This is a genomic window from Nocardia seriolae NBRC 15557 (genome assembly GCF_007990715.1).
In the GTDB taxonomy this organism is placed as follows: domain Bacteria; phylum Actinomycetota; class Actinomycetes; order Mycobacteriales; family Mycobacteriaceae; genus Nocardia; species Nocardia seriolae.
Window position 1 is genome coordinate 1 of the sequence record NZ_BJWY01000050.1, and the last position, 46,030, is coordinate 46,030.

At 68.9% G+C, this 46,030-nt stretch carries 44 protein-coding genes; 12 read left to right on the forward strand and 32 right to left on the reverse strand.

Annotated features, from left to right (window positions below; genetic code table 11):
- Nucleotides 1–43: 43 nt before the first annotated feature.
- From NS2_RS17020 to NS2_RS17035, 4 genes are all read right to left on the reverse strand, one after another.
- Nucleotides 44–316 (reverse strand): hypothetical protein, encoded by a 273-nt coding sequence (locus tag NS2_RS17020; RefSeq protein ID WP_143161362.1) that lies wholly within the window; start codon nt 314–316, stop codon nt 44–46.
- Nucleotides 317–451: 135 nt separating this feature from the next.
- Entirely contained in the window at nt 452–2,830 is a 2,379-nt protein-coding gene (locus NS2_RS17025) for an ATP-binding cassette domain-containing protein (RefSeq protein WP_033088406.1), read from the reverse strand.
- A 47-nt stretch (nt 2,831–2,877) separates the two neighbouring features.
- Complete coding sequence (locus NS2_RS17030; RefSeq protein WP_033088407.1) at nt 2,878–3,291, reverse strand: VOC family protein; 414 nt, start codon at nt 3,289–3,291, stop codon at nt 2,878–2,880.
- Between the two features lie 5 nt (nt 3,292–3,296).
- On the reverse strand, nt 3,297–3,746 hold the full coding sequence (locus NS2_RS17035; protein WP_033088379.1) for a helix-turn-helix transcriptional regulator: 450 nt from the start codon (nt 3,744–3,746) through the stop codon (nt 3,297–3,299).
- Between the two features lie 240 nt (nt 3,747–3,986).
- Between NS2_RS17035 and NS2_RS17040 the strand changes: the two genes are divergently transcribed.
- Nucleotides 3,987–5,012 carry an alpha/beta hydrolase gene (locus NS2_RS17040; protein WP_036551929.1) on the forward strand — a complete coding sequence of 342 codons (1,026 nt, stop codon included), beginning with the start codon at nt 3,987–3,989 and terminating at the stop codon, nt 5,010–5,012.
- A gap of 98 nt (nt 5,013–5,110) precedes the next feature.
- Here NS2_RS17040 and NS2_RS17045 read toward each other — a convergent pair whose 3' ends face one another.
- From NS2_RS17045 to NS2_RS17065, 5 genes are all read right to left on the reverse strand, one after another.
- The gene (locus NS2_RS17045; protein ID WP_033088381.1) at nt 5,111–5,989 is read right to left on the reverse strand and encodes a GNAT family N-acetyltransferase; all 879 of its coding nucleotides are present in this window, start codon (nt 5,987–5,989) and stop codon (nt 5,111–5,113) included.
- Nucleotides 5,990–6,048: 59 nt separating this feature from the next.
- Complete coding sequence (locus NS2_RS17050) at nt 6,049–7,158, reverse strand: PrsW family intramembrane metalloprotease (RefSeq protein ID WP_147207211.1); 1,110 nt, start codon at nt 7,156–7,158, stop codon at nt 6,049–6,051.
- Nucleotides 7,155–7,724: a hypothetical protein gene (locus NS2_RS17055; protein ID WP_143161363.1), complete on the reverse strand. Its 570-nt coding sequence runs from the start codon at nt 7,722–7,724 to the stop codon at nt 7,155–7,157. Before NS2_RS17055 ends, NS2_RS17050 begins: the two co-directional genes overlap by 4 nt.
- A gap of 292 nt (nt 7,725–8,016) precedes the next feature.
- Entirely contained in the window at nt 8,017–9,105 is a 1,089-nt protein-coding gene (locus tag NS2_RS17060; RefSeq protein ID WP_045438005.1) for a polyprenyl synthetase family protein, read from the reverse strand.
- 329 nt (nt 9,106–9,434) lie between these two features.
- A complete protein-coding gene (locus NS2_RS17065; RefSeq protein ID WP_052086549.1) occupies nt 9,435–10,289 on the reverse strand; it encodes a lysophospholipid acyltransferase family protein in 855 nt (284 codons plus the stop codon).
- Between the two features lie 472 nt (nt 10,290–10,761).
- Between NS2_RS17065 and NS2_RS17070 the strand changes: the two genes are divergently transcribed.
- Entirely contained in the window at nt 10,762–12,198 is a 1,437-nt protein-coding gene (locus NS2_RS17070; RefSeq protein ID WP_033088411.1) for a DUF1254 domain-containing protein, read from the forward strand.
- Nucleotides 12,199–12,271: 73 nt separating this feature from the next.
- Here NS2_RS17070 and NS2_RS17075 read toward each other — a convergent pair whose 3' ends face one another.
- Both NS2_RS17075 and NS2_RS17080 read right to left on the reverse strand, forming a co-directional pair.
- The gene (locus NS2_RS17075) at nt 12,272–13,039 is read right to left on the reverse strand and encodes an ABC transporter permease (RefSeq protein ID WP_033088383.1); all 768 of its coding nucleotides are present in this window, start codon (nt 13,037–13,039) and stop codon (nt 12,272–12,274) included.
- The gene (locus tag NS2_RS17080) at nt 13,036–13,989 is read right to left on the reverse strand and encodes a daunorubicin resistance protein DrrA family ABC transporter ATP-binding protein (RefSeq protein ID WP_033088384.1); all 954 of its coding nucleotides are present in this window, start codon (nt 13,987–13,989) and stop codon (nt 13,036–13,038) included. The genes NS2_RS17075 and NS2_RS17080 overlap by 4 nt, the downstream gene beginning before the upstream one ends.
- 134 nt (nt 13,990–14,123) lie before the next feature.
- Here NS2_RS17080 and NS2_RS17085 point away from each other — a divergent pair, with 134 nt between their 5' ends.
- Nucleotides 14,124–14,855: a TetR/AcrR family transcriptional regulator gene (locus tag NS2_RS17085; protein ID WP_147207212.1), complete on the forward strand. Its 732-nt coding sequence runs from the start codon at nt 14,124–14,126 to the stop codon at nt 14,853–14,855.
- A 221-nt stretch (nt 14,856–15,076) separates the two neighbouring features.
- Complete coding sequence (locus tag NS2_RS17090) at nt 15,077–15,370, forward strand: hypothetical protein (RefSeq protein WP_033088386.1); 294 nt, start codon at nt 15,077–15,079, stop codon at nt 15,368–15,370.
- Here NS2_RS17090 and NS2_RS17095 read toward each other — a convergent pair.
- Nucleotides 15,336–16,601, reverse strand: a complete 1,266-nt coding sequence (locus NS2_RS17095) for an MFS transporter (protein WP_045438003.1) — start codon at nt 16,599–16,601, stop codon at nt 15,336–15,338. The genes NS2_RS17090 and NS2_RS17095 overlap by 35 nt on opposite strands.
- Before the next feature lie 124 nt (nt 16,602–16,725).
- Here NS2_RS17095 and NS2_RS17100 point away from each other — a divergent pair, with 124 nt between their 5' ends.
- Nucleotides 16,726–17,706 (forward strand): LysR family transcriptional regulator, encoded by a 981-nt coding sequence (locus tag NS2_RS17100; protein ID WP_045438001.1) that lies wholly within the window; start codon nt 16,726–16,728, stop codon nt 17,704–17,706.
- 68 nt (nt 17,707–17,774) lie between these two features.
- A complete protein-coding gene (locus NS2_RS17105; protein WP_052086550.1) occupies nt 17,775–19,025 on the forward strand; it encodes a hypothetical protein in 1,251 nt (416 codons plus the stop codon).
- Here the strand turns inward: NS2_RS17105 and NS2_RS38235 are convergent.
- From NS2_RS38235 to NS2_RS17155, 9 genes are all read right to left on the reverse strand, one after another.
- Nucleotides 19,022–21,397 (reverse strand): bifunctional serine/threonine-protein kinase/ABC transporter substrate-binding protein, encoded by a 2,376-nt coding sequence (locus tag NS2_RS38235; protein ID WP_335582323.1) that lies wholly within the window; start codon nt 21,395–21,397, stop codon nt 19,022–19,024. The two genes, NS2_RS17105 and NS2_RS38235, sit on opposite strands and share 4 nt — an antisense overlap.
- A 232-nt stretch (nt 21,398–21,629) precedes the next feature.
- On the reverse strand, nt 21,630–23,045 hold the full coding sequence (gene der, locus NS2_RS17115) for a ribosome biogenesis GTPase Der (RefSeq protein ID WP_033088387.1): 1,416 nt from the start codon (nt 23,043–23,045) through the stop codon (nt 21,630–21,632).
- Complete coding sequence (gene cmk / locus NS2_RS17120; protein WP_045438012.1) at nt 23,042–23,710, reverse strand: (d)CMP kinase; 669 nt, start codon at nt 23,708–23,710, stop codon at nt 23,042–23,044. Before cmk ends, der begins: the two co-directional genes overlap by 4 nt.
- A 65-nt stretch (nt 23,711–23,775) precedes the next feature.
- A complete protein-coding gene (locus tag NS2_RS38465) occupies nt 23,776–25,440 on the reverse strand; it encodes a pseudouridine synthase (RefSeq protein ID WP_370737300.1) in 1,665 nt (554 codons plus the stop codon).
- 11 nt (nt 25,441–25,451) lie between these two features.
- Nucleotides 25,452–26,276, reverse strand: coding sequence for an SMC-Scp complex subunit ScpB (gene scpB, locus NS2_RS17130; RefSeq protein WP_071812370.1), 825 nt, complete (start codon nt 26,274–26,276; stop codon nt 25,452–25,454).
- 551 nt (nt 26,277–26,827) lie between these two features.
- Entirely contained in the window at nt 26,828–27,634 is an 807-nt protein-coding gene (locus NS2_RS17140; RefSeq protein WP_033088421.1) for a segregation and condensation protein A, read from the reverse strand.
- Between the two features lie 269 nt (nt 27,635–27,903).
- Nucleotides 27,904–28,800, reverse strand: a complete 897-nt coding sequence (locus NS2_RS17145) for a ParA family protein (protein ID WP_033088422.1) — start codon at nt 28,798–28,800, stop codon at nt 27,904–27,906.
- 335 nt (nt 28,801–29,135) lie between these two features.
- Nucleotides 29,136–29,372, reverse strand: coding sequence for a helix-turn-helix domain-containing protein (locus NS2_RS17150; protein ID WP_033088388.1), 237 nt, complete (start codon nt 29,370–29,372; stop codon nt 29,136–29,138).
- Entirely contained in the window at nt 29,369–29,647 is a 279-nt protein-coding gene (locus tag NS2_RS17155; protein ID WP_052086552.1) for a hypothetical protein, read from the reverse strand. Before NS2_RS17155 ends, NS2_RS17150 begins: the two co-directional genes overlap by 4 nt.
- A 145-nt stretch (nt 29,648–29,792) precedes the next feature.
- On the opposite strand from NS2_RS17155, the gene NS2_RS17160 reads away from it, so the two are divergent.
- Both NS2_RS17160 and NS2_RS17165 read left to right on the forward strand, forming a co-directional pair.
- Nucleotides 29,793–30,950: a helix-turn-helix domain-containing protein gene (locus tag NS2_RS17160; RefSeq protein WP_033088390.1), complete on the forward strand. Its 1,158-nt coding sequence runs from the start codon at nt 29,793–29,795 to the stop codon at nt 30,948–30,950.
- Between the two features lie 202 nt (nt 30,951–31,152).
- The gene (locus NS2_RS17165) at nt 31,153–31,746 is read left to right on the forward strand and encodes an SUKH-4 family immunity protein (RefSeq protein WP_033088391.1); all 594 of its coding nucleotides are present in this window, start codon (nt 31,153–31,155) and stop codon (nt 31,744–31,746) included.
- A gap of 3 nt (nt 31,747–31,749) precedes the next feature.
- Here the strand turns inward: NS2_RS17165 and NS2_RS17170 are convergent, their stop codons facing one another.
- A complete protein-coding gene (locus tag NS2_RS17170; protein ID WP_052086553.1) occupies nt 31,750–32,394 on the reverse strand; it encodes a nitroreductase family deazaflavin-dependent oxidoreductase in 645 nt (214 codons plus the stop codon).
- A 176-nt stretch (nt 32,395–32,570) separates the two neighbouring features.
- On the opposite strand from NS2_RS17170, the gene NS2_RS17175 reads away from it, so the two are divergent.
- Complete coding sequence (locus NS2_RS17175) at nt 32,571–33,143, forward strand: TetR family transcriptional regulator (RefSeq protein WP_033088392.1); 573 nt, start codon at nt 32,571–32,573, stop codon at nt 33,141–33,143.
- 155 nt (nt 33,144–33,298) lie between these two features.
- On the opposite strand, the gene xerD is transcribed toward NS2_RS17175, so the two are convergent.
- The 5 genes from xerD to steA form a co-directional block, all read right to left on the reverse strand.
- Entirely contained in the window at nt 33,299–34,219 is a 921-nt protein-coding gene (xerD, locus tag NS2_RS17180; RefSeq protein WP_033088393.1) for a site-specific tyrosine recombinase XerD, read from the reverse strand.
- 78 nt (nt 34,220–34,297) lie between these two features.
- A complete protein-coding gene (locus NS2_RS17185) occupies nt 34,298–34,957 on the reverse strand; it encodes an NUDIX domain-containing protein (protein ID WP_033088394.1) in 660 nt (219 codons plus the stop codon).
- 373 nt (nt 34,958–35,330) lie between these two features.
- Complete coding sequence (pyrG, locus tag NS2_RS17190; protein WP_033088395.1) at nt 35,331–37,073, reverse strand: CTP synthase; 1,743 nt, start codon at nt 37,071–37,073, stop codon at nt 35,331–35,333.
- A 153-nt stretch (nt 37,074–37,226) separates the two neighbouring features.
- A complete protein-coding gene (locus NS2_RS17195) occupies nt 37,227–38,147 on the reverse strand; it encodes a copper transporter (RefSeq protein WP_033088396.1) in 921 nt (306 codons plus the stop codon).
- Nucleotides 38,148–38,154: 7 nt separating this feature from the next.
- On the reverse strand, nt 38,155–39,366 hold the full coding sequence (steA, locus tag NS2_RS17200; RefSeq protein WP_033088397.1) for a putative cytokinetic ring protein SteA: 1,212 nt from the start codon (nt 39,364–39,366) through the stop codon (nt 38,155–38,157).
- Nucleotides 39,367–39,639: 273 nt separating this feature from the next.
- Here steA and NS2_RS17205 point away from each other — a divergent pair, with 273 nt between their 5' ends.
- A complete protein-coding gene (locus NS2_RS17205) occupies nt 39,640–40,059 on the forward strand; it encodes an SRPBCC family protein (RefSeq protein ID WP_033088398.1) in 420 nt (139 codons plus the stop codon).
- 129 nt (nt 40,060–40,188) lie between these two features.
- Here the strand turns inward: NS2_RS17205 and NS2_RS17210 are convergent, their stop codons facing one another.
- Nucleotides 40,189–40,623 carry an ester cyclase gene (locus NS2_RS17210; protein ID WP_082062644.1) on the reverse strand — a complete coding sequence of 145 codons (435 nt, stop codon included), beginning with the start codon at nt 40,621–40,623 and terminating at the stop codon, nt 40,189–40,191.
- A gap of 114 nt (nt 40,624–40,737) precedes the next feature.
- On the opposite strand from NS2_RS17210, the gene NS2_RS17215 reads away from it, so the two are divergent.
- Nucleotides 40,738–41,346: a TetR/AcrR family transcriptional regulator gene (locus NS2_RS17215; protein WP_033088400.1), complete on the forward strand. Its 609-nt coding sequence runs from the start codon at nt 40,738–40,740 to the stop codon at nt 41,344–41,346.
- 58 nt (nt 41,347–41,404) lie between these two features.
- Here NS2_RS17215 and recN read toward each other — a convergent pair whose 3' ends face one another.
- From recN to NS2_RS36085, 4 genes are read right to left on the reverse strand one after another with little or no spacing between them, the layout of a single operon-like run.
- Nucleotides 41,405–43,186: a DNA repair protein RecN gene (gene recN / locus NS2_RS17220; RefSeq protein ID WP_036550401.1), complete on the reverse strand. Its 1,782-nt coding sequence runs from the start codon at nt 43,184–43,186 to the stop codon at nt 41,405–41,407.
- Nucleotides 43,164–44,135: an NAD kinase gene (locus NS2_RS17225; RefSeq protein WP_033088402.1), complete on the reverse strand. Its 972-nt coding sequence runs from the start codon at nt 44,133–44,135 to the stop codon at nt 43,164–43,166. The genes recN and NS2_RS17225 overlap by 23 nt, the downstream gene beginning before the upstream one ends.
- Complete coding sequence (locus NS2_RS17230; RefSeq protein ID WP_033088403.1) at nt 44,132–45,010, reverse strand: TlyA family RNA methyltransferase; 879 nt, start codon at nt 45,008–45,010, stop codon at nt 44,132–44,134. The genes NS2_RS17225 and NS2_RS17230 overlap by 4 nt, the downstream gene beginning before the upstream one ends.
- Before the next feature lies 1 nt (nt 45,011).
- Nucleotides 45,012–45,260, reverse strand: a complete 249-nt coding sequence (locus NS2_RS36085; RefSeq protein WP_033088404.1) for a hypothetical protein — start codon at nt 45,258–45,260, stop codon at nt 45,012–45,014.
- A gap of 325 nt (nt 45,261–45,585) precedes the next feature.
- Between NS2_RS36085 and NS2_RS17235 the strand changes: the two genes are divergently transcribed.
- Nucleotides 45,586–46,005 (forward strand): hypothetical protein, encoded by a 420-nt coding sequence (locus NS2_RS17235; RefSeq protein WP_045437993.1) that lies wholly within the window; start codon nt 45,586–45,588, stop codon nt 46,003–46,005.
- The last annotated feature ends 25 nt before the right edge of the window (nt 46,006–46,030 follow it).

Here is a 46,030-nt window from a genome sequence, read left to right on the forward strand (position 1 = left end):
GGGTTTGGCACAGTATCGTCAGGGGTCCGACGTCGCGGCTGGGCTAGGGCACGGCGGAGCAGAAGGGCTGGCAATTCGCGACGGGGGCAGGCGGGATGGGTTTCGGCTCATGGAATTTCGCGTGGGCGATCAGGAAGGCGAGCCCGATCGCGAGCAGGATCACCAGTCCGCCGCTGATCCAGGCCACCGCCCAGTTCTGGCGGCGGACGGTGACCAGGATGGTGCCGTCGTCACCCATCAGGACGGTGCCCAGCGGCGGGCCGGACAGCGGGCCGAAAAAGGCACTGCTCCAATCGAATCCGGGAGTCGGAGGCACCGGGAACCCCAATCGTGAGTACGTACGGGCGTGGACACTCGACGGCCCAGAGTACGCTCCGACCCAATCAATAGCTATATGCTATTTACGCAGATAACCGGTCATTTTTACCGGTATGTCCGATGTATTCCGTTCTCACCTACCGACATACGCGGCCAGGTGCTCGCCGGTGAGCGTGGAGCGGGCGGCCACCAGATCGGCGGGCGTGCCCTCGAAGACGATCCGGCCGCCGTCGTGACCGGCACCGGGTCCCAGGTCGATGATCCAGTCGGCGTGCGCCATCACGGCCTGGTGGTGCTCGATAACGATGACTGATTTGCCGGATTCGACCAGGCGGTCGAGCAATCCGAGCAGATTCTCCACATCCGCCAGGTGCAGACCGGTGGTCGGTTCGTCGAGGACGTAGATCCCGCCCTTCTCCCCCATATGCGTGGCCAGCTTCAACCGCTGTCGCTCACCGCCGGACAGCGTGGTCAGCGGCTGCCCCAGGCTCAGATACCCGAGGCCGACCTCCGACAGGTGCCCCACGATCTTGTGCGCGGCAGGGATTTTCGACTCGCCCGTGTCGAAGTAGCCCAGCGCCTCGTCGACCGGCATGGCCAGCACCTCGCTGATATCGCGCCCGCCGAGCTTGTACTCGAGCACCGCCGCCTGGAACCGCTTGCCCTCGCACTCCTCACAGACCGTGGCGACACCGGCCATGATGGCCAGATCGCTGTAGATCACGCCCGCGCCGTTGCAGGCCGGGCACGCGCCCTCCGAATTCGCGCTGAACAGTGCGGGTTTCACGCCGTTGGCCTTGGCGAAGGCCTTGCGGATGGGATCCAGCAGCCCGGTGTAGGTGGCCGGATTGCTGCGCCGCGAACCGCGAATCGCGCCCTGATCGATGGAGACCACGTTCTCGCCCGCCGGAATCGACCCGTGCACCAGCGAACTCTTGCCCGAGCTCGCCACCCCGGTGATGACCGTCAGCACGCCGAGCGGCACGTCGACGTCCACCTTCTGCAGATTGTTGGCGTCGGCGCCGCGAATCTCCAACGCGCCCTTGGGCTTGCGCACCGAGTCCTTGAGCGCGGCGCGATCGTCGAAGTGGCGGCCGGTGATGGTCCCGCTGGTGCGCAGCCCGTCCACGGTGCCCTCGAAGCAGATGGCGCCGCCGCCGGATCCCGCGCCCGGGCCGAGGTCGACGATGTGGTCGGCGATGGCGATGGTCTCGGGTTTGTGTTCCACGACCAGCACCGTGTTGCCCTTGTCCCGCAATCGCAGCAGCAGATCGTTCATGCGTGCGATGTCGTGCGGGTGCAGTCCCACGGTGGGCTCGTCGAACACGTAGGTGACATCGGTGAGCGCCGACCCGAGATGCCGGATCATCTTGACGCGCTGGGCTTCTCCGCCCGACAGCGTGCTCGACGCCCGATCCAGGCTCAGGTATCCGAGACCGATCTCCACGAACGCGTCGAGCACCCCCTGCAGCGCCTCGAGCAACGGGCCCATCGACGGCTCGCGCAGCTCGCGCGCCCACGCGGCCAGATCGCTGATCTGCATGGCGCAGGCGTCGGCGATGCTGATCTTCTTGATCTTCGAGGACCGCGCCAGCTCGGACAGCCGGGTGCCGTGGCACTCCGGGCAGACCTGGAAGGTCACCGCCCGCTCCACGAAGGCGCGCACGTGCGGCTGCAGCGAGTCGATGTCCTTGGACAGCATGGATTTGCGGATCTTGGGGATGAGCCCCTCGTAGGTCAGGTTGATGCCCTCGACCTTGATCTTGGTCGGTTCCTTGTAGAGCAGATCCGCGATCTCGCGCTTGTTGTACTTCTTGATCGGCTTGTCCGGGTCGAAGAACCCGCTGCCGATGAAGATCCGCCCGTACCAGCCGTCCATGCTGTAGCCGGGAATGGTGAACGGGCCCTCGTTGAGCGACTTGGAATCGTCGTAGAGCTGAGTCAGATCGATGTCGTTGACCGCACCGCGCCCCTCGCAGCGCGGGCACATGCCGCCGGTGATGCTGAACTCGCGGCGTTCCTTGACCTGCTTGCCGCCCTTCTCCACGGTCACCGCACCCGCCCCGCTGATCGAGGCGACATTGAACGAGAACGCCTGCGGCGAGCCGATGTGCGGCTTGCCGAGCCGGCTGAACAGGATGCGCAGCATGGCCATGGCGTCGGTGGCGGTGCCGACCGTGGAGCGCGGATCCCCGCCCATGCGCTGCTGATCCACGCTGATCGCGGTGGTCAGGCCCTCCAGCACGTCGACCTCGGGCCGGGCCAGATTGGGCATGAAGCCCTGCACGAAGGTGCTGTAGGTCTCGTTGATCAGCCGCTGCGATTCCGCGGCGATGGTGTCGAACACCAGCGAGCTCTTCCCCGAACCGGAGACGCCGGTGAAGACGGTGAGCCGCCGCTTGGGCAGGTCGACCGAGACGTCCTTGAGGTTGTTCACCCGCGCCCCGACCACGCGAATCAGGTCGTGGCTGTCGGCGGCGGGCAGGGCGTTCGGCGCGGACTTGCGGGCCATGCGGTTCTCCATCTATCTCGGGCGTTCCGGTCGGGGTGGCGCGAAGGTCAGGCGAGCTGCTGGATGCGGACGAGGTTGCCCGCGGGGTCGCGCACGGCGAAGTCGCGCACGCCGTAGGGCTGGTCGGTCGGCTCCTGCACGATCTCCACCACGTCGCTGTCCTGCAACTGCTCGAAGGTGGCGTCGACGTCCTTGGTGGCCAGCAGGATTCCGCCGTAGGTCCCCTTGGCCATCATCTCGACGATGAGCTTGCGCTCGTCCTCGGTGATGCCCGGATCCACGGCCGGCGGGTGCAGCACGATGGACGTCGAGGGCTGATCGACCGGGCCGACCGTCAGCCAGCGCAGCCCGTTGTAGCCGACATCCTTGCGGAGTTCGAAGCCGAGCGCGTCGCGGTAGAAGGCCAGGGCGGCGTCGGCGTCATTGTGCGGGAGGAAGCTCGCGTTGATGGTGATGTCCATGCCGATCACGCTATTTGCGGGGCACTTGCCGGGGCTTCTCGATTCCTGATCGGTCTGGTGATCGTTTTCTCCACGCACGAGGGCATGCCCTCGGGGGCGTCGGCCATCCGCTGCTTGTAGACGCTCGGCGGCATGCCGACCAGTTCGGTGAAACGGGTGCTGAAGGTGCCCAGTGAGGAACAACCCACCGCGAAGCAGACATCCGTGACGCTCAGTTCCCCGATGCGCAGCAGCGCCATCGCGCGCTCGATGCGCCGGGTCATCAGGTACGCGTACACCGATTCCCCGTAGGCGGCCTTGAACTGCCTGCTCAGATGCCCCGCCGAGATATGCGCGTCGCGCGCGAGCGCCTCCACGTCCAGTGGCTGTGCATACTCCCGATCGATGCGATCGCGCACGCGCCGCAGCCGCGCGAGATCGCTCAGACGCTGTTCCTCGGCGGGTTTGGCGGTCACCCCTCGATGGTCGCACGCAGGTCCGACACCGTCTCGACGGCGTGCCCGGGGTTTTCGGGCTACCGTTCAATCGTTCTGTCAGGTAACAGTTTTGCCTAGACCTGAGACATAGTGATTCGGGGAGACCGGTTCGTCCGGGAAACTCGACCACCACTGACCCTGTGACCGCTACCGACAATCGCTCCGACCGCTGCCGACAACCCGGCCGAGCGTGGCCCGAGGACTGGAACCGCTGTTTCGATGAAGCTCTCTGCACTACGTAATAGAACCGCCCTGCGGACCGCCGCCCTCGCCGTCACCGCGGCCCTGTCGGTGACGCTGGCCGCGGGCACCGGCTCGGCGGACCCGGACGCCGCCAAGCCCTCGGCCGTCACCTCCGTCCAGAAAGAGGGGCGGACCTGGCATCTGAAGGTCTACTCCGCGGCCATGGGCCAGGACATCCCGGTGGACGTGCAGCGTCCGGTCGACGAGTCGCAGCCCGCGCCGAACCTGTGGATGCTCAACGGCCTCGACGGCGGTCTGGGCACCGCCAGCTGGAACGCCCAGACCAACGCCCTCGGCTTCCTGGCCGACAAGCAGGTCAATGTGATCCAGCCGATCGGCGGCCGCGGCAGCTACTACGCCGACTGGCTCAAGGACGACCCGCAGCTCGGGCGCAACAAGTGGACGACGTTCTTCACCGAGGAACTGCCGCCGCTGCTGGACGCCACCCTGGGCTCGACCGGCCTGAACTCGCTGGCCGGCCTGTCCACCTCGGGCACCTCGGTGCTGCAGCTGGCCGAGGCCAAGCCCGGCCTGTGGAAGTCGGTGGCCGCGTACAGCGGCTGCGCGCAGATCGCCGACCCGATGGGCAAGCAGTTCCTCAAGTTCGCGGTGGAGACCTGGGCGGGCGGCAAGACCGAGAACATGTACGGTCCCGACGACAGCCCGCTGTGGGTGGCCAACGACCCGGTCATCAACGCCGAGAAGCTGCGCGGCACCAACCTCTACATCTCCAGCGGCAGCGGCATCCCGCTGCTCAAGGACGTGGAGTACTACACCAAGTCCGCGCCCGGCCCGCAGGGTGACATCAACCTGGCGCTGGGCATGATCATCGAGGGCGGGGTGGACGCCTGCACCCACAACCTCAAGAACAAGCTGGACTCGATCGCCATCCCGGCCACCTACCAGTTCGATCCGGTCGGCACCCACTACTGGCCGTACTGGGAGAACGCGCTGCACAACTCGTGGCCGATGCTGGCCGCGGGCATGGGCATCTCCGCCTGACGCCGACTTTCAGAAGCGCCGCAATGGCTTCGCGAGCGCCGCAATGCCGTCCTCGGTATTGCGGCGCTCGCGTCATTCCGGCGTGTTTTCGGCCGGAATCAGCGGGTGGCCGGATCCGGGACGCTGAAGGGGGTGCGGGCGATGCGGCCGCCGAGGCGCTCGTTGACGGCGAAGCCGTGGCGGCGGCACCACCGGGCCAGGATGGGGACCGCGGAATCGTCGTCGCGGAAGGTGGGGACGAGCTGGCCCACGATGTAGAGGTGGTGGGCGTCGGCGGCGCGGCAGAGGTGTTGCAGGACCGCGGTGCCCAGGCCGGTGCCGCGCAATTCCGGATGCACCGTGATGTTGTCGAGTTTGACGGTGTCGGCGTAGATGTCGAAGACCACCTCGACCAGCGGATCCGAGCGGCGCAGGGCCTCGATATCGAAGGGCACGGGTCTCAGCACCCCGGGTAGGTGCTCGGAGAGTTGTTGGCGCGCGGCCTCGTCGGGGGCATTGCGGGCCAGATCGAGGAGTTCCTCGGTGAGGTCGGCGACGACGGCGCGGTCGCCGGTGGCGGCGAGCGGGCGGGCCAGTGCGGCGGCCTGGGCGAGGGTTTGCAGACGGCGGGTCCAGGACGCGGCGTTGAGCCCGTAGCGCAGGGCCAGGTCGGTGAGGGTGTCCTCGAGGCACAGGGCCTTGCCGAGGCTGCGGATGTACGCGCCCGACATCATGCCCCAGCGGTGATCGTCGGCCCCGACGCCGTGCACGGCCAGCTCGCGCACCAGCGCGTCGCGGCGGGCGGTGGCGCGGGCCACCGGGGAGCCGGGGACCCGCAGCAGCCAGCGATGCCAGCCGGACAGATTGGCTCGAATACGGGTGGCGGCGATGTCGGCACTCGCATCGAGATAGTTGCACAGGGCTTGCTGACGGCGCTCCAATAGCTCACCGGCACGCGCGTCCGCGGACTCCTCCGGCGGCGTCTGACCCTCGCTCATAGCGACCTACGCTAGCGTCCAGTTCATTAGGCACTGGTCATCGGCACGCAGAAATTGCACTACCAGCCGAATCGGGCACCGGCACCGTCGGGGACACCGCCCGAGCCGGGGCCGAATCCAGTCGGCACCGCGGTTTGCTCCGGCGAAGCCAGATCCAGGTCGGTGACCCGGTACAGCAGCCCGCGTTCGTAGAGCGCGGCCTGTTTGCGCGTCCATCCGGTCGACTGCCGCAGGGCGGCACGGGCTTTGCGCCGCCGGTGATAGGTGAGCAGCGGCGCCAATCCGGCCTCGGTTCCGATGGCGCGGGCCGCCGGGCGCTCGATCAGGCCGCGGAACCAGTGCCGCTCGGTGGACAGCACCCACGCGTAGGCGATGGCGAAGATGACCAGATCGATGAGGATCGGCAGGTAGGTCGACAGCAGGGCCGGGCCGGGCGGGCGCGGGGCGTCGAAGAGGAAGTGCATGGTGAACGCCAGCGCGTAGAACAGCGCGAAAACGCCCAGCCGCCCACCCCGGGACCGGTCGGTGCGGATGAGCAGCAGCACGATGCCGACACCGGCCAGCGCCGACATGGCCCAGTGCGAGGTGAGCGCGGTGATCAGCCGCAGCACCGCCACCAGCAGCACGTCGACCACCGGATCCTGCGGCGAGGTCAGTGCGGTCTGGGTGCTGTAGAGGCAGTCCTCGGCGATCTGCGCGCCCAGCCCGACCGACGCGCCCAGCAGCAGCCCGTGCATGGGCCGGGTGAGCCGAGCCCGGAACAGCACGGCCACCACCGCGATTCCGATGGCCTTGATGTACTCCTCGTCGATGGGCGCGGTGATGGCGGCGCTCCAGCTGACGGCGAAGTGGTCGCCGAAGGCGTTGGTGATGGCCCGGCTGAGGTGGTCATTGGCCCACATGGCCAGCCCGGTCCACACCGTCGCGCCCCAGATCGCGCCCATGACCATGGGCGCGACCAGGCGGCGGCGGGCCCGGAAGGGGTCCAGCGCGAAGATGATTCGCCCGATCACCAGCAGGGTCAGCGCGGTGATGGGCAGCGCGGCCAGCGCGGCCGCACCCGCGAACCACACCTGCCCGGCGGCCTGCAGCAGGAACATGATCGGCCCGACCAGCACCGCGAGGCAATACACCCAGAACAACAGCGAGCGCGGCTGGAACCAGCTCATAGCGCGACCGCCTTGCTCGAGTTCAGCACGTCGGAGATCATGCGGTATCCGGCCTCCCGGGTCGGGCCGGTGACCGTCACGGTCACGGCCACATCGCCGCTGACGGCCACCGCGCACACCCCGCCCGCGGTATCTGGCAGCACGCAGGTGAGCCAGTGGAACTCGCCCGCGTCCACCACTCCCCCGTCGAATCGCACGGCGACCCCGGCCGCGCGCAGCGGCAGCAGCAGTCGCGGTGCGGCCGTGGCGAAGTCGGTGATCCCGTCGGTCACCGACACCGACAGCCGCTGTTCGCCGATATCGGATTTCAGCACCGCGATCGATTCGTCGCCGGTGGCCACCCGCCGCATCTGCTCGGGCACCCGGAACACCACCGCGTTGGACGGATCGGTGCCGCCGTGCACGGCCCCGACCCCGGTCGCGGTCAGCGTGATACCGGTTCCCGTCGCCACCTCGGTCTCCCGCGTCGGCACCGCCGCCGACAGCAGTGGTGGCGCCACCAGGGCGACCGTCAGCGCCCCCACCGCCCCGACCGCGGGCCCTACCGAATGCACAAGGCGCACCATGCTTTCCACCTCTCGGCTCCCTGATGCAACATCCGGGGGACACGGCGGCGTTCCGACCGCCCGCACCGAAACCCGGACAGCCGCCCACCTGACGCTTTGCCGCGAGTTAACCACACCGGCCCGCGGGACGGCGTCCGCAGCGCCGGGCCGGAGCCAGGGCGTGACCCGGCCCGCGGCAACCGAGATCACGGCCGGATCGGACGGCGGCGACGCGGCGGCGGACCGGATTTCGCGGCCGGTGGCCCGAGCCGCCGGTGCGTGGCGTCCACGTCCCGGCGGGTCGGTGATCCGGTCATCTGCTCCGATGGGTGACCAGGTGTGCGAGGGTGAGCAGGTCGCCGCGGGCGGGCAGGTCGGGGAGTGCGGCGACGCCCGCGCGGACCCGGCGCCGGGCCAGCCGCTCGGCCCCGCTCCGGCCGCCCGCCGCCTCGACCAGCGCCGCGGCGCGCGAGATGGCCTCCGGTGACAGTGGTTCGGTGCCGCGGTACAGCCCCGCCAGCGCGCGCCCGGCGTCGGTATCGGATTCCAGGGCCAGCACGATCGGCAGCGACCGCTTGCGCCGGGCCAGGTCCCCGGTGGGTTTGCCACTGCGGGCCGGATCGCCCCAGATGCCGAGGACATCGTCGACGGCTTGGAAGGCGACACCGAGGTTCCGGCCGAAATGTTCCAAGCCGCCGATGGTTTCGGCGTCCGCGCCCGCACTCAGCGCGCCCAGCGCACAGGCGCAGCCGAGCAGCGCGCCGGTCTTGCCCATGGCCATGCGCTCCCAGCCGGCGCGGGTGGCCGCGGCCGCGTCGACGTGGCAGTCCTCGTGCTGGCCCCGGCACATCTCGGCCACCGCGGCCGACAATCGCTCGATGGCGGCGGTGGCGGTGGCCGGGGGTAGTTGAGCCGCAAGGACATTCATCGCCAGTGCGTGCAGGGCATCGCCGAGCAGCACGGCTCGCGGGACGCCCCACACCCGCCAGACGGTGGGGCGGCCATGGCGCACGGTGTCGGCGTCCATGACGTCGTCGTGGATCACGGTGAAGTTGTGGACCAGTTCCACCGCGGCGGCCACGGCCGTCGTCTCCGAGGAATTGCACACCGCCGGTGCGGAATTGCCCGCCGGTTCCGTGGGAGGGTCCACCGTCTCCGCGGGAAATCCGTTGCAGGCGAGGGCGGCCGCGCCGACGAGGGCGGGGCGCAGCATCTTGCCGGACCCGGCGTGGGTGGGCGCGCCGTTGGTGTCGCACCAGCCGAAGTGGTATCCGGCCATGCGCCACAGGGGATCCGGCAGGTCGAGCACGGCATCGCGCAGGGCCGGTTCGAGCGCGGTGCGGGCCCGGGCGAGTATCTCGGCGGGGCGGTGGGCAGGGGGAATGAAGGCGGTCACGGTCATGGGACGCCTCTTTCAGGGTTTCAGCATCTGGATAAGACCGAAACGCAGCCGAAATGGTTGTGCACCAATATGTTTCAATGCTGCGACGGAGTGCGCAGTCCCAATCCCGTTAGTCCTCAGCCAATGAGCAGAACACAACTTGAACCGAGAAAAGTGTAATACGGGTTGTCGCCGGCGGTAAAGCGCTACCGCTCAGCATCGGCCGCCGACGGTTCGCCGGTTCGGACGCGAATGCCGCGCGCGGGATCGTCCCGCACGCGGCACGCGCAGCTGGCTCGATGACGAACTCCGCTGTCCCCCACAGCGGATCGGCCGATTGCTACCGGGCCCTACAGCAGGTCGGCCAAACCCTTCAGCGGTCCCGGCAGTCCGGCGACATGCTTCTTCAACCCCGCCACCACCGGGTTGGGCGTTTCGGCGCGCAGCCGGTCCAGCTCCGCCTGCATGGTGTCGACGGTCTCGGTGTAGTAGCCGTCCACCAGACCCGCGTCCTCGGGGTCGCCCGGCTGGGTGGACCAGTCCAGGGCGGGCAGGAAGCTGACCGTCACCGAGGCGGGCAGCGGAATCTGCGGCAGGATCGGGGCGATGCCGAAGGGCAGGCCCAGCGTGTAGGGAAACACCTTGGCGCGGACCAGCTTGTCCAGCTGCAGCAGGCGCGCGGTGCGCTCGCCGCGGCTGAGCACGAAGATGGAGTCGTGGCCGCCGTTGGCGACCGCGGGAATCACCGGGACGCCCAGTTCGAGGGCGAGGCGGATGAAGCCCTTGCGGTCGGCGAAGTCGATCTTGCCGCGATCGGTCCACGGGCGGCACGCCTCCCAGTCGCCGCCCGGGTAGACCATGACCGCGCCGCCGTCCTTGAGCCCCTTGGCGGCGGCCTCACGCGAGGCCGGGATGACGCCGAACCGGCGCAGGCTGTCGCCGAGCAGCGGTGCGCGCAAAAGGATGTCGTGCGCGACGCCGTAGCTGGGTTCGTCGGGGCGGCGGTCCAGCATGGCCATGAAGGTGATCCACACCTCGGGGGCCCAGTAGATGGACGAGTGATTGCCGATGACCAGGGCCGGGCCGGACGCGGGCAGATTCTCCAGACCGGTGACGGTCGGGGTGAAGTAATCGGTGTAGGCCCGGGCCAGCGGCATGAGCGGGTGGTTCGGGTCGGGGATAACCGTGGTTTCGGTGTCGGTCATGAGCCATTCCTGTCGTTGTATTGCCGGGGACGGGCGGCACGCAACGACACCTCACGACGCTGTCGAATCAACATGCTGTCGAATCAACGTCGAGCCGAATTGAATTGCCCCCGGGTCACATCCCCATTGATAGCTCCGACGGCCGCGCACGCGCGGTCCGGTTCAGTGTGCGGACGTCGCTGCGTTGCGACAGATGCCCGTCACCGTCCTCCCGCACTATCAACGGTATCAACACAAGCGTTTGCTTGTTAGGAAGTGTGCGAAACCCAACATTCATCGCGCCTTCCCGGCTCCGACGCGCGGGCTTCTGCCTAGGATGGCCGATTTCCTTGCCCGCGGGCGCGGGTGGAATCGGCCATCCTGCTGCTCGCCCCCGCGGCGTTGCTCTTCGCGGTGCTCCGACAACGGCGATAGCATCGGCCTGTTTGCATCACGATCCTCCCGCTCCTCCATGGTCACTGTGGCGAAGGGAATGCGTGTGCGCGACAACGAGTCCGACCATCCACTCAACCGGCGGTCGCTGCTCGGCCTGGCCGCCGCGGCCGTGATCACCGCCGGATTGCCGGGCTGCTCGCAATCCCCGAGGTCAGGGTCGACCGCGAGCCCGAGCGCCACCGTCGATCCGGACGACCCACGGGCCATCGCCGCCGACGCCTGCGTCTTCGGCTACCCGCTGGTCCTGATGGACATCACCCGCACCACCGCCGCCGCGGCCAACCGCTTCTATCACGCCCAGAATCTGCCCACCAGCAGCGATCGCGCGGTGGTGCGCATGAACCTGGACACCCTCTACTCCAGCGCCTGGCTCGACCTCGGCCCCGAACCGATGGTCTTGCAGGCGCCCGCCATGCCCGGCGGGCGGTACTGGCTCATGCAGATAATGGATGCCTGGTCGAATACCGTTGCCGACCCCAGCAGCACCGATCCGCAACCGGCCGAACAGCAGTCGTCGCCGCCGTTCACCTACGTCATCACCGGGCCGGAATGGTCGGGCCCGCTGCCCGGCAACCTCACCCGGCTGTCCGTGCCGACTCCGACCGCGTGGCTGATCGGACGCATCCAGGTCAACGGCGAGGACGACCTCCCGGCGGTGCACACCCTCCAGCAGCAATTGCGGCTGGTGCCGCTGAGCGCCTGGATCGCGGGCACCCGGACCCCGTCCGAGAGTTTGCCGCGGCCGCAGGGCGATCCGCCGGCCGATCAGATTTCGGCCATGGACGCCAAGACCTTCTTCAACCGCCTGTGCGCGGTGCTGGCCGTGAACCCGCCCGCGCCCGCGGACGATCCGATGATGAAACGCATTGCCGCCATCGGTATCACGCCCGGCGGCAATGTGGACGCACAGCCCGCCGAGCCGCTGGCCGCGGGGATCAAGGACGCGCGGCACCGGATCGTCACCTACCGCGACCCCGAGGGCAAGGACGTCAACGGCTGGAAGTTCGCCACCAATCTCGGCGCGTACGGCATCGACTACCTGTTGCGCGCCAATGTCGCCGATACCGCCCTGGGGGCGACCCTCTCGCGAGACGCGCTGTACCCCACCGTGTCCGAGAACGCCGACGACAGGGGAACGCCACGCCGATTCCGCCTGAAGTTCCCGGCCGGGCAACTCCCACCCGCCGACGCCTTCTGGTCGCTGACCGCCTACACCGCTGAGAGCTACCTGGTCCAGAACGACGCCGATATCTACTCGGTCGGCCACGCCGTGCCCATCGTGCCCGGCCCCGACGGTTCGGTCGAGTTCGCCGTCCAACACGACGACCCGGGACCGGCCGTGCCCAAGGGCAATTGGCTCCCCATCCCGGCCGCCGGCCGGTTCTCGCTCACCCTGCGGCTGTACGCCCCCAAACCGGAGGCCCTCGACGGCACCTGGCAGCCGCCGCGGCTCATCACCCAACCAGCGAGCTGACCTCGCCGCGGGTCCGGCGAATCCGACATCCGGAACAAACATGTCATGATGCGCATATCGGCGTATGAATATCTCAGGCTCGGGCGATGCGGCGGGACAGCACGGTTGCCGCCAGGTATCCGGTCACGGCGATGCCCACGCACCACGCCACCGCCGTCGGCGCGAAATCCCCCGCCGGGGTATCCATGAGCAGACCGCGCACCGTTTCGGCGATCGAGGTGACCGGCTGGTGGTCGGCGAAGCCGCGTAGCCAGCTGGGCAGGGTGTGGACCGGGACGAAAGCGCTGCTCACGTAGGGCAGGAACATGAAGATGAAGGTGAAACCGTTGGCCGCCTCGGGATTCGCGACCAGCACGCCCAGGGCCGCGGCCAGCCAGGACAGGGCGAACACGAACAGTGCGATCAGGCCCGCCACCGCGAGCCAGCGCAGCGGGTCGGTGGTCGGCCGGAAGCCGATGGCGACGGCGACCGCGATCACCAGGGTGGTGGTGATCAGGTTGCGCAGCACGCTCTCGAGCACATGCCCGGTCAGCACCGAGGTGCGGGACACGGCCATGGCGCGGAAGCGGTCGATGATGCCGGTGCTCACGTCGGTGGCCACCGCCACCGCGGTGGCGCCGGAGCCGAAACCCGCGCACAGCAACAGGATTCCGGGCACCACGTAGTCGATGTAGGAGCCGCCGACGTTCATCGCGCCGCCGAAGACGTAGACGAACATGAGCAGGATGGACACCGGGATGGCGACCGTCATGATCATGGTGTCCGGGCTGCGCAGGGTGTGGCGCAGATTGCGGCCGACCATGGACATCGAATCCTGGGCGGCATGGGTGAGAGTGCTCATCGCACGGCCTCTTTCGTGGTAGCGCCGGTCAGGGCGAAGAAGACATCGTCGAGATCGGTTGTGTGGATGGACAATTGGCCGATGGAGACGGCGTGATCGTCGAAATGGTCGAGCAGCTTGCGGATCTCGCCGACGCTGCCGTCCGAGGGCACCTGGAGCGCCAGCGCTTCCACGTCCAGCTCGGCCGCCGGGATCGCCCGCGCGGCGGCGACCAGGCCGTCCTCGTCGGCGAAGCCGAGCCGGATGTGACCGCCGGGCACCAGTCGCTTGAGTTCGGCCGCGCTGCCCTCGGCGACGATGCGGCCACCGTCGAGCACCGCGATGCGGTCGGCCAATTGATCGGCCTCCTCCAGGTACTGGGTGGTGAGGAAGATGGTCACGCCGGTGGCGACCAGCTCCCGGATCACCCGCCACAGTTCGCGGCGGCTGCGCGGATCCAGGCCGGTGGTGGGCTCGTCGAGAAAGACGATGCGCGGCCGGCCCATCAGGCTCATGGCGATGTCCAGGCGGCGGCGCATGCCGCCCGAATAGGAGCCCGCGCGCTTGTCCGCGGCGTCGGTGAGCTCGAACTGCTCGAGCAATCGCGCTGTGCGCCTGCCGGTTTCGCGGGAGCCCAGATGTAGCAGCCGCCCCATGAGCCGCAGATTCTCCGCGCCGGTGAGGATCTCGTCGACCGCGGCGAACTGCCCGGTGACCCCGATGAGCGCGCGGACCGCATCCGGCTCCCGCACCGGATCGTGGCCGCCCACCCGCACCTCTCCCCCATCGGGCCGGTTCAGCGTGGTGAGGATGCGGACCACGGTGGTCTTGCCCGCGCCGTTCGGCCCGAGCAGGGCGAAGACCGTGCCGGCGGGCACGCTCACGTCGATGCCGCGCAGCACCGGCTGGTCGCCGAAGGATTTGCTGAGCCCGCCGACCTCGATGGCCAGGGCGGGTCCTGATGTCGCCATGGGAACCCCGAATCGAATGGATTTCAGAAACTGTGTACGAGCTACACTCTGTTTATAGAGTACACAGTTTAGGCGATGGCGCAAGATAGAGGTCGGAAAGACGCGCCACGACGTCAGCGGAAGTGGGAGGTCAGATGAAGCGGCCCGATGTGCGAGTCCTGCCCAAGTCGGTGCAGTTGCTGTGGGATCTGGACAGCGCGGGCAGTCGCGGGCCCAAGCGCGGGCTGAGCCTGGACCAGATCCTCGACACCGCCGTGGCGGTCGCCGACGCCGAGGGTTACGCCGCGCTGTCCATGGCCCGCGTCGCCAAGGAGCTGGGTTTCACCACCATGTCGCTCTACCGCTATGTCGACAGCAAGGACACCCTGGTCGAGCTGCTGCACGACCGCATCTGCGACACCCCGCCCGACCTACCCGCCGACGACTGGCGCGGCGCGCTGGAAGCCTGGGCCTGGGCCGAATTCCACGCCATCCGCGCCCACGACTGGTGGCTCGACATCCCCATGACCTCGCCCCCGATCGGCCCCAACAATATGGCCTGGCTCGAGGCCGGTATGACCGCGCTGTCCACCTTGCCGATCCCGGAGTCGCTCAGACTCCAACTGCTGATGAATCTTTCGATCTATGTCATCGGCCGCACCCGCTTCCTGCGCGACACCATCCAGCCCGAGGACAAGGACCACGACTACGCGGCCATCCTCGCCGCCGTCCTGGATCCCGAGCGCTTCCCCGCAGTTACCGGCGCGCTGACCAACCGCGCCTTCGACGGTGACGACATGCACTGGGAGGAAGCCGATTTCGGTTTCGCCCTGGCCCGGCTGCTGGATGGTTATCAAGTCTTCATCGACGGCTGCGCCGAAAAGTGATCCGCGTCCCACCCGGATCGGCCTGGGCGGGAAGGGGATCGGCCGATATGTCAAGCGGGCGTAAACATCGTGCTAACGCGACCGCAACTGCTTGACCGGGCCACGGTGAGATCCGAACATTGCCCCATGAGGCCGCACAGCAGGTGCGGACCCCGGCTCGCGTAAGACGCGATGGAGATAGACGCATCGACGTCATGACTCGAGAAGGTGAGGGACGAATCATGGCCATTGTCGCCTTCCCCCGCATTTCCACCAGCGCCCGTCCCACCTTGGCGGCCGGGGCCATGGTCCTCGTATTGGCCGGGCTCACAGCGGCTTTCGTCTACGGTGCGATGCCCGCCGTGGCGGGCCCGGCCGGTCCGGTCCCCGCGGTCACCGTCCGGGTGCACGCCGACATCGCGGCCACGCTGCCCGCCTGCACCGAGATCACCGAGGACAGCCCCAACCCGGCGTGCGCCGACACCGACGCGGAACCCGCGCTCAACCCCGAGCCGACGCCTGTCGATCAACACTGACCGACACCGGTCGATCGGCACCGGCCGAGGCCGGGCGGCCGGTACCTGTCAGCGACGCCGCCAGTAGCGCGGCGATCACGAAAAGGACTGCTACACAGGCCATCAGGCCGACCCAGCCGTCCGCGGCGTAGGCGATCCCGGTAACGCTGCCGACCACCGCGCTGCCCAGGTAGTACGCGAACATGTAGAGAGACGATGCCGCGCCGCGGTTTTCGGCCAGCGCGCCCACCCAGGCGCTGGCCACCGTGTGCGCCCCGAAGAACCCGGTCGTGAACAGCAGAACGCCGATCAGCACCGTGCCCAGACGGTCCGGGATGGTGATGAGCGCGCCCAGGGCCATCAGCGACAGCGCCGCCACGAGGATGCGGTGGTGGCCGCGGCGATCGGCGAGCCGACCCGCGTACGCGGACGCGACGGTGCCCGCGAGGTAGAGCACGAACACCGAACCCGCCAGGGCCGCGGGCAATTCGAACGGGCGGTGGGTGAGCCGGTAGCCGAGGAAGTTGTAGACCGAGACGAAGCTGCCCATCAGCAGGAACGCCAGGCCGAAGAGCGCGAGCAGGCCCCGATGGCCGAGCTGCCGGCCGAGATCGCCGATCAGCGCGCCCAATCCGGCCGGGCGCGCGGTGAATCCGCGTGAGGGCGGCAGCATCCGGGCGAACCACACCGTGCACAGCGCCGCCGCGACGGACACCGTCACCTCGGCCCACCGCCACGACGCCATGCCCAGGGCGATCGACGGAAGCAACCGGCCCGCCAGTCCGCCGATGGTCGTCCCGGCGATATAGACGCCCATCGCCGCCCCGAGTCCGGCCGACCCGATCTCCTCGGCCAGATACGCCATGGCCACCGCGGGCACCCCCGCCAGCGCGATCCCCTGCACGGCCCGCAGCGCCAACAGCACGTCCAGCGTCGGGGCCAGCGGCAACAGCAGGCCCAGCGCCGAGGCGAGCACCGCCGACCCGATCATCACCCGGGTCCGCCCGATCCGCGCCGACAGCACCCCGGCCGGAATGATGGCCAGCGCGAGGAACCCGGTGGTCAGCGAGACGGCCAGGGCGGCATGCGCGGGCGCGACCCCGAAGGCGGCGGACAGACTCGGCAACAGCGACTGGGTGCTGTACATGGCGGCGAAGGTGGTCAATCCGGCCGCGAAAAGGGCCGTGATGACCCGCTTCTCATGGGCTGACGCCGATCGGTCCGGCGCGGCGAGCCCCGCAACGCTGATCATAGGATCCTCTCTGGACATCGGGTGGTCGGGATGCCGGGATCCAGGGTGCGACGTTGGCGTTTAGAACGGAAATGCATGATGATCGGAAGTCTCATGCGGTGATGGCATATAGCGAGGAGGCGGTGTGCTCGGCGCGGATCTGGAGTGGTTCACCACACTCGCCGAAACGGAGAATGTCAGCGTTGCCGCCGAGCGGCTGCATCTGGCCCAGCCCACGCTCTCGCGGATGCTCGCGCGCTTGGAAAAGCGGCTCGGGGTGGCGCTTTTCGATCGGCACGGCAAGCGCATCCGGCTCAATGACTACGGGCGGCTCTACTACGAGCACGCCCGCCGCGCCCGCGCCGAACTGCACGCGGGCGAGCAGGCGGTCGCCGACCGCGTGAATCCGGCCAAGGGCGTGGTGCGGCTGTCGTTTCTGCACTCCTTCGGCGGCGGGCTGGTGCCGCAGCTGATCGGCGAATTCCGGCGCGGCTCCGGGCGGATCGATTTCACGCTGTTCCAGGGCGCGGCCGAGGTGATCACCCGGCAGGTCCTCGACGGCGAGGCCGATCTGGCGCTGGTGTCGCCGCGGCCCGGCGCGCCCGGGCTGGGCTGGCGCAGGCTCCTGAATCAGCCCGTGGTGCTGGTGGTTCCGGCCGATCACCGGCTCGCGGGGCAGCGTCAGATCCGCCTGGCCGAACTCGCCGACGCCGAATTCATAGCCATGCACCCGGGTTTCGGCATGCGGCGCGTCTTCGACGAGCTCTGCGCGGCGGCGGGGATCCGGCCGCGCATCGCCTTCGAATCCAGCGATCTGGTGACCGTGTGCGGCCTGGTGGCAGCCGGGCTCGGGCTCGGCCTGGCGCCGCTGGAGGAACCGATGCCGCCGGGGGTCTCGGCGGTCCCGCTCGCGGACGCGGGGGCCTCCCGCGATGTCGGCCTGGTCTGGTCCGCCACCGCCACCCCGCCCGAAGCGGTGCGGCGCTTCCGCGATTTCGCAACCGAATGGGCGGATCGCCGCCCGGTCGATCCGACGGCCCGCCGCGCCGCCGATTCGACCCGCCGCGCTGCCGAATCCACGACCCGCCGTCAGGCCGATTCGGCCGCCCGCCGTCATGCCTGGTGAGAGTGGTACGCGCGCGCTGTTACGGTGGCTGAACGGTAACTGACTTGTCGCTTCGACCCAGGGAGCCCGTGCAGCGAAATCGTCAGGTCCTCGACACGGCCGGCGCGAGCGCCGCCGCCGCGGTCGCGTGCCTGGCGCTCATCGTGCCCGCCGAGAACGGCTGCGGAAGCGCGGGCTCGGCATTGCAGACGACCCTGCTGACGATCACGGTGCCCCGCGCCACCGCCGCGGGCGCGGTCGTCGCCGTGCTCGCCGCGGTCTGCGTGAGCATCTTCAGCCCGCGTGTGGCCTGGGGTACCGCCGCGGTCGCGGCACTGCTCCTGACCACCGACCACCTGCTGGTCGCCGCCACCCCCTCGAGTCTGACGACCGCGAACTTCGTGGACTCGATCTCGGCGGGTGTACTGCTCGGGGCGGCGGGCGCGGCCGCCCTCGAATATCGGCCGCCGGCAATCGGATACCTGGCCGGGGCGCTGACCGGTCTCGCGGTGGGCAATCACCTCGAGTTCAGTGCCACCGATCAGAGCAGCCGGTCGATCCTCGAGCGGGCCTTCAACGATCTGCCGCCGAATTGGCTGTCGATCCCCACCATTGGATTGCTGGCAGTATGCTGTCTGATCCGGCGACGGCCGGTCGAAGCGTATCCGACCACCCTGAACCTCCCGTTCGGACCGGTGCTCGCCGCGGCCATCGTGATCACGACCATTACCGTGGTGTCCGAACGGCTCGAACCCGCCGGCGCCGGCGCGGCAGCCATCGTGGCCGGTGTGCTCGCCACCCTCGCGGCCGCCGTGCTCGCCGCCCTGCTGATGCCGGGCCGCGACGGCACCCTGATCCTGTTGGCGGTGGCGCTCGCGGGCACCGGCAGCGCCATCGCGGTCGGCGCGCAGGCCCATTGGAAACTCGTGCCGATGCTGATCGCCGTGCTCGCCGGACTGGCCGCGGGCCTGCTGCGCCCGGTCCCCGCGGCCGCGATCGGCGGCGCGCTCGCCCTCGGGCTGTTCGCGCTCCTCGGTCCCACTGTCCCACAGGATGATTCGTGGCCGACGCTGATCGGCAGCTGCGCCATCGCCGCCCTCGCCGGTTACGGCTTCGGCGCGTTCCGCACCCGCACGGCTCCGGGCATCGTGCTGCCGCTCGGCATCCTGCTGTTGCCGTCGGCCGTGCTGACGCTCGAATACCACAGTTGCGCAACCGCATCCGTGCGCACCGAAAATATCACCGGCAACCGCACCGGCTGGGCCGGGCTGGCCCTCGCGGTCGGCTCCGTACTCGCGATACTCGCGTTGCGCCGCCGGCGATCCGAGCCCGGAACCTAGGAGATGCGGTACAGCCAGACCCGGGGGTCGGCGGGCTCGCCGGAGGAGGTCCAGCCGTAGGAGTGCGCGATGCCGTCCGCGTGATAGCCGTGCAGGTAGTCCCGCAGATCGGTGCGCTGGGAATGCCCGGAGACGATGCCGCGCAACACGATTGCGGTGAGGTCGTACGCCTCGACGGCGAACGCGCCCGGCGGCTGACCGGCGTCGGCCCGGTAGTCGGCGAGGAAGCGGTCCGTGGCGGGCCCGCACGAGCAGTCCACGATCGTGCCGGCCGCGTCCGGCCCGGCGGCGGTGCGGAAGGACGGATCGTAGTCACCGTCACCCAGCACGAAAGTCGCTGTGACACCGGCTTTTCGCAGCTCGGTCAGCAGCGCGGAGGCATCCTGCGGATATCCCGAGTAGAACACCGCATCCGGATGGGCCGCCGCGACGGTCCGGGCGGACGCGCCCAGGTCACGGCCGGAACCGATGCTGAGTCGGCACTCCGGCAGCTCGGCGCGGCCCAGACCGTCGATGACGGCGGGCGTCAGGGCGTCCTCGAATCCGCCGCCATTGTCGCGCAGCACGCAGACGCGGGAGAAACCAGCGGTGGTCGCCAGGTAGCGGCCCAGCGCCGGGCCCTGCACATTGTCGTTGGCCAGGCCCCGGAAGAAACCGGACCAACCCAGCTGTGTGAGTATCGGATTCGACGCCAGCGGGGTGAGGAAGGGCAGTCCCGCGTCGTCGAGGGTCTTGCCGGCCGCCATCACCTCCGGCGAGAGCGCGGGGCCGATCACCGCGACAATGGACTTGTCCGCGGCGATCTTCTTGGCGACCTGTGCCGCCATGGCCTGATCGCCGCCGGTATCGAACTCCCGCAGGGTGACCGGGCAGGCCCCGCCCCGGAAGAACTGGGACACCGCGAGTTTCACGCCGCCGAGCACTCGTTCGCCGAGCGCCACATTCGAATCCGTCCCCGAGAGCGGCAACGCCGCCGCGATGGACACCGGCGCGCACGGCAACCGCCCGTCATTGACCGGGTCCTCCACCGAGACCGGTGCGCTCACCCGCCTGCCCTGCAGGTCGATCTGCGTGAGCGGGCCGAATCCGGAATACACCGCGGCCTGCGGGCCGTTGTCGGTCGCGGGGTGCGGGGTTCCCCGATTCGAGCCGGAATCATGTGCCGCCCAGAAGATTCCGGCGGCGGTCGCGAGCATCACCGCCACTGCGGCGGCACCGGCCGCGACCCAGCGCCGCCGGCGGCGTGGGTCCGCGGTCACTCGCCGCCGGGAGGTTGCGGCCACGGTGAGGGCGTCGGGCAGGGGCGGGGTCGTCACCACGGACGCGGTGACGCTCGGCTCACCGCCCGCCGCATCCAGCAGGCGCGTGGCGGCCGCCGCGCGGATCGCGTCCGCCCCGGGCGGTGCATCCAGTCGCGACGGGACCTCCGGTCGAGACGGCACATCCGGTCGGGGCGGCATATCCAGACGGGAGGGTGCATCCGGCCGGGACGGCCCGTCCACACGGGGCGGCACGTCCCGCGTGGACGGTGTGTCCAGCTCGGTCGCCGTGTCCGAGGCCCCGATGTGTGCCTGCTCGAACGGCATCAGGGTGGAGTCGGCGGTCTCCGACAGGGCCTTCGCCGCAGCGTCGGCGAAGGCGCGGCACGACTCGAATCGGCTTTCGGGACGCTTGGCCAGGGCGCGCTCGAGCACCGCGTCCAATGCCGCGGGCAGTTCCGGGCGGCGGTCGCTGAGCCTGGGTACCGGCTGCTGCAGATGGCCCGCGATGACGGCGGCGACGGTCTCGGCCTGGAACGGCGTCGATCCGGTGAGCAGCCGAAACAGCGTGCACGCCAGGGAATATTGATCCGAGCGCTGATCGGACGCGGCCCCCGAGAGCTGCTCGGGCGAGGCGTAGGTGATGGTCGCGGCCAGCATGCCGGTGCGGGTGATCTGCGCCGAATCGTCGCGCAGCCGCCCGATCCCGAAGTCCGTCAATAGAATCCGCTGCTCACGCCCCGGCGACGGCCGGGTCAGCAGAATATTGGCGGGCTTCACATCCCGGTGCACCACACCCATCGAATGCGCGTAGTCGAGCGCCTTGGCGGTCTCGGCGATGACATGCACCGCGTCGGCGGGCGACAACGTGAACGGATCCAGCGACGCGGCATCCCCACCGTCCACGTATTGCATGGCGATCCACAGCCGCCCGTCCTCGACCTCCCGATCGTGCACGGTCACGATATTCGGATGATCCAGCCGCGCGATCAGCTCGGCCTCCCGCTCGAACCGAGCCCGAGTCTCGGCCTGCGAAGCCAACTCCCGAGCCAGCAGCTTGACCGCCACCAGCCGCGGCAACCGAGGATGCCGGGCGAGAAAAACCTCCCCCATCCCACCCCCACCGAGCCGCCGCTCGATCAAATATCCCGCGAATTCCTCGCCCGCACGCACCATTCGGCCCCTCGAACCACCAAACCCCCTCGAACCCTACCGGTTCCACCCCCCATCCCGCGCCCCCTCACCCGCATCCCGACGGTCCCACCAACAAGATCAGGGAGCTCTCACCGTGGGGATTCGGACAAAATCCCTCGGTGAGAGCTCCCTGATCTCGATTGATGTTGGGTTACTTCTTGCGGTCGCGCTTTTCGCGGACTCGGACGTTCACCCGGACCGGGGAGCCGTCGAAGTTGAACTCCTCGCGGAGCTTTCGTTCGATGAAGCGGCGGTAGCCTGCCTCTAGGAAGCCTGTGGTGAAGAGGACGAAGGTTGGGGGGCGGGTGGAGGCCTGGGTGGCGAAGAGGACTCGGGGGAGGCGGCCGCCGCGCATGGGGGGCGGGGTGGCCGCGATGATTTCCTTGAGCCAGTTGTTCAGGCGGCCGGTGGGGATGCGCTTGTCCCAGGAGTCCAGGGCGGTTTCCATGGCGGGGACGAGTTTTTGGACGGCGCGGCCGGTGTGGGCGGAGATGTTGACGCGTTGGGCCCAGCGGACCTGGACCATTTCGCGGTCGATCTCGCGTTCCAACATTTCCCGGCGGTCCTCGTCGACCAGGTCCCACTTGTTGTAGGCGATGACCAACGCACGGCCTGCCTCGGCGACCATGGAGATGACGCGGATGTCCTGCTCGGTGATCGGCTCGGAGGCGTCGATGAGCATGACCGCCACCTCGGCGGACTCGATGGCGCCCTTGGTGCGCAGCGAGGCGTAGAACTCGTGGCCCGAGGCATTGCCGACCTTGCGGCGCAGGCCCGCGGTGTCGACGAAACGCCAAGGCTTGCCGCCCAATTCGACCAGCGAGTCGACCGGGTCGACGGTGGTGCCCGCAACATTGTGGACCACCGAGCGCTCCTCGCCCGCCAGGCGGTTGAGCAGCGAGGACTTGCCGACGTTCGGCTTGCCGACCAGCGCCACGCGGCGCGGGCCGCCGGTGAGTCCGGTTCCCTCGCGGGGCGTTTCGGGCAGCACCGCCAGAATGTCGTCGAGCAGGTCGCCGGTGCCGCGGCCGTGCGCGGCCGAAATCATGCGCGGCTCGCCCAGACCCATCGACCACAGCTCGGCGGCGTCGGCCTCGAGCTTCTGGTTGTCGACCTTGTTGGCGACCAGGATGACCGGGGTCTTGCTGCGGCGCAGCGTCTTCGCGACGGCCTCGTCGGCGGAGGTCGCGCCGACGGTGGCATCCACCACCACGACGATGGCGTCGGCCGTGCGCATGGCGACCTCGGCCTGGCGGGCCACCGACTGCTGTAGACCCTTGGCGTCGGGCTCCCAGCCGCCGGTGTCCTGCACCATGAATCGGCGTCCGGACCAGGTGGCCTCGTAGGAGATCCGGTCGCGGGTCACGCCCGGAATGTCCTCGACCACGGCCTCGCGGCGACCCAGAATACGGTTCACCAGGGTCGATTTGCCGACGTTCGGCCGCCCGACGATCGCCACCGTCGGCAGCGGAATGTGCTCGGCGTCCTGCTCGCCCTCGAATTCGGCGATGTCCCAGTCGGATTCGTCCGACCAGATGCCATCACCGGCGAAGGTGTCCTGCGTCACTGCGGGCCTCCCGCCGAAATCCGTTCGGCCACCACGCGATACAGCTCGTCGATGACCTCGTCCTTGTTCAGATCACTGGTGTCGACCAGTACGGCGTCCGTGGCCGGGCGCAGCGGCGACACCTTGCGCGTCGAGTCGAGGGTGTCGCGACGCTGCACGTCGGCCAGCACGGCCTCGAAATCGTCGCCACGCCCCTCGGCGATGTTCTGCGCGTTGCGGCGGAACGCCCGCGCCTCGGCGGAGGCGGTCAGGTAGATCTTGACGTCCGCCTCGGGCAGCACGACGGTGCCGATATCACGGCCCTCCACCACGATTCGACCGGCGGCCGAGGTGATGTCGCGCTGCAGGGCCACGAGCTGCTCGCGCACCTCGGGCACCGCCGACACCGCGGATACCGCCTTGGTCACCGCATTGCCGCGGATCTCGTCGGACACGTCCTCGCCGTCGAGCAGGATCACCTCGCGGCTCGGGTCGTGGCCGATGGTCAGCGGCAGTTCCTTGACCGCGACCGCGATGGCCTCGGCGTCGTCGAGGTCCACGCCGTTGCGCAGCACGCGCAGCGTCGCCGCCCGGTACATGGCGCCGGTGTCGAGGTAGCTGGCCTCGAGCCGGGTCGCCAGCAGCCGCGACACGCTCGACTTGCCGGTGCCCGACGGGCCGTCCATGGCGACGACCAGTTGCGCCGACCCCGTCAGCGCGCCGGCCGCGTCGATCAGACTTCCCACACCGTTCACAACGACACCGCCTCGTAGAGCTTCCCGATTTCGTCCCGGCCCAGTACACGCAGCGTGCCCGGCCGTTGATCGCCCAGGGCGACCGGTCCAATGTGGGTGCGCACCAGCGCGGTCACCGGGTGGCCGACCGCGTCGAGCAGGCGGCGCACGATGTGCTTGCGGCCCTCGTGCAGCACCACCTTCACCAGCGACTTGCCCGCGCCGACCTCGAGCACCTGGAAGCGGTCCACCGTGGCGGGACCGTCCTCGAGCTCGACGCCGTCCTTGAGCAGCTTGCCGACCTCGCGGTTCTTGACCTCGCCGTTGACCGTGGCCAAGTAGGTCTTGGAGACCTCGAAGGACGGGTGCATGAGCCGGTGGGCGAGATCGCCGTCATTGGTGAGCAGCAGCAGGCCCTCGGTGTCGGCGTCGAGGCGGCCGACGTGGAAAAGGCGCTGGCCCGAGGCGATTCGCTCGGCGACGATGTCGCCCACGCACGGGCGGCCCATCTCGTCGGACATGGTGGACTGCCAGCCCTTGGGCTTGTTCAGCGCCAGGTAGACCTGCTCCTCGCGGATCACCACGCGCACGCCGTCGACCCGGACCACCGCGGTCTGCGGATCGATGCGCAGGCCCTGCTCGCGCACGATCTTGCCGTCGACCTCGATGCGACCGGCGTCGATCATCTCCTCGGCCGCGCGGCGCGAGGCCACACCGGCCTTGGCCAGCACCTTCTGCAGACGCTCGCCCTCGCCCCACGGGAGCTTCTTCGGGCCGCGCTCCTCGACGTCCACGTGCTGGTGACGGGCGGGCTTGGCATTGCTGATCAGCACCGGCGCGACGATCTTGCGCTCCGGCTTGGCGGCCTTCTTCTTGGCCGGGGTGTTCGGCGAGGTGTGCGGGGCCAGCGGGCTGCCGCCGCCGATCCGGCCGCGTGAGGCATTGCGATCCTGGCCGAACCCGGAACGGTCAGCGCCGAATCCGGTGCGCGACGCGCCGCCGCGGCCTTCGCCGCCACGGCCACCACGCGAATCCGAACCCCAGTCGCCGCGAGACTGGTTGCCGCGCGCGGAGTTTCCGAAGGAAGAACCGCCACGCGAGGGCGCGCCACCGCGGGATGCGCCACCACGAGGCTCGCCGTATCCGGAGCCGCCACGCGCGCCGCCACCACGGGAATCACCGTAGGAACCGGAGCCACCGCGTGCGGCACCACCGCGGTTGTCGCCGTAGGAGCCGCCGGAGCGCGAGTCATAGGACCTGCTGCCACCACGTCCGCCGCCGAACGAGCTGCCACCGCGCGAATCGCCGCGGGAATTGCCGCCCCACGAGCCCGAATCGCCGCGCGATCCACCGCGATTCGCGGAGCCGCCACGGGAATCGCCGCGCGAACCGCCGGAGCGGGAGTCATACGACCCGCTGCCACCACGTCCGCCGCCGTACGAGCCCGAACCGCCGCGGGAATCGGAGCCGCCGCGCGAGTCGCGGGAATTGCCGCCCCAGGAGGGCGAGTCGCCGCGGGATCCGCCGCGGGGGTTGGCGGAGCCGCCGCCGTACGAGCCGCCGCCCCGTGCGGACCGGTTGTCTCCGGTCCGGCCGCGGGCGGCCTGGGAACCGCCCCTGGGCGGTTCGCTGCCACGTTTCCTACGATCCGGTGTGCCATCTCGGCGAGCGGGTGTATTCACGTTGTCCTGTTTCAGTCATCGGTGCCGAGGTCGATATCGGCCTCGGCCGGTTTCTTCAGCCTGGTGTACCGGGGGTCGGTGTCCAGGCTCTCATTGATCTCGTCGATCAGATCGACGCCCGGGAGCAGCGGGGCCAACGGCGGCAGATCCGCCAGTGACGCAAGTCCGATCCGTTCCAGGAACAGCTCGGTGGTGATGTACAGAGTGCCGTTGGTCTCCGGGTCCGCTCCGGCCTCCGCGATCAGCCCCCGCGCCAGCAGGGTCCTGATCACGCCATCCACGTTCACGCCGCGCACCGCACTCACGCGTGCTCGGGTAACCGGTTGACGGTACGCGATCACCGCCATGGTTTCCAAAGCGGCGCGTGTGAGCTTCGACCGTGCGCCGTCCAACAGCATACGTTCCACATAGGGAGCGAATTCCGTCCGCGTGTAATACCGCCACCCATCCCCCACGAACCTGAGATCCATGCCACTGCGCCGCGCGGTCAACTCCGCCGACATCTCCCGCAACGCCGTCTCCACCCGAATCGGATGATCCCGCAACGCCGAGGCCAGCAACTCCACCGGCGCAGGCGCATCCACCACCAGCAACATCGCCTCGAGCGCCGCCCGGAACTCCCCCTCCGAGAGCTCCTCTTCGTCCTCGAACTCCCCCGAATCGAGAGCGGCGCCTCCCGCCTCGCCACCCTCTGCCGCCGACTCGGCACCCGCATCCGCGCCGTCAGTGACTTCCGACACGGCCTCGGCGATCTCGGCCCCGGTTCTTGCGCGCGCGTCGGACGCGTCGTCGAGCAGCGGCGCAGCGATCTCATCGTGCGGATACTCGGCGACCATGTCGCTCGCGGGATCGGTCCCGTCCGTCGAGCCCGAGCCGAGTTCGACCGCACCCGAATCCAGCGCCGATTCTTCGGATCCAGGCTGCTCGGGGCCGGATTCGGGCCGGGCCGACGCAGCCGCACCCGTTTCGTCCGCCTGAGCAGGGTCCGGCCCGGCCAGGCCCGCACCCTGAGCGGTCGCACCGGAATCTCGAGCCACCACGTCGAGGTGCCCGGCGGCCACGGATTCCTCAGCGGCCGCATCCAACTCGGTGGCGAGAGTCTCCGCAACCGTGGTCGAGGACTCGGTTACATCGGTCGCGGACGCGGTTGCGTCAGTCGCGGACTCGGCGACCTCGGACTCGGGCGCGGCGGCAACGGCGGGGTCTGCCGCTTCGTCCGTGCGCTCGGCGGCTCGGGCCGGAGGCGCGGCGGGGTTGGCCGCGGCGGCGTGGGCCTTGGCGGCGGCGGCCGCTTCGGCGATGATGCGCTGGGCCGGGGTGAGTTCGGGCGCGGCCTGGCTTTCGGCGGAGGGGTCCTGCACGTCGTCTCCCAGGTTCTGCACCTCGGTCACCCGTAGTCCTCTTCAATCGTCACCGGTTGGGCGGGTTGGTCTGCGAGCTCGCCGATCCAGCTGATGGACAGCGGGCCCAGGGGGTCGGGCTGGTCGAACTCGATGGTTTTGCCGCGGTAGAGCTCGAGCAGCGCGAGGAAGCGGGCCACGATCTGGATCGGGTGCTCGCAGTCGGCGCAGATGTCGTGGAAGGTCGTCCACGCGCCCACGCCGGCGTTCTTCAGCATTTCCAGGACCAGGGCGGCCTGTTCGGCGATCGAAATCGCGTGGGCGTGGATGTGATCCAGCCCCACCCGGGGTTTCGGACGCGGCCGGAACACCGTGGCGGCGACCTCCGCGAAACCCGCGGCGTCCACCCCCAGCGTAACCTCCGGCAACAGCTCCAGATACCGCTCCTCCAGCGACACCGCGCGCGGATACCGTTGCAGCGCCGCCGCCTCCAGCTCCCCGAGCAGCTCGGCCACCTGCTTGAACGCCCGGTATTGCAGCAGCCGCGCGAACAGCAGATCGCGGGCTTCGAGCAGTTCCAGGTCCTCCTCGTCGGACACCTCGCCAGAGGGCAGCAACCGGGCCGCCTTGAGATCCAGCAGGGTGGCCGCGATGAGCAGGAATTCGGTGGTCTGGTCGAGAATCTTGTCGGCGCGCAGCCCTTGCTCGCCGGACAGGCTCGCGGTGAGCGCCTTGGTGTAGGCGATGAATTCGTCGGTCACCTTGTGCAGCGCGATCTCGGTGACGTCCAGGCGGCGCGAGCTGATCAGTTGCAGCAGCAGGTCGAACGGACCCTGAAAGTTGGCCAGCGTCAGATGAAACTTGCCCGCCGAGTCCGAATTGCCCGATGCGGCGGCATAGCTCGGCCCGGCGGCGGCACCCGAAGCGAGGGCGGGCTCCGCGGCCGGGACATCATTCGGGTCGACCGCGCCGGAATCGGCGATATCCCCGAGCACCCCCGCACCGCCGAGATCCGCACCGTCGTCGGGCACGCCGCCGATGTCCGCGAGCAGCCCACCGTCTGCGGGCAGCACCGTATCCGCGTCCGCCGGGTCGTGCTCGGACGCCGAATCGAAAGAATCGCTCAACGGCCCGACCGCTGGATGACTTCCCGGGCCATGGCCCGATAGGCTTCCGCGCCACCGGATTTCGGCGCCCAGGTGGTGATCGGCTCACCCGCGACGCTGGCGTCGGGGAAGCGGACGGTGCGCGAGATCACCGTGTCGTACACGAGGTCGCCGAACACCTCGACCACGCGCGTCATGACCTGACGCGAATGCAATAGGCGGGCATCGAACATGGTGACCACGATGCCGTACAGCACCAACTCGGGATTCAGCCGGTCCCGCACCTTCTCCACGGTGTCGTTGAGCAGGGCCAGCCCGCGCAGTGAGAAGTACTCGCATTCCATCGGAATGATGACGCCGTCGGCGCAGGCCAGGGCATTGACGGTGAGCAGGCCCAGCGAAGGCTGGCAGTCGATGAGGATGTAGTCGTAGCGGTTGCGCAGCGGCGCGAGCGCGCGGCCCAGGGTCTGCTCGCGGCCGACCTCGTTGACGAGCTGGATCTCCGCCGCCGACAGGTCGATATTCGACGGCAGCAGATCCATGCCCTCGACCTTGGTGTTCATCAGCACGTCGTCGACATTGACCTTACCGGGCCCGACCAGCAGGTTGTGCACAGTGACGTCCAGATCGTGGTGCGCCACACCGAGTCCCGCCGACAGCGCCCCCTGCGGATCCAGGTCCACCAGCAGCACTTTGCGCCCGTACTCCGCCAGCGCCGCACCGAGATTGATGGTCGAGGTGGTCTTGCCGACCCCGCCCTTCTGATTGCACATGGCGACGATCAGCGCCGGCGCGGTGTGATCGGGCTCGGGCGGCACCGGAATCTCCCGCAACGGCCGTCCGGTCGGCCCGACCTGCTTGCTGTCGTGCACCACATCGGGTGCCTCCCACAGCGTTTGCGCGGCGGTTTCGATCCGCTGGCCCGCACCACCGGTAGTCGTCACGTCCGCTGCTCCTTCGACGTTCCTGCCCTTACCCCGCCCACCGACCTGCCGTGAACGACGCACCCGACCGCGTGTGCGCTCGGATCCCTCCTAGACGCTACCGCCTGTTCGCGCCAGACCAACGCTCGGACACGCACTGTAAACCTGCACTTCAGGGACGGTAAGGGTGCCCTCGGCCCGCTTTGTTACTGGTCGGGAGCACTCTCACGTTGTGGGACAGCAGGTTACGGGCTCACGGGCATGTTTCCAGCAGATCAGGCCAGATACGCCCGAATCGGTAGCAAACCAGCCGAATGAGCACCCGCCTAGAGGCTGAACCGCCGCCCCTTGGCAGCCCACACACCCCGCCCCCGCGTGGTCAACTCCCACCGCCCTCGCCGCCTCGCCTCGACGATCAACCCGCGCGCCTCCAACCGCGCCACCGCCGCCCGCGCCGACCACGAGGTCAGCGCGGCGTCCCGCGCGAGCTGAGCGACCGTCAGCACCCCGCCACCGGAAAGCACCCCCAACACGGCGAATTCGGCCGCGACACCGGTCTTCACGCCAACCTCACCCGACAGCACACCGACCGGCGCGGGTGCACGGATTCGACATCGCACGCGCCCGCGAGCAACCCCACCAGTCGCGGACTCACATGCGCGGGCGAGGGCACCACCACGGCATCCACATCGATCTCGCGCACCAGATCGACCAGCCCGAGCGCGGAGAACTCCGGCAGAAACAGCAGAGCGTAGCCGAGCCTCCTGGCCAGCCTGCGGCACTGGGCGATATCCCATTCGACAGCCGCGCCCGAAATATCCGGATCTATGTATGCCAACGCCGTTGGTGTCGGTCGCATGACTGCCCCTCTCGTCGTCATGACTCAGGTTCGCGACCCGCAACCGGCGGGAGGGACAGCAAAGGGGCAGTTCCATGCGGCTCAACGGGTTACAAGGTCGGGTCGGCCGGACTACCCGCGGGACATGGCGAACGTTGGGCAGCGGATCGCGGCGGAACGCAAGATTGCCGGACTCGGGCAGCGGCAGCTGGCGACCAGGGCGAACTACAGCCTGTCCATGATCAAGAAGGTGGAGCAGGGAACCGAGCCCGCCTCGACCGGGCTCATCTCCGCTGTCGCGAAAGCCCTGCGGATCACGCCCGAACATTTGACCGGCGCGCCGTACGACGACGGGAAGCCGCTCTCGGACGCGGTCAACGGGCTCACCACGTTGCTCGCCGAAGGACGCTACGCCCGCGCGATCGAACCCGGCCCGCTCGCCCGGATCGAAGCGGATCTCGAAGCCGCACAACAGCTCTACCGCACCGACCGGACCCGCCAGACCCTGGAGGTGCTGCCGGACCTCATCCGACGCATCCACGGTGCGGTCCGCGACCTTCCCGGCACCGACCAGACCCGCGCCTACACCCTGCTGACTTCCGCCTACGTGCTCGCCGAATGGGCCGCTCGCAGAACGGGTCACATGATGCTCGCGCTGCCCGCGCGGGATCTGGCCGACGGGTACGCGCCACTCGCCGACGATCCGACCTACGGCGCGCTCTCCGCCCTGGCCCGGGCGCGGGTGCTGACCCACTACGGCGAATCCGGAGTCGCGGGTCAGCTCATCGATTCGGCCATCGCCACGGCCGATTCGTCGAACGCGGGCCTGGTGCTCGCCGGATACTCTCACCTCGCGGGCGCGGTCAACGAAGCGCGCAAGCTGAATTACCCAGGCGCGGTGGCCCACATCGACGCCGCGCGCGAACTGTCCACGCGCACCGGCGAAACCGACCTCTACATGACCGCCTTCGGCCCGCTCAACGTCGAGATCCACGCCCACGCCATCGAACTCGAATCCGGCGACCCGAACCGCGCAGCACGCGAGGGCGCAAGCCTCACCCACGGCCCCGACGCGCCCCCGACCCGCGTCGCCCACCACTGGCAGGACAACGCGCGGGCCTGGTTGATGTCCGGTAAGCCGGACCGGGCGTTGGCCGCGCTCAACAAGGCGCGGGCGGCCGCGCCGCAGCAGACCCGATTGCATCCGGCGGTGCGGGAGACGTTGCACGGCATCGCGGCGGCGGAGAAACGGCGGACCGAGACGTTGACGGGGTTCGCGAGCTGGCTCGGGACCAGCGTCTGAAAGTCCGGGCGACGAACGGGATTCACCAGGCACGAAAGACTTCGGGAAGCTGGCGGGGATCTCACGATAGACCCGGAGATCATCGAACAGGCCGGGTAGACGGCATTGGCGAATCCGGTGAGGATGGTCATCCGAACTCCTTTGTCGTCGCACTGTTTGCGACAGTGGAGGTACCACCTGTCAGCCAGCCGATGCCGAGGAGTTGGTCCCCGTCCCCCACCTCATCGACCGAGCCACCCTCGAAACAGTCTTTCCGGCAGCCGATCTGATCACCCTGCCGGACGACGCCACCCTGGGGTCGGTACCACATGCGCCGAGCCGGGAATTCCTGCGCGACATCGGCATTCCCGGGTCGATGTGGTTGGCAGTCCACGACGAGTTGCGGGCGGGACGATTGGACTGTTCGAATCAGGATCTGGCCGAGGCGTTTCCGGAATTCGATATCGATTTCGGGCGGTGGGCGCTGCTCGGTGCCATTTCCGGCGATCCGGTGTACCTGGATGTCACCGGTGGCGCGGTGTTCAGCATTCCGGATGGCGGCCTCCCGGCCCGGCTCAACACCGGACTCGCCGCCTTCGTGCGTTTTCTCTACCTGCTGGAGATCGAACGACCCAACTACGATTTCGAAATCTCCGGCGCGAACGGCTATCGGCCGGGAGCCGAGCACCGGCTGCGGGAGCTCATGACGGCGTGCGACCCACGCGCATTCGATCCCCCGGATACCGATTCGGAATTCGAGCCGGGCGAGCCCACCTGGGAGTTGGTGCTGCGCTTCGTCGCAGAGCGGCTCCAGTAGTGCCTACCGCGGTTCGGTCAGTTCGAAGACCGGGTGGGTGGCCGCGGTGCGCGCGAAGTCCGCGGCGGTCGGGTTGCGGCCGAGGCCGAGGGTGCGGCGCAGGACCGAACCGCCGAACGGGCGGGACAGTCGCGGGGCGACAACGTCTTTCAGAATCTGGGCGGCACGGTCGGCCGACAGTTCGACGGCGGTGTAGTCGGTGCGGGCGGCGGGCGCGCCGAGGCTGGCGCGACCCGCGGCGCGCAGGTTGCGCACCCACTGCGCCTCACCGGAGTGGGTGGCCACGATCCAGCGGCGCTCACCGGAGCCGAAAACGTCGACCGGATTGGTGCGCGGCAGTCCCGAGCGCCTGCCCGAAACCGTCAGCAGCGCAACCGGGCCGAGCGGCACTCCGGCTCGCAGCAGGACCGCGACGGCCCGGCCGATCACATTGTGGCCGAGTCGTGCGCCGCCCAGCACGTGCACGGCGGCGAAGGCGACCAGGAACAGACCGGCCAGCAGTCCGCCCAGCCAATCCCACAGCGCCGCGGCGCCGGCCGCCGCGATCGCCAGATGCACGGCGATGAGAACGGCCCCCAACCCGCCGACCGCGGTGATCCCGCGGTGGCCGGAACCGGTCTCGGCGTGAAGATCCTTCGTGGAGTTCATGATTCGCGTCTCTCTCAGCGGACGTTCGCCACTATGGGCGTTTGCCCATAGACTATGGGCAAACGCCCATAGTTGGCAAGATTCCCGCCCGAACCGAGACCAATAGACTTGACCGGATGCCCACGGCGGCCGGTGCACCCACCGCCGCCCCGACGACGAGAGGGGAAACCCGACGCATGCGTGGCGTTCCACGTCCGGACCTGCGCGAGGACCTGTTCGCCGCCGCGGACCGGATTCTGGCCCGGGACGGCGCGGCCGGGCTGACCAGCCGAGCCGTCACCGACGAAGCGGGCTGCGCGAAGGGCATCCTGCACAACCACTTCGACGGCCTCGACGGATTCCTCGCCGACTACGCCGCCGACCGGGTGCAGCGCGCCCTGGCACAGTTGTCCGGCCTACCGGAGCGCGCGGGGCACGGCGATATCGTCGGCAATCTCACCGACGCCGCCGTCACCCTGTTCGACTCGGGAGCCATGCCGACCGCAGCGCTCATCTCCGCCCGGCCCGCCCTGGCCGCCCGCATCGGCACCGCCGTCGCCGCCGACTCGGCGCTGAGCACCGGTGAGCGAATCTTCGCCGACTACCTCGCGGCCGAACAGCGCGCCGGGCGCATGCGCGCCGATCAGGACGCGCACACCCTGGCCTTCGCCCTGGTCGGCTCGATCCACCATCTCTTCTTCACTTCGCAGGGCGCCGAACTCGATCGCGCCCGGGTGCGCCGGATCGTCCGCACACTGCTGCACCTCTGAGCACTGGTGACACGTCGGCACTCCCGGGCCCGGACGCCGTGCCGAACGGACCCCAGCGAACCCGGGGATGCGCCGTAGCCCAGACCTCGCGCAGTCTCGAACCCTCAGCGAATCGGGGATCTGCCGTAGCCCAGACCTCGCGCGGTCTCGAACCTTCAGCGAGCCCGGGGATGCGCCGTGGCCCAGACCTCGTGCAGTGTCCCGACGGTGACCAGGGTGTAGATCTGGGTCGTGGTGACCGACGAGTGCCCGAGCAACTCCTGCACGACACGCACATCGGCGCCGCCGTCCAGCAGGTGGGTGGCAAACGAATGCCGCAGGGTGTGCGGCGACACCTGCGCCGCGATGCCCGCCCGTTCGGCGGCGGATTGCAGCACCTGCCAAGCGGATTGGCGGGACAGGCGGCCGCCGCGGTGGTTGAGGAACAATGCGCTGTTCCCGCGCCCACGCGCCGCCAGGCCCGGACGCCCGCGCACCAGATAGTTGTCCAGCGCGGCCAGGGCGGGGCGGCCGATCGGCACCATGCGCTGTTTGCCGCCTTTACCGCGCAGGACCACCGCGCGCTCGGCGGTGTCGATATCGTCCACATCCAGTCCGACCAGCTCCGAGATGCGAGCGCCGGTGGAGTACAGCAACTCCAGCAGCGCCCGGTCCCGCAGGCCGCGCGGGCCGTCCGCGAGATCGCCGCCGGAGGCGTCGAGGAGCCGCGAAACCTGGTCGTAAGGGAGCGCTTTCGGCAAGCGCCGGGCGGGGGTCGGCGGCTTCACCGGATGCGCGACATCCGCGTCGGTGATGCCTTCCGCCGTGGCGAACCGGTGCAGGCCCCGAACCGCGACCAGCGCCCGCGACGCCGAGGAGGCGGCCAGCGCGGGATGCTCGGCGTCTCCCGCGCGTAGCGAGACCATGTAATCGGCGATATCCGTTTCCGCCACGCGGGCAAGGGTTTCCACCCCGCGCTCGGTCAGGAAATACCGGTAGCGCCCCAGATCCCGGCGATAGGCGCTGAGCGTGTTGCGCGCGGCGCCGCGCTCGACCGCCAAATGGTCGAGGTACGCGTCGATCTGCCGCTTCAGCACGGCTCACATCATTGCAGCCACCACCGACGAACTCCCCCAGCCGGACCCGGCAAATCGAACAAGTATCCCAATCGGGATCTACTGGGGCGCAGACTTCTCCCGCGCCTTGCGATCCAGGAAGGCGGTCGGCATGCCCGGCCAGGGCGCGTCGGCCGGACGCAGGGTGGCACCGGTGGAACGCGCGGTCATCAGCGCCGTCACCCCCGCTACCGCTGTGGCATTGGTGATTTCACCCGCCAGCGCGGCACGCACGGCGTCACCCAACGGCATCCGGAGAATCTGGAGATCCGCCTCTTCCCCTTCCGGGTCGGGACGGTCGGTTTCGTAGAGCCCGGTCGCCAGGTACACCCGCAGCGCCTCATCGGTGAACCCCGGCGACAGCGCCACATCCACCAGCACCGACCACTCCCGCGCCGCCAGCCCGGTCTCCTCGGCCAACTCCCGCTTGGCCGCCTCCACCGGATCCTCCCCCTGCTCGTCCAGCAACCCGGCCGGCAACTCCAGCAACCGCCGCCCGATCGGATGCCGATACTGATTGATCAACACCAGATTGTCATTCTCATCAAGCGCCGCCACCGCCACCGCCCCGTGATGCTCGATCACCTCCCGCTCGGCCACCTTCCCGCCCGGCATCACCACCCGATCCAGCCGCAACGCCAGAATCGCCCCGGAGTAGACGGTGCGACTGGAGAGAACATCGAAATCGTGTGCGCCGGGAACCGAACCAGAGGACGTCATCCGAGAACCGTATCGCGCCCCCACACCACCGGCCCGCAGAGCCCGACCCACCCAAACCATCGCCCCCAAGCCAACCCCGCCCCAGCCCACCGCACACCGCACAACGACGCCAGCGCCTCCCCCGAACCCCGAATCGCACACCAGCGTGGCAAGTTCCGGCAGACCCCCACCAGCCCCTGCCCGCCGACCATCGCGCGCGCCTGCCCTGGAATCCCCCGTTAACCGCGCCACTGCCCAATCGTCGAGTGGCACACCAGCGCGGCCCGATCCCGAATCCCCTCGCGGATGTGCCACTCGCCGATCAGTGCGCGAAGACGACAGCGCCCGAGCACTCGTCGAGCGCTCGGGCGGGCCGGGGATTACCTCGGAGGGGTTACTTGGAGACCTTCTCGCCCTCGGCGGCGGGGATCTCGTCTGGGATCTCCACCGGAAGGCGTTCGGCCGCCTTGTAAGCCAGTGCCGCCGAGATCAGCGCCGCGAAGAGCGGGTGCGGGCGGGTCGGGCGGGACTTGAGTTCCGGGTGCGCCTGGGTGGCGACCAGGAACGGGTGCTGGCTCTGCGGGTACTCGACGAATTCGCCCAGGTGGCCGTTCGGGGAGGTGCCGGAGAACTTCAGGCCGCTCTTGGCGATCTTGTCGCGGTAGGTGTTGTTGACCTCGTAGCGGTGGCGGTGCCGCTCGGAGACCTCGGTCGTGCCGTAAGCGGCGGCGACCAGCGAATCCTTCTCCAGCACAGCCGGGTACGCGCCCAGGCGCATGGTGCCGCCGAGATCGGCCTCACCGGCCACGATCTGCTCCTGGTCGGCCATGGTCGAGATGACGGGGTACTTGGTGTCGGGCTCGAACTCCGCCGAGTTGGCGTCCTTCAGACCCACCGAGCGCGCCGCCTCGATGACCACGCACTGCAGGCCCAGGCACAGGCCCAGCAGCGGAATCTTGTGCTCGCGGGCGTAGCGGATCGCGCCCACCTTGCCCTCGATGCCGCGAATGCCGAAGCCGCCCGGAATGAGGATGGCGTCCACGTCGGCCAGGTGCGAGCGCGCCCCAGCCTCGGTCTCGCACTCGTCGGACTGCACCCAGCGGATGTTCACCTTGGCCCGCGAGGCGAAACCGCCCGCGCGCAGCGCCTCGGTGACCGACAGGTAGGCGTCGGGCAGATCCACGTACTTGCCGACCAGTGCGACGGTGACCTCTTCGCGCGGGTTGTGCACCCGATCCAACAGGTCGCCCCACACCGTCCAGTCCACGTCCCGGAAGGGCAGGCCGAGGCGGCGAACGACGTAGGCGTCCAAACCTTCCCGGTGCAGCACCTTCGGAATGTCGTAGATCGACGGCGCGTCCGGCGTCGAAATGCAGGCGTCCACATCGACGTCGCACATCAGAGCGATCTTGTTCTTGAGCCCCTGCGGCACATCGCGGTCGCAACGCAGGATCAGCGCGTCGGGCTGGATACCGATATTGCGCAGCGCCGCCACCGAGTGCTGGGTCGGCTTGGTCTTGAGCTCGCCCGAGGGACCCAGGTAGGGCACCAGCGTGACGTGCAGGAAGAAGCAGTTGTCCCGGCCCACCTCGTGGCGGATCTGCCGCGCCGCCTCGAGGAACGGCTGCGACTCGATATCGCCCACGGTGCCACCGATTTCGGTGATCACCACATCCGGCACCTGCCCGTGCAGATCCGGGCCCGACATGGCCAGAATGCGGCTCTTGATCTCATCGGTGATGTGCGGGATCACCTGCACGGTGTCGCCGAGGTACTCGCCGCGACGCTCCTTGGCGATCACCTTCGAGTACACCTGGCCGGTGGTGACATTGGCGTCCCCGGATAGATCGCGATCCAGGAACCGTTCGTAGTGACCGACATCGAGGTCCGTCTCCGCGCCGTCCTCGGTCACGAACACCTCACCGTGCTGGAAGGGGTTCATGGTGCCGGGATCGACGTTCAGGTACGGATCCAGTTTCTGCATCGTGACGCGCAGACCGCGCGACGTAAGCAGTTGACCGAGACTGGAGGCGGTCAAACCCTTACCGAGTGAAGAGGCGACACCGCCGCTGACGAAGATGTGTTTCGTGGCGTTCGTTTGATGAGCGGAGCGCGCCGGAATCCGTGAATTACCCACGGGACTTCACGGTAACACGGATCGGCGCGGCCGATGGAATGCCACGCAGATCGGTTGCCCGCGATTGGCTCGATTCTGCGTGTCGCGGGCGAGTTTTCCCGTGTCGCGACCCGGGCGGCCGGGGCTTTCCCTCGGTGCGGCCTGCTTTTTCTCTCAGTGCGGCATGGCCGCGACTGTGAGCGAGGTCGCCTTCGCACCCGTGCCGTAACGACCGGTACCACCGCTCAGCTGCTCGGTGAGCCCGAGCACGGTGGTGATGCGGCCGATCTCGCGGTCCACATTGTCGACCGTGGTGACCGTGGCCAGTCCGCCCTCGGACCGCGCCACCGCGATCGCTCCCGGTCCCTCGGCGGCCCCGTAGCGACCCGCCAGCACCACACCCGCGCTGTGGGACCGCAGCCCGCCCGCGAACCGGGCGATGATGGTCCCGCGATTGTTCTCCTCCGCCCGCGCCCCGTCCCCGGTGACCACCACCGCCAGCTGGGCGGGCTGGACATCGGCGAAGGTCAGGAAACCGCCGCCGCGCAGCGTCTCCAGCGCCAGGCCGCGTTCCTGCGGGGTGCCGCGCGATTGGCCGCTGGCCGGATCGGCGAGCAGCACCTGGCCGAGCAGATCGCCCGCCAGGCTGCCCTGGTCCACGGCGTCGACCTTGAGTTGCGCGCCCGCGGGGACGATGTTCATCAGCGCGGTGCGCAGCCGATCGCCCTCGGAGGAGTCGGCGAACGCGCCGGTGAGCCCGACCCGACCGGTGACCGTGGCCCCGGCGGTGGTGAGCGCCGCGGTGACCGCGTCGGCATCGCCGCTGTCGGCGTCGGGAGTCGTGAATACGAGGACCGAGCGGTTGGTCAGACTATTGGCCAGCAGTTTGCCCGCAGCGCCGGAGAGGAAGGCGTCCGCCGCCTTCACCTGTTCGCTGAGCCGACCGTTCTCCGCGCGCAGATCCTCGACCTGCCCCTTGTCGCCCGAGCCGGGAAACAACCCGTTGCCTTGCGAGCGGGTGCCCAGCACCACGCCGACCGCCAATGCCAGGAATACCGCGGCGATCGAAATCGCGTGGTGGCGAAAGGAAATCATCGCGCCCCTATTTCTGCCGGTCCAATAGCCGTTCCACCCAACCCGATCCGCGATGCCAGGTGTCGGTGGCCCAGGTCAGCGCCTCGCCGCCCATGTGGGTGGCCAGCAGCGCGACGATCAGGGCGACCAGGGCGGCCAGCACCACCAGCGCCACCGCCCACCCGGAACCCCGGTGACGGTACAGCGACGCAACGGCTTTCGCATCCATCAGCTTGGTGCCCATTTTGAGGCGTGTCAGGAAGGTTGCCGGATTCGAATCCCGGCGGCCGCGATCGAAGAAGTCGTCCAGCGAGGCCGCCGCGCCGACGGTCACGATGAGCGACGCGCCGTGGTGATCGGCCAGCAGCAGCGCCAGATCCGCGGGCGCGCCCGAGGATGGGAAGGTGGTCGCGCCGATGCCCAGATCCTGGATGCGCTCCAGACCCTTGGCGTGCCCGTCGGTATCGGCGGGCAGGATCACCTCCGCGCCGGACTTGAGCGTGGTGGCGGTGATCTCCTCCGGATCGCCGACGATCAGGTCGGGCCGATAGCCATTGCGGGTCAGGGTGTCCGCGCCCCGGCCGACGCCGATCAGGATCGGCGCGTACTCCTTGATGAACGGCTTGATGCGCTTGAGGTCCTCGATGTGGTCGGGACCGTCGGCCACCACCACGACATGCCGCTTCTTCATGTCGATTTCGACATCCGGCACCCCGATACCATCGATGAGCAGCGATGATTCGGTGCGAATGAACTCGATGGTGTTGCCGGAGAAGGCTTCCAGATGGTCGGCCAGACCGTTGCGAGCCTCGATCATGCGCTCGGCGATGGCGGCCTCGGTGAGCTCGATGCCCTCGACGAGCGCCTCGGGTTCCTTCTTGGACAGCTTGTCCGCGTAGACCACGCCGCCCTCGACGCGCACCTTGGTGCCGTCCTTGATCTTCTTGAAGACGTCGGAGCTGACGGCGTCCATGAGCTGAATGCCATTGGCCACCAGCACTTCCGGCCCCAGATTGGGGTAGCGTCCGGAAATCGAGGGCGAGGCGTTGATCACCACCGCCACCTGGGCTTCGACCAGCCGGTCGGCGGTGAGCCGGTCCAGGTCCATCTCGTCGAGCACGACCACATCCCCCGGCCCCACACGCTGCAACAACCGCCTGGTGTTGCGGTCCACCCGGGCCATCCCGGTGAGACCAGGCAACGTTTCGGTTGTGCGCGAAAGCAGGGCCAGCATCTTCATAACGATCGATGATTACCGCAAAGTCTCAACCAATGGTGGAGGCGCGCCGGTCACGATCACTATTCTCCCCCGCCTCCCCGCGCCTTCAGCGGACGGCGAAGAGCCGTAACCACTCCCACATCCGACATGCGGCAAGGTGCCGAACCGACACTGGACGTCCCCCGCGAGTTACCCCAACCGGCACGAAATCAGTCGTCACAGTGACATACGACCACCTGGCCGCAAGGCCCGGGGACCCTTCTACTTACCGCCCAGTAAGTATATGCTCCGACGATGGCCAGCACCACAGTCGATACTGTTCTACCCGCCCCGCGCGAGACCGTCTACAAGCTCTTCACCGAGCGCGACAGCATCAATCCCTTTGTGCCCATCAAGGTTTCGCTGAAGAAGCCGGGCATCGGCGCGCCCAACGGCGTCGGCGCCCAGTACCACCTGGGCGTCGGCGGCATCGGCCCGACCGAGGAGACCACCGAGCTGGTTCCCAATGAGCGCATGGTCTACCGCATCATCGCGGGCGCGCCCGTCAAGCGCCACGTGGGCACCATCAGCTTCTCCGACGCGCCGGGCGGCACCCGGGTCGTCTACACCATGGAGTCCGAGCCCAGCCTGCCCGTGCCGGCCTCCGTGCTCGAGCCCGGCCTGCGCGCGCTCATCAACACCCTGATCGGCGCGGTCCGCAAGGCCATCAAGTAGGTCCAGGTCATCGATTAGAACCGAACGCCGCGAAATCGTCGCGGCGGCAGAGATTTCCGGCCGGAGCCCCGTGGGGCCCGGCCGGTTCTCGTCGGTGGGGCCCGGCCGGTATCGGTGCCGGTCTCCGCGTCAGTGCGCGGGCGCCAGCTGCTGCATGATCGCCGCGATATCGAGCCAGACGTTCTCGCGGCTCATCCGCCCGTCCCGGAACTCGCACACGTGCAGAATCCGGAAGTCGATCGGCCGGTTCTCGCCGGGAATCCCCATGAAGACCCCGCGCGCCCGGCCGTACCAGTGTGATTCGTCGACCAAGAAGTCCTCCCCGTAGTACCGGCGCACCGTTTCGAACTTCTCTTCCTCGAGCGCCTCGAACAGTTCGCGATAGCGCTGCCCGATCTCCCGCTTGTCGTAGAGCACCCCGCGCGGATCGCCCACCACATCGTGTTCGACGTCGTCGGCGAGGGTGTCCAGGATCGCGTCCACATCCCCGTTGGCCTCCGCTTCGGCATGCCGGGCGAAGAGCGCATCCATCGCTTCCCGAGTTGTCACAACTTCCCGAGTCATCACGTGTCCTCCCTGATCGGTGAGACTCCTGTTTTTATGAGACTCTGCTATCTTCGTGAGATGAGCGTCTCACGTCAAGAGAAATTTCTCACGAGCGGTCGCCGGAACCAGAAGATGCGTACCCGTGAGGCGTTGCTGGAGGCCGCGATCACGCTCGCCAAGGACGGCCGTTCCCCCTCGATCCCCGAGGTCGCCGAGGCCGCCCGGGTCTCCCCCGCCACCGCCTACCGCTACTTCCCCAATCCCCAATCCCTGTGGGCCGAGATCGCCACCCGCGAGGAATCCCTGCGCCGCGACTTCGTCGGCATCCTCGACGGCCTCACCGGCGACGCCGAACACCGCATCGACACCGTCATCCGCTCCGCCGCCGCCATGCAATTCGCCGACCAATTGCTGTGGCGCACGGTGCTGCGCTCCATCCTCGACCGCTGGATCGCCCAGGCCGACCTGCCCGAAAGCGACCGCGTCCCCAACCGCGGCACCACCCGCCTCCGCATGGCCCGCACCGCCTTGGAGCCGCTATCGGACCGCCTCTCCCCGGCGGAACTGGAACGCCTGATCCAGTCCGTCACCCTGGTCTTCGGCATCGAGGCCCTGGTCAGCACCCAGGACGTGCTGGCCCTCACCCCCGAGGAAGCCACCGAACTCATGTCCTGGTCCGCCCGCGCCCTGATCCACGCCGCCCTCGCCGAAGCCGAAGCGACCCAACAGGATCGAAACTGAAAAGGCCCGCGGGCGGATCGAGTTCGATCCGCCCGCGGGCCTTTGATCCGAGCCGGGACTACTCCCCGGACACCGCCGCCCCGACCTTCTCGGCGTCGGCGGTGGTGAGCAGTTCCCAGGCGTGGGCGCGGCCGGTTTCGGTGTCGCCCATGCCCGCGAGCATGCGGGCGAGTTCTACGACACGCTCGTCCTGGGTCAGGGCCTTTACGCCGGATTTCACGGCCTTGCCGTCGTCGAGCTTGTCGACCACCAGGTGGGTGTCGGCAAATGCCGCGACCTGTGGGAGGTGGGTCACGACGATGACCTGGTGCGTGCGCGCCAAACGCGCCAGGCGACGGCCGATCTCGACGGCGGCGCGGCCGCCGACACCGGCGTCCACCTCGTCGAAGACCATGGTGGTGCCGTGTTCGGAGCTGGCCAGCACCACCTCAAGGGCGAGCATGATGCGGGAGAGCTCACCACCGGAAGCGGACTTGCTCAGCGGCAGCGGATGAGCACCGGAGTGGGCGGCGAGACGGAATTCCACCTCGTCGACACCGGTGGAACCGGCGTGCAGCTCCTGCCCGTCGATGACCAGCGGGGCCGAATCCTGTACGCCCGCGGGGACGGGTCCGACGCCGACCTCGAGCCGGGCCCGGCCCATGGCCAGACCGCCCAGTTCGGTGCTTACGGCCGAGGCCAGCTTGCCCGCGGCCTTGCTGCGGGCGGCGGTCAGTTTGCGGGCCGTCTCCCGGACCTTCTCGGCGGCGGTCTCGACATCGGCGGCCAGCGCGGCCAGGGCCTCCTCGGAGACATCCAGGGAGGACAGCCGAATCCGCGCCTCGTCGGCCCACTTGATGACGCCGTCGATATCGGGCGCGTACTTGCGGGTGAGCGTCTTCAGCTCGGCCTGGCGGGTGAGCATGGACTCCAGCGCACCCGGATCCGAGGGCAGGTCCGACAGATACGAGCTCAGCTCGGTGGCCAGATCCACGATCACCGAGATCGCCTCGCCCAGGCGGGGACCCAGCTCGGACAGCTTCGGATCGTCGGAAGACTCGATACGGGCCCGGGCGGTGCCGAGCAGATCCAGCGCGCCCGCGTCCTCGCCCGGCGAATCGGCGGGACCGGCCAGTGCGTCGTGCGCGGTAGAGGCGGCTTCACGCAGCGAATCCAGATCCGAGAGGCGACGCACCTCGGCGACCAGGTGCTCGTCCTCGCCAGGTTCGGGTGCGATGGCGTCGATCTCGGCCAGCGACTGGGTCAGATGATCGGCCTCGAGCGCCAGTTCACGGCTGCGCGCGGTTCTCTCGAGCAGCTGATTGCGCTTGTCCAGCCAGGCCTTTCGCGCCTTCTGATACTTGGCCAGCAGCGGCGCGACGGCATCGGAGGCGAACTGGTCGAGCGCGTGCAACTGCTGGTCGGGCCGCTGCAACCGCAGCTGATCGTTCTGCCCGTGCACGGTGAGCAGCGGTGTCGTGAAATCCGAGAGCACCGAGGCGGGCACACTGCGCCCACCCAGGTGAGCGCGGGAGCGGCCGTCGCTGCCGACGGTCCGCACGGCGATGATGCTGCCGTCGTCATCGCGTTCGGCCCCCGAGGATTCCAGCACCTCCTCGACCTCGCCGAGCGCGCCGTCGTGCACCTCGTCGACGGTGAAGCGCCCTTCCACCACGGCCCGCGACGCGCCCAGGCGCACCCGCCCGGCGTCGGCGCGCGCCCCGCTGAGCAGGTGCAGGCTGGTCACCACCATGGTCTTGCCGGCACCGGTCTCACCGGTCAAAACGGTCAAACCCTCGTGGAATTGCGCGGTGGCGGTGGAAATTACGCCAAGCCCGTCAATCCTGATCTCTGTCAGCACTCGTGCTCTCCGTTCGCGCAGACGGGCGGCCACGCCAGCCTGTCACGGGCAACTGGAACTTGCGCACCATCCGGTCGGCGAACGGCGCGGAATCGAGCCGGACCCACCGCACCGGTTCGGTCCCGCGGACCGTTTCGACCCGGCCGCCCCGCGGCAGTGCGAGGGTGCGTCGGCCGTCGAGGAAAACTATCGCATCGTGGCCCGTCGCAACGGTTTCCACCGCGATCAGCGAATCCGGGCTGGTCACCAGGGGCCGCGCGAACAGGGCGTGGGCATTGGACGGAATCACCAGCAGCGCTTCGAGTTCCGGCCACACCACCGGCCCGCCCGCCGAGAAGGCGTAGGCGGTGGATCCGGTCGGGGTGGCGATCAGCACGCCGTCGCAGCCGAAGGCCGACACCGGGCGGCCGTCCACCTCCAAAACCACTTCGAGCACGCCCATGCGCGCGGCGTTCTCGATGCTGGCCTCGTTCAGCGCCCAGCCGCGTTCGGTCACCACATCGTCGACGCTGACGGTGACATCGATGGTCATCCGCTGCTCGACGGTGTAATCGCGGCGCACCACCTGGGATAGCGCCTCGTCCAGATTCTCCGCCTCGGCCTCGGTCAGAAAACCGATGCGCCCCAGATTGATTCCGAGCACCGGCACCGACGCGCTGCGGGCCAGCTCGGCCGCGCGCAGGAAGGTGCCGTCCCCGCCGAGCGCGAGCACCATCTCGGTGCCCACCGCCGCGTCGGGATTGTGCGCCATGACCCGGGCCGGGTAGCCGTCGGCCACTCCGTCGTCATCGGTGTCGAAGCGAGTGCTGTACGCCTCGTCCTCGAGCACCCGCAGCCCGATTCCGGCACCGCAGAGGATCTTCGCGACCCGATGCGCGGTATCGGTGATCTCCGGCCGTCCCGGATGTGCCACCAGCAGCACTTCCCGGGCCGGGCTAGCCGCGTTCACTGTGGTCCCTCCTGCACCGCACGATCGATCAGCGCCGCTACGCGCGCCGCCTCGTCTGAATCGTAGGCGTACCCACCGACGTCCGCGCCGTCAGCGACCCCGGCGCCGGATTCCTCCGGTTCGGATTCCTTGCGCAGCCACAGGAAATACTCGACATTCCCGGACGGACCGGGCAGTGGGCTGGCGACCGCGCCGTGGGTGCGCAACCCGAGTTTCGCTGCCGCGGCGGCGACTTCGCGCACCACCTCGGCGCGCAGGGCCGGATCCCGCACCACGCCACCGGATCCCACGCGTTCCTTGCCGACCTCGAACTGCGGCTTGACCATGGGCAGCAGATCCGCGCCGGGCGCGCAGCAGGCGGCCAGCGCGGGCAGCACCAGGGCCAGGGAGATGAACGAGAGGTCGGTGACCACCAATTCGACCGGGCCGCCGATGAGTTCGGGCGTCAACTGCCGGACATTGGTGCGATCGTGCACGTGGACGCGGTCGTCGTTCTGCAACCGCCAGATCAGCTGGCCGTACCCGACATCGGCGGCCACCACCTCTTTCGCGCCGCGCGAGAGCAGCACGTCGGTGAATCCGCCGGTGGACGCACCCGCGTCCAAACAGCGTTTGCCCGCCACCGTCACGCCCTGCGGCTCGAACGCCTCCAGCGCGCCGAGCAGCTTGTGCGCGCCGCGCGAGGCCCACTGCACCTCGTCGGGCTCCTCGCGCACCAGCAGCGGCGTGCCCGTCTCGACTCCCGTGGCCGCCTTGGTGGCGACCGAACCATTGATCAGGACGCGGCCCGCGTTGATCAGCTCGACCGCGTGTTCCCGCGACCGCGCCAATCCGCGGCGAACCAGTTCCGCGTCCACCCGCGCGCGCCTGGCCACCTCAGATCTTGTCCACCGTGGCCAGGGCCTGCACCAGGACGTCGTGCGCCTGCTCGAGAATCTTGGCCCGCCGCACGATATCGGTGCCCTCCGAATGCACGCTCGGCGCGCCCGGATTCGGTGCGCCCGCCGACAATTCGGCAAGCAGCGCGTCCACTTCCACCTTGACCCGCTCCGGGTCGGCGAACTCCTGATTCGCACCCGCCAGATGCTGCCCGGGCAGCGGCATCCCGGGACGAGGTCCCGGCATCGCGGCTTGGAATCCCGGTGTCGCAGCCTGGGGTCCGGGCATCGCGGCCCGGGGTCCCGGTGCGGGAATCTGCGGGTGAGGCGTGGGCATAGTCATCGTGGCGACAACGCTACCCGAACTCGCATTCGAACACACGTACCCCAACGCTTCGCCGATGCCACACCATGATCGACCGCCGGAACCCGCACCGGAAGATCAGCCGGAGACAAACCGATTGGCCTGTCCAGCACAAGATTCCGCCGCACCGACGCCACCCGACGATCACTGCGACAAACCACGTCACCGATCCGCTTCCCGGTCGCATACTGGATATCAGGAGAGGATCGTGTCGAACAGCGTGAAGATCGCATGGATCACTGCGGGCGGGACCGTCGCAGCGGCGGTGGTCGGCGGTCTGTTCCTACTACTTCCCAAGGCTGACGATCCCCGGCCGACCCCCGACAAACCCGGCGTGACAACCACGACACCGGCCGTCTCCCACCAGGGCATGATCGTCGGCACCTCACCGGACGGATCCGGGACCGCCTACGTGTACGCCTCGCCTGGAATCAAGCGGATCGGAGAGCTGTCAGCGGGCTACAACGTGACGATTCTCTGCGTATTGGAGGGGCCGGTCGTGGTCAACCACGGCAGCAGCAGTTCCCTTTGGGACAAGGTCCCGTACCAGAACGGGACCGGCTTCGTCACCGACACCCTCGTGATCACCGGGACCGATCAGCCGGTCGCACCCAGGTGCGCGTCCTGACCGGCGCGCACCGGACGGCTAGTAC

Coding starts and splice junctions, on each gene's coding strand:
- NS2_RS17070 (WP_033088411.1), top strand. CDS start 10,762: ATGCGTGTGCGCGACAACGAGTCCGACCATCCACTCAACCGGCGGTCG.
- NS2_RS17080 (WP_033088384.1), bottom strand. CDS start 13,989: ATGGCGACATCAGGACCCGCCCTGGCCATCGAGGTCGGCGGGCTCAGC.
- NS2_RS17025 (WP_033088406.1), bottom strand. CDS start 2,830: ATGGCCCGCAAGTCCGCGCCGAACGCCCTGCCCGCCGCCGACAGCCAC.
- NS2_RS17040 (WP_036551929.1), top strand. CDS start 3,987: ATGAAGCTCTCTGCACTACGTAATAGAACCGCCCTGCGGACCGCCGCC.
- NS2_RS17090 (WP_033088386.1), top strand. CDS start 15,077: ATGGCCATTGTCGCCTTCCCCCGCATTTCCACCAGCGCCCGTCCCACC.
- NS2_RS17030 (WP_033088407.1), bottom strand. CDS start 3,291: ATGGACATCACCATCAACGCGAGCTTCCTCCCGCACAATGACGCCGAC.
- NS2_RS36085 (WP_033088404.1), bottom strand. CDS start 45,260: ATGCCGGGACCTCGTCCCGGGATGCCGCTGCCCGGGCAGCATCTGGCG.
- NS2_RS17065 (WP_052086549.1), bottom strand. CDS start 10,289: ATGACCGACACCGAAACCACGGTTATCCCCGACCCGAACCACCCGCTC.
- scpB (WP_071812370.1), bottom strand. CDS start 26,276: ATGGTCGCCGAGTATCCGCACGATGAGATCGCTGCGCCGCTGCTCGAC.
- NS2_RS17205 (WP_033088398.1), top strand. CDS start 39,640: ATGGCCAGCACCACAGTCGATACTGTTCTACCCGCCCCGCGCGAGACC.
- NS2_RS17210 (WP_082062644.1), bottom strand. CDS start 40,623: ATGACTCGGGAAGTTGTGACAACTCGGGAAGCGATGGATGCGCTCTTC.
- NS2_RS17060 (WP_045438005.1), bottom strand. CDS start 9,105: ATGACCGTGACCGCCTTCATTCCCCCTGCCCACCGCCCCGCCGAGATA.
- NS2_RS17045 (WP_033088381.1), bottom strand. CDS start 5,989: ATGAGCGAGGGTCAGACGCCGCCGGAGGAGTCCGCGGACGCGCGTGCC.
- steA (WP_033088397.1), bottom strand. CDS start 39,366: ATGAAGATGCTGGCCCTGCTTTCGCGCACAACCGAAACGTTGCCTGGT.
- NS2_RS17215 (WP_033088400.1), top strand. CDS start 40,738: ATGCGTACCCGTGAGGCGTTGCTGGAGGCCGCGATCACGCTCGCCAAG.
- NS2_RS17050 (WP_147207211.1), bottom strand. CDS start 7,158: ATGAGCTGGTTCCAGCCGCGCTCGCTGTTGTTCTGGGTGTATTGCCTC.
- cmk (WP_045438012.1), bottom strand. CDS start 23,710: ATGGACGGCCCGTCGGGCACCGGCAAGTCGAGCGTGTCGCGGCTGCTG.
- NS2_RS17095 (WP_045438003.1), bottom strand. CDS start 16,601: ATGATCAGCGTTGCGGGGCTCGCCGCGCCGGACCGATCGGCGTCAGCC.
- NS2_RS17160 (WP_033088390.1), top strand. CDS start 29,793: ATGGCGAACGTTGGGCAGCGGATCGCGGCGGAACGCAAGATTGCCGGA.
- NS2_RS17075 (WP_033088383.1), bottom strand. CDS start 13,039: ATGAGCACTCTCACCCATGCCGCCCAGGATTCGATGTCCATGGTCGGC.
- NS2_RS17175 (WP_033088392.1), top strand. CDS start 32,571: ATGCGTGGCGTTCCACGTCCGGACCTGCGCGAGGACCTGTTCGCCGCC.
- NS2_RS38235 (WP_335582323.1), bottom strand. CDS start 21,397: ATGGGGGAGGTTTTTCTCGCCCGGCATCCTCGGTTGCCGCGGCTGGTG.
- NS2_RS17085 (WP_147207212.1), top strand. CDS start 14,124: ATGAAGCGGCCCGATGTGCGAGTCCTGCCCAAGTCGGTGCAGTTGCTG.
- NS2_RS17055 (WP_143161363.1), bottom strand. CDS start 7,724: ATGGTGCGCCTTGTGCATTCGGTAGGGCCCGCGGTCGGGGCGGTGGGG.
- NS2_RS17195 (WP_033088396.1), bottom strand. CDS start 38,147: ATGATTTCCTTTCGCCACCACGCGATTTCGATCGCCGCGGTATTCCTG.
- NS2_RS17185 (WP_033088394.1), bottom strand. CDS start 34,957: ATGACGTCCTCTGGTTCGGTTCCCGGCGCACACGATTTCGATGTTCTC.
- NS2_RS17170 (WP_052086553.1), bottom strand. CDS start 32,394: ATGAACTCCACGAAGGATCTTCACGCCGAGACCGGTTCCGGCCACCGC.